The sequence below is a fragment of the Streptococcus suis YS161 genome (assembly GCF_002760245.1).
Lineage (GTDB): Bacteria > Bacillota > Bacilli > Lactobacillales > Streptococcaceae > Streptococcus > Streptococcus suis_I.
In genome coordinates this window covers 1-57,671 of sequence record NZ_ASCA01000080.1, presented here as the reverse complement: position 1 = coordinate 57,671, position 57,671 = coordinate 1, and the positions used below count along the sequence as shown (strand labels likewise).

At 42.0% G+C, this 57,671-nt stretch carries 53 protein-coding genes, 1 tRNA gene and 1 pseudogene (1 of these 55 running past the window's edge); 9 read left to right on the top strand and 46 right to left on the bottom strand.

The window, feature by feature from the left end:
* The 6 genes and pseudogenes from polA to SST111_RS10425 form a co-directional block, all read right to left on the bottom strand.
* Positions 1-1,692, bottom strand: the 5' portion of a protein-coding gene (polA, locus tag SST111_RS10455; protein ID WP_099811227.1) for a DNA polymerase I. 945 nt of this gene lie to the left of the window's left edge; 1,692 of the gene's 2,637 nt are visible here — the first part of the coding sequence; it begins with the start codon at positions 1,690-1,692; its stop codon lies off the left edge, out of view.
* A 74-nt stretch (positions 1,693-1,766) separates the two neighbouring features.
* Positions 1,767-3,075 (bottom strand): annotated as a pseudogene (locus SST111_RS10450) (hypothetical protein).
* Positions 3,076-3,283: 208 nt separating this feature from the next.
* The gene (locus SST111_RS10440; RefSeq protein ID WP_099811239.1) at positions 3,284-6,649 is read right to left on the bottom strand and encodes an FtsX-like permease family protein; all 3,366 of its coding nucleotides are present in this window, start codon (positions 6,647-6,649) and stop codon (positions 3,284-3,286) included.
* 11 nt (positions 6,650-6,660) lie between these two features.
* The gene (locus SST111_RS10435; protein ID WP_099811223.1) at positions 6,661-7,362 is read right to left on the bottom strand and encodes an ABC transporter ATP-binding protein; all 702 of its coding nucleotides are present in this window, start codon (positions 7,360-7,362) and stop codon (positions 6,661-6,663) included.
* Between the two features lie 68 nt (positions 7,363-7,430).
* Positions 7,431-7,766 carry a helicase BlpT gene (locus SST111_RS10430; protein WP_099811220.1) on the bottom strand — a complete coding sequence of 112 codons (336 nt, stop codon included), beginning with the start codon at positions 7,764-7,766 and terminating at the stop codon, positions 7,431-7,433.
* Between the two features lie 225 nt (positions 7,767-7,991).
* Positions 7,992-8,864: a helix-turn-helix domain-containing protein gene (locus tag SST111_RS10425; RefSeq protein ID WP_099811218.1), complete on the bottom strand. Its 873-nt coding sequence runs from the start codon at positions 8,862-8,864 to the stop codon at positions 7,992-7,994.
* Between the two features lie 490 nt (positions 8,865-9,354).
* Between SST111_RS10425 and SST111_RS10420 the strand changes: the two genes are divergently transcribed.
* From SST111_RS10420 to SST111_RS10410, 3 genes are read left to right on the top strand one after another with little or no spacing between them, the layout of a single operon-like run.
* Positions 9,355-10,572, top strand: a complete 1,218-nt coding sequence (locus tag SST111_RS10420; RefSeq protein WP_029188481.1) for a hypothetical protein — start codon at positions 9,355-9,357, stop codon at positions 10,570-10,572.
* 2 nt (positions 10,573-10,574) lie between these two features.
* Positions 10,575-11,435 carry an ABC transporter ATP-binding protein gene (locus SST111_RS10415; protein ID WP_099811216.1) on the top strand — a complete coding sequence of 287 codons (861 nt, stop codon included), beginning with the start codon at positions 10,575-10,577 and terminating at the stop codon, positions 11,433-11,435.
* A gap of 12 nt (positions 11,436-11,447) precedes the next feature.
* A complete protein-coding gene (locus SST111_RS10410; RefSeq protein WP_099811214.1) occupies positions 11,448-12,329 on the top strand; it encodes a hypothetical protein in 882 nt (293 codons plus the stop codon).
* A gap of 232 nt (positions 12,330-12,561) precedes the next feature.
* Here the strand turns inward: SST111_RS10410 and SST111_RS10405 are convergent, their stop codons facing one another.
* Positions 12,562-12,756 (bottom strand): hypothetical protein, encoded by a 195-nt coding sequence (locus tag SST111_RS10405; protein ID WP_099811212.1) that lies wholly within the window; start codon positions 12,754-12,756, stop codon positions 12,562-12,564.
* A gap of 129 nt (positions 12,757-12,885) precedes the next feature.
* On the opposite strand from SST111_RS10405, the gene SST111_RS10400 reads away from it, so the two are divergent.
* Positions 12,886-13,158, top strand: coding sequence for a hypothetical protein (locus tag SST111_RS10400; protein WP_099811210.1), 273 nt, complete (start codon positions 12,886-12,888; stop codon positions 13,156-13,158).
* A 33-nt stretch (positions 13,159-13,191) separates the two neighbouring features.
* Here SST111_RS10400 and SST111_RS10395 read toward each other — a convergent pair whose 3' ends face one another.
* The 11 genes from SST111_RS10395 to SST111_RS10345 all read right to left on the bottom strand — a co-directional run bounded on the left by SST111_RS10395 (position 13,192) and on the right by SST111_RS10345 (position 22,269).
* Positions 13,192-14,325: a low temperature requirement protein A gene (locus SST111_RS10395; protein ID WP_099811208.1), complete on the bottom strand. Its 1,134-nt coding sequence runs from the start codon at positions 14,323-14,325 to the stop codon at positions 13,192-13,194.
* Between the two features lie 65 nt (positions 14,326-14,390).
* Positions 14,391-15,050, bottom strand: coding sequence for a putative quinol monooxygenase (locus SST111_RS10390; RefSeq protein ID WP_099811206.1), 660 nt, complete (start codon positions 15,048-15,050; stop codon positions 14,391-14,393).
* The gene (locus SST111_RS10385) at positions 15,051-15,965 is read right to left on the bottom strand and encodes an amidohydrolase family protein (RefSeq protein ID WP_099811204.1); all 915 of its coding nucleotides are present in this window, start codon (positions 15,963-15,965) and stop codon (positions 15,051-15,053) included. It lies immediately after the preceding gene.
* Positions 15,962-16,405, bottom strand: a complete 444-nt coding sequence (locus SST111_RS10380) for a MerR family transcriptional regulator (protein WP_044758488.1) — start codon at positions 16,403-16,405, stop codon at positions 15,962-15,964. The genes SST111_RS10385 and SST111_RS10380 overlap by 4 nt, the downstream gene beginning before the upstream one ends.
* A 202-nt stretch (positions 16,406-16,607) precedes the next feature.
* Positions 16,608-17,072: an ATP-binding cassette domain-containing protein gene (locus SST111_RS10375; protein ID WP_099811202.1), complete on the bottom strand. Its 465-nt coding sequence runs from the start codon at positions 17,070-17,072 to the stop codon at positions 16,608-16,610.
* A gap of 21 nt (positions 17,073-17,093) precedes the next feature.
* Positions 17,094-17,660: a hypothetical protein gene (locus SST111_RS10370; protein WP_099811200.1), complete on the bottom strand. Its 567-nt coding sequence runs from the start codon at positions 17,658-17,660 to the stop codon at positions 17,094-17,096.
* Positions 17,661-17,679: 19 nt separating this feature from the next.
* The gene (locus SST111_RS10365; protein ID WP_099811198.1) at positions 17,680-18,387 is read right to left on the bottom strand and encodes a hypothetical protein; all 708 of its coding nucleotides are present in this window, start codon (positions 18,385-18,387) and stop codon (positions 17,680-17,682) included.
* Complete coding sequence (locus SST111_RS10360) at positions 18,377-19,276, bottom strand: ATP-binding cassette domain-containing protein (RefSeq protein ID WP_099811196.1); 900 nt, start codon at positions 19,274-19,276, stop codon at positions 18,377-18,379. Before SST111_RS10360 ends, SST111_RS10365 begins: the two co-directional genes overlap by 11 nt.
* Positions 19,277-19,719: 443 nt before the next feature.
* Positions 19,720-20,586, bottom strand: a complete 867-nt coding sequence (locus SST111_RS10355) for a helix-turn-helix domain-containing protein (RefSeq protein WP_099811194.1) — start codon at positions 20,584-20,586, stop codon at positions 19,720-19,722.
* 232 nt (positions 20,587-20,818) lie between these two features.
* Positions 20,819-21,304, bottom strand: coding sequence for a thiol peroxidase (gene tpx, locus SST111_RS10350; RefSeq protein ID WP_043026728.1), 486 nt, complete (start codon positions 21,302-21,304; stop codon positions 20,819-20,821).
* 83 nt (positions 21,305-21,387) lie between these two features.
* Positions 21,388-22,269 carry a LysR family transcriptional regulator gene (locus SST111_RS10345; RefSeq protein WP_099811191.1) on the bottom strand — a complete coding sequence of 294 codons (882 nt, stop codon included), beginning with the start codon at positions 22,267-22,269 and terminating at the stop codon, positions 21,388-21,390.
* Between the two features lie 125 nt (positions 22,270-22,394).
* Between SST111_RS10345 and SST111_RS10340 the strand changes: the two genes are divergently transcribed.
* Entirely contained in the window at positions 22,395-23,366 is a 972-nt protein-coding gene (locus SST111_RS10340) for an alpha/beta hydrolase (RefSeq protein ID WP_099811189.1), read from the top strand.
* A 17-nt stretch (positions 23,367-23,383) separates the two neighbouring features.
* Positions 23,384-23,950: a DapH/DapD/GlmU-related protein gene (locus SST111_RS10335; protein WP_099811187.1), complete on the top strand. Its 567-nt coding sequence runs from the start codon at positions 23,384-23,386 to the stop codon at positions 23,948-23,950.
* A gap of 180 nt (positions 23,951-24,130) precedes the next feature.
* Here the strand turns inward: SST111_RS10335 and SST111_RS10330 are convergent, their stop codons facing one another.
* The 3 genes from SST111_RS10330 to tehB all read right to left on the bottom strand — a co-directional run bounded on the left by SST111_RS10330 (position 24,131) and on the right by tehB (position 29,591).
* On the bottom strand, positions 24,131-26,638 hold the full coding sequence (locus SST111_RS10330) for a heavy metal translocating P-type ATPase (RefSeq protein WP_099811185.1): 2,508 nt from the start codon (positions 26,636-26,638) through the stop codon (positions 24,131-24,133).
* 120 nt (positions 26,639-26,758) lie between these two features.
* A complete protein-coding gene (locus tag SST111_RS10325) occupies positions 26,759-28,642 on the bottom strand; it encodes a C69 family dipeptidase (RefSeq protein WP_099811183.1) in 1,884 nt (627 codons plus the stop codon).
* 88 nt (positions 28,643-28,730) lie between these two features.
* Positions 28,731-29,591, bottom strand: coding sequence for an SAM-dependent methyltransferase TehB (tehB, locus tag SST111_RS10320; protein WP_099811181.1), 861 nt, complete (start codon positions 29,589-29,591; stop codon positions 28,731-28,733).
* A 154-nt stretch (positions 29,592-29,745) separates the two neighbouring features.
* Between tehB and SST111_RS10315 the strand changes: the two genes are divergently transcribed.
* Complete coding sequence (locus SST111_RS10315; RefSeq protein WP_099811237.1) at positions 29,746-30,789, top strand: zinc-binding dehydrogenase; 1,044 nt, start codon at positions 29,746-29,748, stop codon at positions 30,787-30,789.
* Between the two features lie 153 nt (positions 30,790-30,942).
* Here the strand turns inward: SST111_RS10315 and SST111_RS10310 are convergent, their stop codons facing one another.
* Positions 30,943-32,535, bottom strand: a complete 1,593-nt coding sequence (locus SST111_RS10310; protein WP_099811179.1) for an ATP-binding cassette domain-containing protein — start codon at positions 32,533-32,535, stop codon at positions 30,943-30,945.
* Between the two features lie 213 nt (positions 32,536-32,748).
* On the opposite strand from SST111_RS10310, the gene SST111_RS10305 reads away from it, so the two are divergent.
* A complete protein-coding gene (locus tag SST111_RS10305; protein ID WP_099811177.1) occupies positions 32,749-33,621 on the top strand; it encodes a helix-turn-helix domain-containing protein in 873 nt (290 codons plus the stop codon).
* Between the two features lie 100 nt (positions 33,622-33,721).
* Here SST111_RS10305 and smpB read toward each other — a convergent pair whose 3' ends face one another.
* The 10 genes from smpB to ybeY all read right to left on the bottom strand — a co-directional run bounded on the left by smpB (position 33,722) and on the right by ybeY (position 42,727).
* Positions 33,722-34,189 (bottom strand): SsrA-binding protein SmpB, encoded by a 468-nt coding sequence (gene smpB / locus SST111_RS10300; RefSeq protein WP_024401667.1) that lies wholly within the window; start codon positions 34,187-34,189, stop codon positions 33,722-33,724.
* A 2-nt stretch (positions 34,190-34,191) separates the two neighbouring features.
* Positions 34,192-36,561 (bottom strand): ribonuclease R, encoded by a 2,370-nt coding sequence (gene rnr, locus SST111_RS10295; RefSeq protein WP_099811175.1) that lies wholly within the window; start codon positions 36,559-36,561, stop codon positions 34,192-34,194.
* Between the two features lie 429 nt (positions 36,562-36,990).
* Positions 36,991-37,224 (bottom strand): preprotein translocase subunit SecG, encoded by a 234-nt coding sequence (secG, locus tag SST111_RS10285; RefSeq protein WP_002935768.1) that lies wholly within the window; start codon positions 37,222-37,224, stop codon positions 36,991-36,993.
* A 46-nt stretch (positions 37,225-37,270) separates the two neighbouring features.
* A complete protein-coding gene (gene rpmG / locus SST111_RS10280) occupies positions 37,271-37,420 on the bottom strand; it encodes a 50S ribosomal protein L33 (protein WP_012775228.1) in 150 nt (49 codons plus the stop codon).
* The gene (locus tag SST111_RS10275) at positions 37,420-38,625 is read right to left on the bottom strand and encodes a multidrug efflux MFS transporter (protein WP_014637644.1); all 1,206 of its coding nucleotides are present in this window, start codon (positions 38,623-38,625) and stop codon (positions 37,420-37,422) included. The genes rpmG and SST111_RS10275 overlap by 1 nt, the downstream gene beginning before the upstream one ends.
* On the bottom strand, positions 38,612-39,214 hold the full coding sequence (gene coaE / locus SST111_RS10270; protein ID WP_099811173.1) for a dephospho-CoA kinase: 603 nt from the start codon (positions 39,212-39,214) through the stop codon (positions 38,612-38,614). The genes SST111_RS10275 and coaE overlap by 14 nt, the downstream gene beginning before the upstream one ends.
* On the bottom strand, positions 39,207-40,034 hold the full coding sequence (mutM, locus tag SST111_RS10265) for a DNA-formamidopyrimidine glycosylase (RefSeq protein WP_099811171.1): 828 nt from the start codon (positions 40,032-40,034) through the stop codon (positions 39,207-39,209). The genes coaE and mutM overlap by 8 nt, the downstream gene beginning before the upstream one ends.
* A gap of 897 nt (positions 40,035-40,931) precedes the next feature.
* Complete coding sequence (gene era, locus SST111_RS10260; RefSeq protein WP_002935752.1) at positions 40,932-41,831, bottom strand: GTPase Era; 900 nt, start codon at positions 41,829-41,831, stop codon at positions 40,932-40,934.
* Positions 41,832-41,847: 16 nt separating this feature from the next.
* Positions 41,848-42,249: a diacylglycerol kinase family protein gene (locus tag SST111_RS10255; RefSeq protein ID WP_002935751.1), complete on the bottom strand. Its 402-nt coding sequence runs from the start codon at positions 42,247-42,249 to the stop codon at positions 41,848-41,850.
* Entirely contained in the window at positions 42,230-42,727 is a 498-nt protein-coding gene (gene ybeY, locus SST111_RS10250; protein WP_099811169.1) for an rRNA maturation RNase YbeY, read from the bottom strand. The genes SST111_RS10255 and ybeY overlap by 20 nt, the downstream gene beginning before the upstream one ends.
* A 100-nt stretch (positions 42,728-42,827) precedes the next feature.
* Here ybeY and SST111_RS10245 point away from each other — a divergent pair, with 100 nt between their 5' ends.
* Positions 42,828-43,640, top strand: coding sequence for a MurR/RpiR family transcriptional regulator (locus tag SST111_RS10245; protein WP_029185257.1), 813 nt, complete (start codon positions 42,828-42,830; stop codon positions 43,638-43,640).
* Between the two features lie 38 nt (positions 43,641-43,678).
* Here SST111_RS10245 and SST111_RS10240 read toward each other — a convergent pair whose 3' ends face one another.
* The 14 genes from SST111_RS10240 to SST111_RS10170 all read right to left on the bottom strand — a co-directional run bounded on the left by SST111_RS10240 (position 43,679) and on the right by SST111_RS10170 (position 57,524).
* The gene (locus SST111_RS10240; RefSeq protein ID WP_099811235.1) at positions 43,679-44,647 is read right to left on the bottom strand and encodes an alpha/beta fold hydrolase; all 969 of its coding nucleotides are present in this window, start codon (positions 44,645-44,647) and stop codon (positions 43,679-43,681) included.
* 97 nt (positions 44,648-44,744) lie between these two features.
* A complete protein-coding gene (locus tag SST111_RS10235) occupies positions 44,745-45,635 on the bottom strand; it encodes an ROK family protein (protein WP_099811166.1) in 891 nt (296 codons plus the stop codon).
* Positions 45,636-45,644: 9 nt separating this feature from the next.
* On the bottom strand, positions 45,645-46,565 hold the full coding sequence (locus SST111_RS10230; RefSeq protein ID WP_029943605.1) for a dihydrodipicolinate synthase family protein: 921 nt from the start codon (positions 46,563-46,565) through the stop codon (positions 45,645-45,647).
* Positions 46,562-47,221, bottom strand: a complete 660-nt coding sequence (locus tag SST111_RS10225) for a YesL family protein (protein WP_099811164.1) — start codon at positions 47,219-47,221, stop codon at positions 46,562-46,564. The genes SST111_RS10230 and SST111_RS10225 overlap by 4 nt, the downstream gene beginning before the upstream one ends.
* A 32-nt stretch (positions 47,222-47,253) precedes the next feature.
* On the bottom strand, positions 47,254-47,709 hold the full coding sequence (locus SST111_RS10220; RefSeq protein WP_024376835.1) for a YhcH/YjgK/YiaL family protein: 456 nt from the start codon (positions 47,707-47,709) through the stop codon (positions 47,254-47,256).
* 29 nt (positions 47,710-47,738) lie between these two features.
* A complete protein-coding gene (locus SST111_RS10215; protein ID WP_099811161.1) occupies positions 47,739-48,569 on the bottom strand; it encodes a carbohydrate ABC transporter permease in 831 nt (276 codons plus the stop codon).
* Positions 48,570-48,582: 13 nt separating this feature from the next.
* On the bottom strand, positions 48,583-49,470 hold the full coding sequence (locus tag SST111_RS10210) for a carbohydrate ABC transporter permease (RefSeq protein ID WP_024418984.1): 888 nt from the start codon (positions 49,468-49,470) through the stop codon (positions 48,583-48,585).
* Positions 49,471-49,624: 154 nt separating this feature from the next.
* Positions 49,625-50,938, bottom strand: a complete 1,314-nt coding sequence (locus tag SST111_RS10205; RefSeq protein ID WP_099811158.1) for an ABC transporter substrate-binding protein — start codon at positions 50,936-50,938, stop codon at positions 49,625-49,627.
* A gap of 56 nt (positions 50,939-50,994) precedes the next feature.
* Positions 50,995-51,696 carry an N-acetylmannosamine-6-phosphate 2-epimerase gene (locus SST111_RS10200; protein ID WP_099811156.1) on the bottom strand — a complete coding sequence of 234 codons (702 nt, stop codon included), beginning with the start codon at positions 51,694-51,696 and terminating at the stop codon, positions 50,995-50,997.
* Positions 51,697-51,938: 242 nt separating this feature from the next.
* Positions 51,939-52,502, bottom strand: coding sequence for a carboxymuconolactone decarboxylase family protein (locus SST111_RS10195; RefSeq protein ID WP_099811154.1), 564 nt, complete (start codon positions 52,500-52,502; stop codon positions 51,939-51,941).
* Positions 52,503-52,667: 165 nt separating this feature from the next.
* The gene (locus SST111_RS10190) at positions 52,668-53,363 is read right to left on the bottom strand and encodes an HAD family hydrolase (RefSeq protein WP_044755797.1); all 696 of its coding nucleotides are present in this window, start codon (positions 53,361-53,363) and stop codon (positions 52,668-52,670) included.
* Positions 53,364-53,416: 53 nt separating this feature from the next.
* Positions 53,417-55,156, bottom strand: a complete 1,740-nt coding sequence (locus SST111_RS10185; RefSeq protein WP_099811152.1) for an ABC transporter ATP-binding protein — start codon at positions 55,154-55,156, stop codon at positions 53,417-53,419.
* Complete coding sequence (locus tag SST111_RS10180) at positions 55,156-56,883, bottom strand: ABC transporter ATP-binding protein (protein WP_099811150.1); 1,728 nt, start codon at positions 56,881-56,883, stop codon at positions 55,156-55,158. Before SST111_RS10180 ends, SST111_RS10185 begins: the two co-directional genes overlap by 1 nt.
* Before the next feature lie 568 nt (positions 56,884-57,451).
* A tRNA-Thr gene (locus SST111_RS10170) sits at positions 57,452-57,524 on the bottom strand.
* Positions 57,525-57,671 lie beyond the last annotated feature (147 nt).

Below are 57,671 nucleotides of genomic sequence, written 5' to 3'. Positions count from 1 at the left end.
TTCTAAGACATCTACTGCTGTTGAATAGCCTGTCTTGGTTTTCTTGGTATATTCCAACGGTAGTCCCATCTCTTCAAAGAGAATAGTCCCAAGCTGCTTAGGCGAATTGATATTAAATTCCTGACCAGCTAGTTCATAGATTTCCTTGGTCAACTGGTCAATCAAAACTTCATTTTCAGATTGCATAGCTTTGAGAGTCTCAGCTTCCACTTTAATACCAGCAATTTCCATCTTAGCTAAAACATTTGCCAGCGGCAACTCCATGTCAAACAAAAGATCTAATTGCTGATTTTCTTCTAATTTGGTCAACATCGGCTCTTCTGTCTCAATCAAAACCTGAACCTTACGTGCCAAGTGTGGGAAAAAGATCTCGCGTTCTGGCAAGTCTAACTTAGCACCCTTGCCATAAACTGCCTCATCTGGAACAAGACTGGTCTGACCATAGAGGTTGGCAATGGTTGTTAGGGAGTTGTCCTCAACAGTGGAAAGCAAGTATTTGGCTAGACGGCTATCGAAAGTAGCTGGAGGTAGCGTAATCTCTTTTCGGTCGAGAAGAACTTTTCCACGCTTGAAGTCATAGGTTTTTATGGTTTGTTTTTCTAAAAAGTCACGCAAGACTGGACTATCAAGTAGCTCAGGCCCTCCGACATAGATTTTCTCCTTATCTCCCCAAGCTAAACCAACCAAATCCTCTCGGTGATAATTTTCACCCAAGATTTCAAAATAGAAAAACTGGTCTTGTTTGAGCATAGCGGGGCTGATTTCCGTTACGATTTGGAAATCAAGTACCGCTTCCTCTTGCGAGCTGGTCGTACCTAACTGAGCCCTTAATTGCTTGAAGCCCATGTCATCATAAAATTGTCCCAGTTCATCTACCTTAGGGCCTTGATAAACAATGTCATCCAGACCAATTTCGATTGGTGCCTGAGTATCAATGGTAGCAAGTGTACGAGATAGGAAGGCCTTCTCCTTATCAGCAATCAGGTTTTCTTTCATCTTAGAAGCCTTCATGCTGTCAATGTTTTCGTAGATACCATCCAAAGAACCAAATTCTGTCAGGAGTTTTAGACCGGTTTTTTCACCGATTTTGGTCACCCCAGGGATGTTATCGGACTTATCGCCCATGAGGGCCTTGAGGTCAATAAACTGAGTAGGGGTAATCCCCATTTTTTCCATGAGGTAGGCTGGGGTAAATTCTTCGAATTCGGCAACGCCTTTCTTGGAAATTTCGACTACGGTGTTCTCATCAGTCAGCTGGATCAAATCCTTATCACCGCTGACAATGGTTACATCGAAAGGAATCTCTGTCCGCTCTGCCATTTTGTCCAAGGTACCGATAATGTCATCTGCCTCATACTGATCCAGTTCGTAATGCTTGACTCCCATGGCATCCAACATCTGACGGATAAAGGGAAATTGTTCACGGAATTCGTCTGGAGTCTTGGCACGACCTGCCTTATAGTCTGCATACATCTCCGTACGGAAAGTGGTCTTTCCAGCATCAAAAGCCACAAGAATGTGGGTCGGCTCAATCCGCTTCATCATGTGGTCCAGCATGAGATTGAAGCCGTAGATAGCATTGGTGTGAAGACCGTTGGCATTCTTGAAGCGGTCAATTTGGTTATAAAGTGCAAAGAAAGCACGGAAGGCTACCGAAGAGCCATCGATTAATAATAATTTATTTTTTTTCATGTCTCTATTATAGCATGGATGGGGGAGTTTTGTGGGACTTAGAGGGCTGGAATAACAGAAAATCCCAGCCGAGGCTAGGATTTCTCTTTTCGATAATAAATGTTCTTTGCGACTACTAAACTATGAGGTTTTTCATATTCTTGATCTAGGTAAGATTGGTAGGTTCCGGGTGCGATAAATCCACGCATACCAAGTATGTCAGTTCCAGCTTGTCCAATCACAGAATCAGCCAGAAGAACGCAATTAGTAGATAGGACGAAATAGGTTTTAAATTTAGACTTTCTAAATTTGAATAATTCCGCATGTATTGCCTCTTTCATTCGATAGGCATACATTTCAATCGGCTGGCCGTCTGCCGTTTTCGATACTTTTTCAGGACTTGGATTCCAAGGTAGGAGCAGATTATCAATTTCAGCCAATCGAGCCTCAACTGCTTCTTCCTGTTCAGGTGTCAGGCTTAGCTGATAACCCAACATAGTCATTCCTTCTTGATTACAGAAGTCAATATAGGCTTGGCGCTCTGCTTTGAACAAGACTCCATCACCAATCGCACCACCCAAACGCTCAGACAGGACATCGTATGAACCATAACCATAGACCTGCCCTTTGTAACTCAAATCAACATGTCCAACTGCTCCGAACCCTTCTTCCCCAACGTGTACAAAGACTTCTAATGCTGGAAGCTCCACAATTTCTTTGTGGCGGTTATAGATAGATTGAGCCGTTTGTCCCTTATTATCCGCCAAGTAATCATTGACTTTTTGCAGGGTCATACGAGGAATCAAAGCTGCTAAAAATAAAGGTAGGGGCAAACGGACATGGCGCTTAATATTTTGTTGCTCAATAGCCTCCTCAAACAAGAAACCATCACGCAGATTAGTTAGTCCGTACAAGACCAGATAACCTCCGATGACAATGGTTTGAACAACCAGCTGTGTGCCTGACACAAATAGGGAAGCTGAACCTAGTAAAGATAACCAAATTCCATCTATTTAAATAGCGAATCCGTGGCTGTACCCCATCTTTTCGATATAGGTAAAAAGTAATAAAATTAATGACTGCCGTAAAAAGCTGATAAATCCCAATAAAAATAGCCGCGAAATAGAGGGGAATTTGAACAGCTAAATCGAGACTGGCTAGGATCCCGAAAAGAACAGCCTTCCCAACTAGCGCAATGACACTTTCACTCGATTTCTTCTTTCTGAAAAATATCATGCTCAATTCATATAAAGCTAAAAAGAATAGACCTGCGTGAACAAATCGAAGAATCAGTCCTGGAAATTGCCAGCCAGCAATTAAAAAACCAAGTCCAACAAGGACCAAAATAAAACCTTCACCAACTAACTTTCTGCCAGTTAATCCTAAATCACTTATTTTTTTCATGAGATGATTATAGCATATTTCTAGACTTATGTTTGCAAAGAGGCTGGGCAAAAAGCTTAACCTCGCTTCTCAGGGTTCGTGTCAACATCTCAGCGCAGTGGTTGATTGGCGAATTTGTTCGTGTTTTACACTCCAAATCTGACCTAATCAACTGTGCGGGGGCGGGAAGACGAACTCTTTTTAGACCACTCGAGTTCTTTCCCACTCCCTAATCAACTGACTTCAAGGCCTCCAGCATATCCACCTTTCTCAGATGGTGATTGACGTACCAACCAAGAGCAGCCAAAATTCCACTAATGGCTAAGATAGGAATGAGATAGACTTCTAGTCCGACAGATGGATTGAATCGGATACTGTCCGAACCAATCATGGCAAGAAGGAGCTTGTGGAGATAAATACCGCCAACCAGTCCAACCAACATACCAATCAGCGAAAGGGCAATGGTTTCACGATAGATGTACATGGTCACCTCTTTATTGTGGAAGCCCAGTACCTTGATAGTGGATAATTCACGAATCCGTTCGGACATATTGATAATTGTAAGGTTGTAAAGAATAACCAAGCCAAGCAAGATGGATAGAATGACTAGAATGGTCATGATGGTCTGAAGCGAGCCCGCAATCGTGGTAAGCATGTCTATAAGAGAAGTATTTTGAACCAAACTTCTGACTGCTGGCATCGCTAGGAGTTGACTTGCAAGAGTCTGAATATGCCCCAACTGCCTGTCTTTCAACTGAACCAAATAGGCATTGGCAATCTTCTGCTTGCTGGTCACTTGTTCGTAGTAGCTATCTGTCATATAGATAAAATGTCCTGCGTACATATCAGCCACAGCCTCTACCCTGACTGAAACTTCCTTATCTTCCAAGGTCAGTGATAACTTATCACCAACTGAGACCCCGTAGATTTGCGCCAATTTTTCTGTGAGAACAATCCCCCTGTCACTCAGTTTAATAGGCTGACCTGTCGAACTTTCCAGACTGACTTGATTTCCAAAATCCCGACGGTCTGAAATGTAGAGACTAATCGATAAATTCTTTCTCTGACCGTTTTCTTCCACCGTTTGATGGAGCTGTTCAAAAGCCACTGGCAAAGATTGCCGAACCTGATCTGACTGAAGAAAATATGTTAACTTATCCAACTCTTCCTCAGTAGCTCTGCTATTTTCCACCACCAACATATCATAATGGATCAGCTTCCCAAACTGTCGTTGGACAACTCCTGAGATGGAGGAACGGATACCCAGTCCTCCAAAAAGAAGGGCGACGGTCCCTGCTACTCCAAAGATGGTCATAAGCATACGAAGCTTGTAGCGGAAGATATTGCGGGCTGTCACCTTATGGGTAAAACTTAGACGCGACCAGATAGCTGGCCATTTTTCTAGCCAAATGCTGGAGCCTGTAACAGGTGGCTTAGGTAAAAGTAGCTGAGCAGGTTTTTCTGTCAGCTCCCGACGAGCCACCAAGTAAGCTGGCAGGACCGAGGAAGCCAAAGACAGGAGCAAGGCTAAACCTGTCCAAAGGGGATAAAAATGAAGTTTAGCTGGTCCAATCACGGTTGTCTGCGTAATAATGTTGGAAATAAGTGGAGACAAGAGGAGATTACCTGCTATTATACCGACTATTGTTCCTACCAGACCTGCCGCCAAACCATAGAGAATGAACTTAGTCATAATCTGTCTATTCGTATAGCCAAGGGCCTTGAGGAGACCTGACTGTGTTCGCTCTTCATCGACAAAACGGGCCATGGTGGTAAAAGTCACTAGAGCTGCGACAAGGTAGAGAACAACTGGGAAGACATTGCCCACTGCAGCAATAGACCTAGTCGCATTGCTATAGGTAGTATAGCCATCCCCACCTGGTAGGCTTGAGCGAGTATAGACCTGATAGGGCGCTTTTTCCAGCTTACTTAAGTCGGATTTAGCCTGAGCAATCTCGGTTTGAGCTTGGCTAATTTCTTGATTAGCCGTGGCTTTCTTCTCAGAAAATTGGGATTGAGCTCGACTTAACTCTTTATCAGCCTCCTCCAAACGGAGTTCTTCCTGACGGAGCAGTTGATTTGAAGACTCTAACTGACTCAGTCCCCATTCATAGTCTTCTACTCCTTTATTGTAGGCTGCAATGCCTTGTTCATACTGACTCAAACCTGCTTGATAACGAGCCAAACCTGCCTGATATTCTTGATTCCAAGTTTGGTACTGGGCTAGATTGCTATTGTATTCATTTTGTTTGGTTTGATAGTAATCATAACCTTGTAAATAGGCTTGGTTGGCCTGCTCATGTGCAGATTCCATTTGGTCTAATCGGCTTTTCTCAACATCCAAACCTTCCTGTCTAGCCAATAAGTCAGGATAGTCTGAGAGGGTTTGGCCTTCTTGCAAGTGATTGGCAATTTCAAGGTCTAACTCTTTCTGAGCTTGAAACCAACTAGCTCGCCCTGTGGAAATCTGAGATGCGGTCTGACTCAGTTGGGCATTTTGGGAATCCAGTTGCTGTTTGGCACTTTCCAAGCGTTGAGCAGTTTCAAGTAGTCCCTCGTGACTTACATCCAAAAAAGATTTGCTTTGGTCTAGTTTATCCTTCTGGCTGTCCAACTCTTTTTTACTTTCATCCAATTGAAACTTGGTTTGTAATAATTGAGCAAGGACGGTTCGCAATTCCATTTCCGACTGAACTAGTTTGGCCCTACCACGCGCAAACTCTCTACGACCACTTGCGAGCTGGTCTTTCCCAGATGCCAATTCTCCTGCTGCTTGATCCAGCTGGGATTGAGCCTGAGCAATTTCCTCTTCCCCTTTTGAAATATCTGTCTGTCCATCTGACTGAATAGTTGCCAATCGTTGTTCATCATTGTTAGCCAATAACTTTTCTAAGTCTTCTTGGTGCTGGTCCAACCTATCTTGATAGGCCTGACTGTAATATGGTAAATCAACCAAATCATCATAGCGAATACGGGCAATAGTGTAAACTTCTGATTTGAAGGTATCCTGACTAACAAGGCCATAGCCACCTAACTGCCCATCACCACTTGCAGCCATGCCCATGGTTTCATTGTCCCAAATTTCTGCTGATGCGACAAAGCCCACAACTTTAAAGGTGATTTGGGTCAGGATGGTGCCATCCTTGTCAGGCTCGGTTACTTGAAATGTATCGTCCAATTTGTAACGATTTTTTAAAGAAGCTGATAGGGCTATTTGCCCCTTTTGGCTGGGCATTTCCCCTGCTACTAGCTTATAGGTCGATAGGGTCTTGGGTGCTGAAAACAACCGAATTGCAGTCTGGCCTTCATTAGTAATCACATCTTTAAAGTAGCCCGCTTCAAGAGTAGCACCTTCTATCGTTTCTAATTCGTCAAGGTCAGCTTGACTAAGTCCCAGACTTGAAATTACCGCCAAATCCATCGTTCGATGACTGGCTATATAGGCTTGGGCCGTCTTTTCCATATTGGGAGCTGTTACTTTCAGACCTGTCAAAGCTAGAGCTCCTAGCATCATCAGGCTAAATATGGACAAAAAACGCCCCTTGGAAGAAAGCAGAGATTGCCTCATATCCTTCCAGTAGATTTTCTTTTTCATAGTTTCACCCACTAATATTCTAGACTAGCAATATCCTGCGGTTCTGCGTTCAGCTCGACCGAATGCACACGGGCATCCCGCATTCGAATGACCCTGTCTGCAATAGGGGCTAGGGAACTATTGTGGGTAACGATGATCACCGTCGCCCCTTGTGTGCGGGACATATCTTGTAGGATTTGCAAGACCTGCTTACCTGTATGGTAGTCCAGAGCGCCAGTTGGTTCATCGCAAAGCAAAATTTTAGGCTTTTTGGCAACGGCACGGGCAATGGCCACACGTTGTTGTTCACCGCCTGAAAGCTGAGCAGGGAAATTATTGATTCGGTGAACGAGTCCGACCTGTTCCAAGACTTCCTCAGCATCCAAGGCATCCTTGACGATTTCTGCAGCTAATTCCACATTTTCCTTGGCGGTCAGATTGGCAACCAGATTGTAAAACTGAAAGACAAAACCCACATCGTCTCTACGATAATTGGTCAGTTCATGACTTGACAGCTTGGCAATGTCCACACCGTCAACCCAGACCTCCCCCTCATCGTTGCTGTCCATGCCTCCCAAGATATTGAGCAGAGTGGATTTGCCCGCACCAGATGAGCCAAGAATGATGACCAGCTCCCCCTGTTCAATCTCAAAGGACACGCTGTCATTGGCCACAATGGTCGCATCCCCCATCTGATAATATTTCGAAGAATTCTTTACTTGGATATAGGACATGGTACACCTCGCTTTTCTTAGTAATATTATAACATAAAGAGAGGGTGCTTACCCCCTCTTAACATCTATTATACTTGGGCAATGGCAGAGCCACCATAGAGTTTGAGTTCTTCTCTGATCGTTTGGTAGTAATAGCGATCGAAGGCCTGCCAAACCTGCCTGCTAGTCTCACTCAACCGCAGGTCGCCCAGTCCAACTAGAAAACTGGTCGAACGATAAAATTTCTCAATCGCAATCAGTTCTGTATTGGTAACCATTTTAGCCTCCGACAATATGCGTGTCGTCTCTGTCAAATTATGTTGGAACCGTTGCTCATCAGCTGTTCCTACTTTATCTGCTTGGAAGGCCCGATTCAAGTCTTGAATGAGAGCCAAAACGTCTTGAATAATCTGTGTCTTTTCCATAAAAGACCCTCCTTGTTTTTGATAAATTTAGTATATCAAATTTAATAAAGATATTCAAGTTCTTTATTTTTTCATAATATTAATTCCCCCAGGATCAAATCCATCAGAACTTCTCGTAACGGTTCGTTTAAGGGGAATGATTACTATTGCGATTGCGAGAAGTAGACAAATCATTGTAACTATCCGTTTCATACATACCTCCTTTTTGATATAACTAATTTTTCACTATATTTCCTTACCCATTGTTACTAAAAAATTCTTCAATGACAAATATAACTTTGTATTTCCTTGTAACTTGTATAAAACTAGTGCCTGCTCATACAGATCTAAAACTTCATCTTCTCTCAATAAGCCTTTGCTGATATTCCCCAACAAACATAGTAAATCTGGCAATAAAAAACTACTATTATAAGCATTCAATTGGTTAATCAGTTCTGTCACTTCATCTAAAGCTAAGTTCGTCTGTTTTCGTTTTAGAAGAAATCTAGCATAATTGTAACCAATCTTTATATAGGCTTGAAAGTCAGCATTGATTGATAAATCAAGCTTATTCACCTCTGATTTTACATTGCTGACCAACTCCATATATTTGGCATCTTCACCAACTTCACCTAGAAAACTGGCGTAGCTGTTCAAAAAATCTAAATAAAAATAGTAATGAGGAGCGATAATGGCACTTAGTCTATCAAACTCTTTTGTCGCAAAATCCCTTTCATTGTATAAGTAAAATTGAACCAAGATAAAAATATAATCTAAATAAGACTTATCTTCCTCATTCAATAAGTGCCTGCTTTCCACCTCTTTCACATACAATTGCTCTACAATTTCATAATTTCTGAGAAGCAATTGTTGGGAGAAAATAGTTCGTATTTTTCCTATACTATGCCTACTTTCTTGAACAAATTCCTCAAAAAAATAATTCATGGTCACACCCAGCCTATTAGACAGTAGAAAAAGGATTTCCGATGAGGGAGAAAGGTTGGTATTTTCAATTCTACTAATCAAACTCTGCTCACAAATATCCTTAGCTAAGGCACTCTGAGTCAGTCCAAGTTCTTTTCTTCGTTGCTTAAAACGACTACCACTTATACTATTCATAACATACTCCAAATTTATTTAAGAATATTATACTCTATTTTAAAATGAATATCATCATTTTTATATTAAAATTTTCATTTTTTATATTGACTATGTCTGAAAAATTAATATAATAGTATGTAGAGAAGAGGCTTTCCATAAATAAATGTAGAATATAACATGAAAAATTGTTTTGCGTTCAGCCTTGCTACTATCTATCATTAGCCCAATAGTAACAACTACAACTCTATCTGTAAATGCTGAAACCTCGCTAAGAGTGGCAGCAATCCCTCGTTCCTATTACATTGACAGAAAATTATTCGTAGTTAAAAAGCTAACTCAAACTAGATACTACGAAGAATTTCGAAACGGTGTAAGATACTCTGGCTCTTTACGCTTAACCGATTATCAAAAAAACAGTGACGGTAGTTACTTAGCATATTATTCAGGAACCATCTCTAGATAAAAATTAAAATCTTCCCCTACAATCTCTTCTCTTTTGGAGGTATCTATGTTTCAAATTGAAGGAAAGCTATTTTTCCGTAGCAAGAAAACCTTGTTCGCTATCTTGGTCATGCTGATTGCAATCCTAGCTAGTTCCTTTCTAGCAGGCTACCACAATCGCCAGGCCAAATTAAAGGCCATCCAGAACCATGAGCAGACCATCCAAAATTTTGAAAACATCATTCAAGATTTAGAAACACAGTATCAGAATCAAGCCCTCAGCGAAGAAGATTATCAGGCTGAAAAAACATTCTTTACAGACTATATCGCCAACTTCCAGAAGGAGATTGAGGCGGTCAAGAAGGAGGACTGGACCTATTTTTATGAGAAAAATATCCAGCACTATCAGCAGGATGGCCGATACGTCAGCCTTTCCTACCGAAACTATGAATTTACCCCTCAAACCATCGAAAATACCTTCTTGATTTCCAAGTATCTGCTAGAAAAGGAGATACCCTCAGCCTTTCCAACTGAGCTTTACCTAACAGCCTTTGAAAATCCCCAAACACAAGTAGATAGAGAAACCGTCAAGAGCCTGGGCCAGCAGGCCTTAAAAGGTACTAGCCATGAAATCTGGCAGGGTCAAAAACAGCTAGGCCTTGTCATCACCCTTCCCCTCTTTATCTTAACTTTCACCAATTTTTTCATCAAGGACCAGCAGGGAACTAGCCGACAGATTCGCCTTTTACAGACCCTAGGGCTAACTAGGATTCGAATTACAACCAATAAATACCTAGCCTTCCTAACACTATATACTGCCCTCTTTCTCACCCTCTATCTGAGCCATTTTCTCATCGCATTTTTGCTAAATGGCAATAGTAGCTGGATCTATCCCGTTACCACCTATAGCAGTAGTGGACTGACTTACAGTTTTATCACCACAGCCATCAAACCTATATATCAAATCATCTTGCTGGCCTGTGGCATGCACTATCTCTACCTTCTATTTCTGCTGGGAGTGGCACAGACCTTGGCTAGAGTCTTAAAAAATGGACTGGCTGGACTGGTTGTCACACTAGGCATAGCTATCAGTGCCAACTTCTATCCCCATATCTTCAATCCATTCAGCCTTTGGAATGCAGGCAATCTGGCAGACGGAAGTGCTATCATCTACCATCAATTAACAGGATACAGCATTCAAAAAGTCTTTACAGTCCTGCTCATCAGTAACCTGCTCATCTATTGTCTGCAATTCTATCTCCTGACAAGAAAAAGTGAGGTCTAACCATGCGATTATCCATTCACAATTTATGCAAATCCTACGGAAAAAAGAAGATACTTGACCAGCTAAACCTAGAACTGGGGGAACCTGGAATCTGGGCCTTGATTGGACCAAATGGAGCTGGAAAGACTACCCTCTTAGACTGCATTGCCAACCTGCAAACCTTTGATTCGGGAGAGATTTCTATAAACGGCAAGAAGCACAATGACTCAACTATCTATCGAACCTTTGCCTACCTGCAGGACAACCGTGTCCTCTACCCTGAATTGACTGGGCTGGAGCATTTGCGATTGGTCCAAACTATCCAAGATTTACCAAAAGAGCGGATTGAGGAAGTCATCCAAGAAATCGGCATCCGTGATTATGTGAAGATCCCTGTCAAAAATTATTCCCTGGGAATGAAACAACATCTCCTGCTGGCTATCGGTATTATGAACAAGCCCCAGGTCATGCTCTTGGATGAACCCTTGAACGGCTTGGACCCGACCAGCTACATCCAGACCAGAAAATTGCTCCAGAAACTAGCAAAGAATGGCTCAACAATTATCGTGTCTTCCCACCAATTAAACGAGGTGGATCAACTAACCGACCAACTCCTCTTTCTCAAACAAGGAAAAATCATCGAGCGAAAACTGGAACAGGTCGGGCGACAATATGCCGTTCAGACTAGTGACAATCAGACAGTGTATCAGAAACTTGGGCAAGTGAAGGGACTGACTTTGGCCAATGATAGCATTCAGGTAGACACCAGTGTTCACAGTCTGCATTTCTACCTTGACCAAGTCATGACTTGTCAGGTGGAAATTTTGGATATTAGCATCCAGGAGCACCAGTCCGAAGAAATCTATAAAGAACTATTTGAATAGGGAGGTCTGACTATGAACACCCTAACTCTTTTCATTCTACGACTGAAACGCAATGCTCTTTTTCTATCCCTGATAACCGCTATCGCCCTTATCCCATTTGCCATGTCCTATCGGAATGTCCTAGAGGCCGAAAACCTGCGATTTGAGGATCGAACCCGTATCATACAAGTCAAAAAAGAAGCTGAAATTGTCTTGTATGCTGACGATAAGGAAGCTCAAGCCTTAGACCAGGAAAGCATGGATTATTATAAAAAACTCTTGGAACTGACGACCACCTACTTAGAAAAGGAACATATCCAAGGAAAAAGTCAGGAGGTCTTGGAAACGGAGTTAGAACTCTACCAGACCATGCAAAACTGGGAGGCAAACGGGCACAATATCAATCATTTTACAAACAGCGAACTGGCAGAACGTATCACAGTCTATAAAAAAGTTCTAGAGCAAACTCTTTCCTTTCACTACCCTACTGCTCCCAAGGATGTTTATCTGACCTTGTTACAATTTCTTCCAGTTAGTAACTATATGATTCCTCTCGTCATCTGCTGTCTCTTAGTCTGGCTCCTGCTGACCGACCTTTCCAAACATCGTGGTCTCCTCTTTATCAACGGACTATCCCCTGGTCAATATGCCTCTAGCCTGACCTTACTTGCTCTTCTCCTCCAAGTTGCTATCTATGCCCTCATCCTGTTCATGTTACTTCTATTGGCACATCAGTTCCAATTTACCTTTCAAGAACACTATCCCATTCTGATTGGCACTAATCCTCTGTCTACCATAACAGTAGGGAAGCAGTTGCAAAAACTCCTGCTAGAAATGGCTGGTGTGACAGTTTTCTATCTGGCTGTTATCCGATTAGCAACTGCTAAACTCCTACAAAGATATAAGCGAAAATAAGCCGAAAGCAAGCCAGTCACTAGACTTGAAACTGAACATATGTTGTAATGCCTTCCTTATGCAAACGTTAGCATAAGAAAGGCATGAAAAAGTGAAAAAATTATCCCTATCTCCATTTGTTTGGAGCTCCATCTATCTGACTCTGTCTTAGTTGATTTTCTTCTTCCAAGTACCATTTTTTAACAAGCTAAATCAAGGTCTCTTCCAAATGGCCCTAGAAAACATCAGCAATTTAATCCAAGACCATCTGATACAGGGCTGGGTACGTCGGGCGATTGTCCTCCTTATTGTTATGGTCCTCATCTGACTGGTCGAAATCATTCTCTTCTACTTCATAACCGGCAAGCTCATCAAGGCCTTCAAGCTCATGGATGGCAAGATTAACAAGCTCATTCTTTGGGGATATCGCCTCTTGTCTGGGGCTCAATCGGCTTGATTGTCTTTGGTTTGGTGACTAGTCTCTCGACTGGACTGGACTTATGGAAAATGGCTTATGGAAAATGTCTAAGCCTTACAAGAACTGAATATTCAGGCGATTGGGACGGACATTCAGGCCTTGGTCGCTGAAACTCCTCTGACAAAAATTGGTTATGTGCTGGTCTTATTTGACAGCATTCAAGACTACATTCGTGATAAGAGCATCCTTTTGGCAACCAAGGAATCACTGGTACTTCAAGTCTCAAAACTCCATACACTTATCAGTGTCTGGTCAACTGCCTATCCAATACTGCTTGCCCTGCTCTGCTATTTCCACATAAAAGACTGGTGGACCAAGCGGACGCCAGGCAAACCAATCATCAAAATCAGCCTGACCATTGAGCGTCAGTAAGCAGAAATCCCACTTCGATTGAAGCGGGATTTTTTATTCTGCCGAATGACCAAGGTTCATACCAACAAAACCAATCATCATCAGACTAGTCACAATCAAGCTAGTCACGATCAACCAACTCCATGACTGAGTAAAGACTAGCAGACTAATTCCAAAGCCGATACTGATGAGCAGGAGCTGGGTAATATGAAACTGCTTGGATAGGATTCTGCCTTGCTTATTATAAACATTGTGCTGAAGGAGTCCGAGTATAAAGAGGACTAGGCCACCGTAAAAATAAAAGACGGTGTATTGAGCATTCATGTCACCATTTCCAAAAAATGAGAGGGCTATGGTTATCAAGCTGAGCCCAAAGAGTATGGGGTAGTGACTATAAATGGCACGAATCCCAGTTTCTTCCCGTTCTACATCAAGCAGGTGGTCCATTTCTACAATATAGACCATGAAAAGATTTGTCAGAGTAATGAAAATCGCAATGGATTCCCAAGAAAAATTCTCTGGACTGAAATGCTCTGAAATACCAATCAAGGACTCACCAAAGGTAATAATCACTAAGAGTGACAAGCGTTCTATCAAATGCGGAAAATTAACCGAACTCAAGTCAGCCGAAACAAAGCCACGGTTGGGATCGCTGAGCAATCCAGGTAGCAACCAGGTCGAGAGAATACCGACCAAGGCAATCCACATACCTATCTCATAAGGGAAAAATAAGGAAAGAAAGAGCATGACAGACCGCAAACCGAGGATATAGAAAAACTGCTTCATCAGACTCCGATCCGCATCGTTTGAAGTCTGGAAATATTCTAAAATGTACTGAACCAGAAGCAGCAAGGAAATAATGGCCATGGGTAGAAAAATCCATACAAAACTAGTCTGCCAATCTCCTGCAACTGCACTTGATGCCACCGAAAGACAAATCATCTGCAAAAACATAAAAATGATATTTCTCAAACTGTTACTTCCAAAACGGTTTGTAAAGACAGTCTGCACCATCCAGGAATTAACAAAAATAATCAGTCCAACTGAGAAGTTAAAAAAGGATTGGGGACTGACGACTCCCTGATGGGCATGGTGGATAATCGACGTCAGCTGACTGATAGTATAGACATAGACTAAATCATAAAATAATTCGGTCAACTCGACCTTTTTATGCTTGATAAAGGGCATAGAATCTCCTATCTGTTAAATTTCTTGATTTTATCAGTATAGCATAGAAGGATAAGTGATACAAATTAGCCAGAAAAAGCTAGTTGCCCTTTCGAGATGGCGATACTATTTTCCAAGTCCTGTAAGATTTTTTCTTCCACCATATCCTGTGTTTCTGAAATATAGCGTTGAAAATGCGGAGTCAATCGGTGGTCTTCGTAGGCTTTCGCACTCGCATACACTTCGTAGAAGTAATAACGATTTGATTGCTGACAGTCCTTGATGGCATACATGGCTAAAACACCCGCTTCTTCTTTGATAGAAGTTTGCATATTCAGCAGAACACTTTTTTCATAGGCTTTTTCACTCCCCGCTTCCACTTGAACCTGGGCAAATTTTAAGAAATGGTCTTCTGCTTCCAACCAGATACCCGGCGGCAGTTTTTCCTCCAAAAACAAGGCTTCTACTTCATAGACCTCCCGCTTGGTGAGTTTGGAGCCTACCTGCTCTACATAGGCTTTAAAGTGCGGAGAATTCCGATGCTTTTGGTAGGCCTCCTCATCTGCATAGACCTCAAAAACCTTGTATTCCAACGGATTTTCTCTTAGAGAACTGGCGTACATGGCAAGAGTGCCAGCCTCCTCTTCATAGGAGGTCTGGAAATTCTTCACACCCACTTGATAAAAAATATCACGATTTTTCTCATCAATTCCTAGATGAAATAAATGAACAACTGGCTTACTCATCTATTTTGCCTCCTTCAGTAATAGTTTGATATTTTCAGAGTAAATGGCCTGCTTGTCCTCTTGAGATAAGTGCAGGGAGTCAATAGCTTCTGAGATGACTTGCGTAGCCCCTGCTGGTCCAATCCCCAAAGGAGCATCTGTTCCAAAGAGAACACGGTCTAGACCGAAATAGTCGATGGTTAATTCTAGAGCCTTTGGATTACCTAAGATAGCGGTATCCACATAGAACTTGTGGAAGTCCTCCACCTGTTTTTCTGGCAAAATATACTGAATCCGTCCACTAAAAAATGGTGCCAAGGCTCCAGCATGGTGAACAATGATTTTCAGATTGGGATAATCTTGGAAGATACCAGACTCCACCAATTGTAGCATAGCCTGACTCTGCTCGTACTCCCATGAAAAGACAATATTGTTATCTGGTTTGCGATTATCAAATACAGGGTGCAACCAGATAGGAATATCTAATTCTTCACATTTAGCGAAGATTGGTCTGAAACTTTGGTCCGCAACGGACAGACCAAGGTGTCTTGAGAATAGCTGTACACCAACAATTTCAGGATTTTTAGCGACAAAGTCTTCCAAAATTTCCAGACTTCCCTCAATATTGTTCAGGGCCAGCATGGCCACACCAGCAAAAAATTGATTTGGATAGGCCTGAACAGTTTCCAAGAGTTCTTGATTGGCTTCTTGAACCAAAGCCAAGGCTGACTCTGCTTCCAGATAATCTTCTGGATTGACATTGACAAATGAAATAATCTGTTTGACAGCTGGATCTTGCAGAGCCTGCCTTTTTTCCATGTCTTGCAGGACAGGATTTTGCAAAAAAGGCATTTTTTGAGGCAAGGCTGGATCAAGGGCCAACATTTTCTGATAAAACTGGGGCAACAATACATGGGCAAATACATCTATTTTCATACATCTATCTCCTTCCAACTGTCCTTTTCATCGGATAAAATCGCATAGTCTTCAAAGTAGGAAAGGTCTTGTTCAATCTCACCTGATTCATATAAGGCTATTTTTTTCTCCAAGCGGTCAATAGAACGTTGAAGGTTGGCCTGCTTTTGATAGAGAGTCGTCAACTGCTCCCGCAACAAGTTTTCCCGTTCCTTAACGGTACTATTTCCCTCCTTCAACAAGGAAGCATACTCTGTCAGCGTTTCAATACTGACACCTGAGTGACGCAAACAGATAATCATCTCCAGCCAAGCCAGGATTTCCTTTGTAAAATAGCGATGTCCATTGCTTGCTCTTGGAACATCTGGCAGTAAGCCAATTCGTTCATAATAACGTAGAGTATTACTATTGATCTGGTATCTTTGACTGACTTCCGCAATCGTGTATCCGAGTTTGTCCATGGTCTGCACCTCCTGTATGCCATTATAACACTTGTAGTTCACTATAAGTCAATATAAAAAACAAAAATACGATGCCTGTTCAGACACCGTAATATTCTTGTATTTAACAGCCTCCAAAGCTGCTTCATAGTCGGGATGTTCGTTAACATTGTCCAGGTATTCTACATAGAACTGGATAAATTTGAACAAATGCAATCAAATACTATCTACTTAGACATATAGTATCTGTTGCAATAGACTGTAAATTTTTGTCATGTGAAACGATACAAATTATTTTTCCTGATTCTTTTAATTCTAATAACATCTGTATGAATTCTTTTCTAGATTGCTCATCTAAATTACTAGTTGGCTCATCAAATACAAAAACCTGCTTATTTTTTTGGACCAAGGCTCTCAGTATCAATAATCGTTGTTGCTGACCCAAAGATAAATTTTTCCCTTGAGAATTTACTTGATAATTATGGTGTAATCCTAAAAATCTATTGAAATCAAATTTATTTATATGAGAATTTGTAAATAAATCAAAGTACATATTATGCATCACTGTTCCAGCAAACAATCTATATTCGTTTGAGTAACTACTAACATATTGTGTTATATCTGTATGTTTTAAAGTCCCAAACGTTTTCTCATTTAAACATAATTCACCTGATGTAGGACTTAGAATACCTTATGATGAGTAATCATCTTAATCACCCTTTCTGATGCTAACATCGGCATAGGCATCTATTTTGAGAATGCTTGCCTTATTAGCTCCTTCTTCAGGAACTTCTAGTAACTTTGCCCCACTATTCAACTTGACATCATATCCGCCATCGTAACTTCGAGGCAGAGTAATATCTACAGTACCATTCCATGTATCAACATAAACTTCTTTAAATGTAGCACCTTTTGCCAATTCAATTTTTGCTTTTAAACTACTCTTCCCACTTGCGACGGTAACTAACTTAAAACCCTTTTTACCCAATGGTATATAAGCATCATTTGTACCTATATCTGCCTTCTCAAGTGTTGACATTGCTGCTTCAGAAATATTCCCTGTCAAACTAATCATCGTCACTTCATTGTCAGTCTCCACAATTTCAAGTTCGAAAGGTTGTTCGCTACCATAGATTTCAATAGTATTAATTTCTTTGCTCGTTACAGTCCAAGACTTAGCAATCTCTACATCTGTTTTGTCACTCTCTAAACTTAGGTAAATCGCAACTCCTAAAAAAGTAATGATTAAAATGAAAAATGGAATTATTTTTTTCATTACAAGTGCCCTCCTTAAACTATTTAAACTCCCTACTAGAAAAAAGTAAGTACGAACTCAATAAATAGACAACACTAAATATCAATGCAATAAGACTAGACGGAGTAAAAAATTCTGTTTGATTAGTGATTAACTTTACCTGATTAAATAGAAAGAAATGAGAAAAGACATCATTTGCCAAGAGACTTGTTGTAACATACGAAACTAAATTATCAAACATCAAGACAATCATAGTATAAATAAGGTAGGCTTGATAAATCTTATCTACATACTGAAAAATAAACAGACATAGTAGCGAAAAACAGAGATGAAATGGCAACTGTTTAATGAGCAGGTCAAATGCTTCACTCACATCTACTTGTCCATTCAAAAAAATTCTACATACAATTACTGTAAAAAATAGTAAAAGCGTATATGCAAAACACAAGGACAAGGTTTCAAACAATTTATAAAAGTAAACTGAAAAACGAGAGGAGCTTTTTATGATTGCATGGTTAATGGTGCGATTGGTAAATTCTTCTCCCCAGACTAGATTACAAGCACTTGAGAAGAATAGAGGAATAAACCCTGCCACTGAAGATAAAATAATCGTAATACCTCCTTGTCCATCAGTTTCTCTCATCAGATAAGCGAAGAGTACTCCTAAAAGAATCACCAGAGAGACTGGAAAAATTAAACTCCTTTCTTTCCATACCCTATAAAAGTCTGATTTCACTTTATGGAACATGAGGAACCTCCTCTCTTGTAATCAAAGATAGATAATAGGATTCAAAACTCGGTTGAAATTTAATGATTTCCTCGATTTGAATATTATTTTTCCGTAAGCAATCAATAATCCAGCTGGTTGATTTCCCAATTTCTGAAAGCTCTATTCCTTCGTCGGTCACTATCGCCTCAATTCCCTCGGAAAGCAACACTTCAAGCACTTCATGCTCCTTATCCACTCTAACAATCCGTTTGGTTTGGAGTAGGTTTTGCAAGGCATCTTTTTGTATTATTTGTAACACTTTTCCTTTGCTCATGATAATATACTTATCAACTACCAAGTCTAATTCAGACAAGATATGACTTGAAACTAGAATGGTCATACGATACTCATTTTTCAAAAGCAGAAGAATCTCACGAATTTCCTTAATACCCACAGGGTCCAGACCGTTTATTGGCTCATCTAATATAAGTAGTTGGGGCCAATCACAGATAGCCAAGGCTATTGCCAAACGTTGCTTCATTCCAAGAGAATAATCTTTCACTTTTTTCTTAGAATCTACACCCTCAAGTCCAACCATACGTAATAGATTTTTGACTTTATCTATATCCGCCCCAATTCCTAAACCTATCATTTGAACACGAAGATTGTCGCCTGCAGATAAATGAGGATATAGAGCAGGTGACTCTACAATACAAGAAACAGCTTGACTCTCTAAACCGCTTATTTCTCCAGAATTACTCGAAATCAATCCTGCAAGAATTCGGATTAAGGTAGTCTTTCCAGCACCATTTTCTCCCACTAGACCACAAATTTCTCCACAGTTAATATCAAAACTAATATTATCTAAAACTTTTTGCTTTCCGTAAGTTTTGGATACTGCTGTAACATTTAATAATGTATTTGCCATAGCAACCTCCTAAAAAGAAAAGTCGATAGAAAAGTGACAAACTATCGACCAGTCAAGTTATTAAATTATTTGGTGAACGGAACCATGTAAACTAATCCCAGCAAAGGAAACCGATTCCATACCAATAGTATAGACAAATTTGACCAGCTGTTATTTTTGTTTTTTCTCTCATTTTCAATTTTCTCATGACAGGCTTTTTGTAACCCCTTTCATTTATAGATTATCACAACTCTTTTATCTTGTCAATACATAAAATAACCAATTTATATTTTTTGATATTATATGCAAATATGTATATTTTGAACGATGTAATTAAAAGAATTTCGCAAATTAAAAACGCAGAAATCATGTTAGCAAATTGGCTAATTCCCTGCGTTTAAATATGTACAACCCAATATTTTTCTCAACTATCAACTCTTGCCAATCTTTGGTCATCAGAGTTCCTATATTTTGTCTTCTTCTATATATCTCTCCAAATTCAATTCCATTTGTCGGTTAGCATCCAATTTATACAAAAAATATGCCTGACGAAAATGTTGTTTCGCACTCTCTGTATTTCCAAGTTCTTCATGGACATTACCTAGTAAACAAAATAAATCGGGTAATGAATAATAGCTTCTGTGTGACCTACAAAATTCGATGGCCCTTGTGATGCTAGCTATAGCTTGGATGTAATCTTTCTTTAGCCATAGGTAACGTGAAATGTTATATTGAAGCTTGATTTTTATTTCCAATTCTTCAATCGTGATAGGTTGGAAATTATCCGTTTTTTCTATCAGTCTTTCAAATTGTACATCAAATAATTCTTCATCATTAATATCAAAATAAAAATTTAGGAGTGTATTTGATACTTGTAAAAAAAATAAATTAGAACTCTCCAATTTTTCAAGTAAATATTCCATTTTGGATATAGCTTCCTTCTTTTTATCATAAAAATAAAAATCGACTAATCCACCTATCCACTCTAAGTATAATTGATTTGCTACCGATAAACGATGTTTATTATTAGACTCCAATTCATAAACATATCGTAGTCCTTGGTAGTCTCTATGGACTAAGAAATTTCGGACAACAGTTTTAAATTCTACTAGCTCCTCCTCCTGCTCAGAAACAGTGTCTTCAAAAAAGTAATTCATCGAAACATTTAGTTTTTTTGATAATTCAAAAAGCAATTCAGAGCCTGGAGTATAAGCGCCACTCTCAATTCTACTAATTTGACCTTGTTTACATACACCTTCTGCCAATTCTTTCTGAGATAATTTTATCTCTTTTCTTTTTTGTTTTAACCTAGAACCTAGTTGTATACTCATTGTTGTTACCTCACTCGTATCATACAACTATTCTAGCACTTATGAATTTTAAAGACAATAAAAATATCCATTTGCATATTATTTATAAAATCTGTATCAGAATATGTATGTTATCTCCTCGTTTCATACTAAATCATGAACATCCCCTCTTATCACAACGTATCATCACAATAAATTTCTAGCAGGATAAAGCGTTGAAAAACGATGCCTGTTCCGACACCGTTATATTCTTTTATTTAACAGCCTGCAAAGCCGCATCATAATCTGGATGTTCGTTGACATTATCTAGGTATTCTACGTAGGTGATTTCATTGTCGGCATTGAGGACAAAGACCGCACGCGCCAGCAAATTCCACTCCCGCATGAGCACACCGTAGGATTTACCAAAGGCATGGTCATAGTAATCCGACAGGGTCACTGCATCTTCCAAACCTGCGGCACCACACCAGCGTTTCTGTGCAAAGGGCAGGTCAGCTGAAACGGTGATGACAACCGTATTATCACGGTAAGCCAGTTCCTGATTGAAGCGACGGGTCTGGGTATCACAAATCCCTGTATCAATAGAAGGCACAACACTGATGACCTTGGTCTGCTTGCCAAAGTCTTTCAAACTTTTCAAACTCAGGTCATTGGCCATGAGGACAAAGTCAGGAGCCGTATCTCCCACTCGTAACTGCGGACCTACCAAGGTCACTGGTTTTCCAATAAAGGTTGTCATATCTATCTCCCTTGCACTTAATATAACTATTGTAAGCGTTTCTGTAAAAAAATACCAGTTTTTTGACTGGTAATTTTAGTAAGTTATCTATCTAAATTTGTATTCTCTAGGTCTTCCTCAAGAATTTCAATAAAACGCTTGGCTATTGGGCTCAACACCACTCCTTTTTTCCAAAGAAGCTGCAAGCTATCCGTTGACAAATCTAGAGGACGAAAGACCAGCCCACTTCCATCATAGCTTGTATCAACAATTCCGTCCAAACAAAGAGCAATCCCAACCCCAGCTTTCACCAATAAAGAGGCATTATAGAGGAGATTGTAGGTCGCTACGATCCGATAGTCGCCCAATCCAGCAAAGATAGACTTATCAACATTGCTTTGGGAGGAAACAATCAAAGGATAGGCTAGAACATCGCTCAGCACTAGCTCTTCTTTAGAAGCTAAAGGATGAAAACGAGGAACTAGAATCCCCCAACTATCTCGGTTAAGTAAAGGCAGACTGTCAAATTTTTTCGTTGAAAAACGGCCAAAGGTGATTCCAAGATCATGGATTCCGTCCTGTAGTTGCTCTAAAATGTGATCTGCATTTCCACTCTGGATGTGCACTCTCGTATTGGGATACCGACTGGTTAAGCTTTCGATTGCTCTTGCAATAGGCTCCAAAGACTGACTCTCTGCTGCACCGATGTAAAGGTCACCAGAAATCGTCTCCGTTGGGCGAAGAGTATCTTCTGTTTTTTTAACCAAACTGGTAATTTCCAATGCGCGATTATAGAGATATTGCCCTGCTTCTGTCAGCTGAATTTCTCTACTCCCACGATAAAACAAAATGGTGTCTAACTCTTGCTCCAATTCTTTTATTTGCCGTGATAAGGTGGGCTGAGTAATGTGTAAGCTCTGAGCCGCATTTGATATGGATCCTGTTTGTACAATGGCAATAAAATAGGTCAATACACGAATATCCATCATCTACCTCCAACTTTTTTTCTTTATTATACCATGCTCACAAGGCATATAAAACATATAAAATAGGTATTTGTAATATCTTTATTTCCCTGATATGATAAGAGTCAAGAAATGGAGGAAGAAACATGAAATCAATAAAAATGACAGAAGAATGGGATAAAACATTTCCAAAGAGTGACAAGGTTGAACACCAAAAAGTGACCTTTCAAAATCATTTTGGTATCACCTTAGTGGCAGATCAGTACAAACCCAAACAGATTCAAGAGAAATTACCCGCCATTGCTGTTGCAGGTCCATTTGGAGCAGTTAAAGAACAGGCTTCCGGTCTCTATGCTCAAGAAATGGCGGAACGCGGCTTTTTAACCATTGCTTTCGATCCATCTTACACAGGAGAGTCCGGTGGTAACCCACGCTACATGAACTCACCTGACATCAATACAGAAGATTTTCAAGCAGCAATCGACTATCTATCTACCTTAGATGAGGTTGATACGGAAAACATTGCTATTATCGGAATCTGTGGTTGGGGAGGAATTGCCCTAAATGTCGCAGCCCTTGACCCTCGTGTCAAGGTGACCGTAGCATCCACTCTCTATGATTTGTCTCGCGTTACTAGAAAGGGTTATTTTGATGAATCCGATACAGAGGAGTCTCGCTATCAGATGCGTTTAGCACTTGCCAAACAACGGACTGAGGATTTCAAAAATCACAACTATCAACTTGCAGGTGGCGTGATTGACCCGCTGCCAGATGATGCGCCACAATTTGTCAAAGATTATTATGCCTACTATAAAGAACCACGAGGCTACCATGAACGTAGCCTCAATTCAAATCAAGGATGGGCCATCCAAGCAGGTACAAGCCTCTTAAACACTCATCTACTAGATAGCATTGGAGAAACTAGAAATGCAGTCCTTGTTGTTCATGGTGACAAGGCGCATTCCTACTATATGGGCAAAGATGCTTTTGAACAATTGACAGGTGGCAACAAGCAGATGATAACAGTCGCAGGGGCAAGCCATACAGACCTCTATGATCAAATGGAAATTATTCCATTCGAGGAAATCGAGGCATTTATCCGCCAACACTTTGCATAAGAAAAGGAAAAGTTGCTATGATTGAAGCAGTTTTTAAGGAGTTTATTGATAGAGATCGCTTGGTGCCAGAAAAAGATGGCCTACGCCAGCTCATATCCGATATTCAAAGAGAGAACCAGCCTCTTGTTCAAGAATTGAATACTTCCATTCAAACCGTTGACAGCACACGAAAACTCGTTGAAAAGCTGACATTGGAAACGATTGACGAATCCGTGATTATCAATACACCATTCCAAACAGACTTTGGCCGTCACATTCATTTCGGAAAGGACATTTATATCAATAAGGACGTTTTTATGGTGGACTTGGGTGGGATTTTTATCGAAGATAAAGTACTAATTGGTCCCCGTGCTAAACTGATTTCCGTCAACCATCCCTTGAAAGCGGAGGATCGTCACAAGCTTGAACTCAAGTCTGTCCGCATCCAAGAAAATGCCTGGATAGGTGCAGATGCGACGATTTTACCTGGAGTGACAATTGGTAAGAATGCGGTGGTGGCTGCTGGTGCGATTGTCACAAAAGACGTACCTGACAACACACTCGTTGCAGGCGCTCCAGCAAAGATTATTAAAACATTAGCCTAAGAAAAAAATCCCTATAGACTGATAAGAGGTAGCCTCCCAGTCTGTAGGGATTTTTAGTAATGATATCAGTCAGAGGCTGAGCAAAAAGCCCAGCGCCACTTCTCAGAATTCGTGTCAACATCTCAGCGCAGTGGTTGATTGGCAGATTTGTTCGTGTTTTACACTCAAAATCTGTCCTAATCAACTGTGCGGGGGTGGGAAGACGAACTCTTTTGTTCGGTCGAGTTCTTTCCCACTCCCTATTTTCACCCTTTTCAATCGCAGAGCGTTCAAGACGACTGACACTGAGCTGAGGGCCATGGCTGCACCTGCAAACATAGGATTGAGCAGAGGTCCACCAAATACATGTAATAGACCCATGGCGATTGGAATACCGATCACATTGTAGGCAAAGGCCCAGAAGAGATTTTGCTTGATGGTCCGCATGGTTGCCTGGCTGAGTTTGACAGCCTTGACCACATCCAAAATGTCACTATGCATGAGGACAATGTCGGCAGACTCAATAGCAATATCAGTCCCTGAACCAATGGCTAGACCTACATGGGCTTGAGCGAGAGCTGGGGCATCGTTGATGCCATCCCCCACCATAGCGACTGTCTTGCCCTGTTCTTGTAAGTGCTTGACTTGGTTGGCCTTGTCATCTGGCAGGACCTGACTGACCACCTGCTCAATGCCGACTTCCTTGGCAATGGCTTTGGCAGTTTTTTCATTATCTCCTGTCAGCATGACAACTTCTAGTCCCATGGTTTGCAGAACCTGGACAGCCTGACGGCTGGTCTCTTTTACTTTATCAGCAATGGCAATGACTGCTAGTAATTCTTGCTGGCTGGCTAGGAAAACAGGCGTCTTAGCTTGATGGGCAAATGTTTCCGCAACTACACGTCCTTTGGAAACATCAATTCCCTGTTCCCGCATCAACCGTTCATTTCCCAGATAGATGGTCTGCTCGGCTATTGTCACCGAAAGACCACGACCAGAAAGTGCCTGAAAATCGCTGGCAGGCAACAAATCAATCTTTTCTGTCTGAGCAGCTTGCAGGAGGGCCTGAGCCAATGGATGCTCGGAAAATTGCTCGCTACTTGCTGCCAACTGGAGGACCTGCTCACGATTTTTAGTAGATAAGAGATGAACGTCTGTCACCTGGGGCTTGCCCTCAGTAATGGTCCCAGTCTTGTCGAAGACAATGGTGTTCACGCCTTGTAGGGTTTCAATAGCTTGACCAGACTTGAACAAAAGACCATTTTCTGCCCCTTTTCCAGTCCCAACCATGATAGCCGTAGGGGTTGCTAAGCCCAGAGCACAAGGGCAGGCGATGACCAAGACGGCGATGATGATGCTTAATGAAAAAATCCATGATTCTTGACCCAAGAAGTACCAGGCCAGACCCGACAAGAGAGCCAAGCCCATGACAACTGGAACAAAGACGGCAGATACTTGGTCAGCCAATTTGGCAATGGAAGCCTTAGACCCTTGAGCCTCTTCCACCAAGCGAATAATCTGAGCTAGAGTCGTATCACGACCAACCTTGGTAGCCTGCATGGTAATGGCGCCTTGCTGGTTAAGGGTGCCACCAAAAACATTATCGCCTAGAGCTTTCTTCACTGGTAGGCTCTCACCCGTCAGCATAGACTCATCCACACGTGTCTGGCCTTCGAGAACCTGACCATCAACAGGAATCTGCTGACCTGGACGAACAATGACCTGGTCACCGACCACCACTTCTTCAATCGGCACTTGTATTTCCTGACCATTTCGCAAGACCTGAGCCGTCTTAGGAGCCAGATCCATCAATTTCTTAATCGCCTCAGAAGTCTGACCTTTGGCTCTAGCTTCAAAATATTTTCCTAGGGTAATCAAGGTCAAGATAACGGCGGCTGATTCAAAATACAGTTCTGGATGGTGACCGTGCATAGCCACTTCTTTCCCCATCAGAAGAAACGCAATCATCAAAAGACCTTGAACCAAGGCAGCACCAGTCCCAACAGCAATCAAGGAATCCATATTTGGATGGCCTTGCAAGAGAGTTTTAAAGCCTTTTGTAAAAAAACTGCGTCCGATATAGAGGATAGGGATGAGCAAGATGACTTGACTGACCGCATAGACTAGCGGTTGGTGGAGCAAAGCTGGTAATGGAAGCCCTCCCCAAGGCAACATAGGCCCCATAGCAATATAGAGCAGTGGAAGAGTAAATGCTGCTGACCAGACAAATCGATGCCACAGCTTTTCTTCCTTGCTCGGTCCCTTGTCCGCAGCCTCTTCTACTTCTTCTGGTCGAATCAGCTGATAACCTGCCTGCTCAACTGCTCTTTCAAGACTAGCTAGATTTTGCCTATCACGGCTATAACGGATAGTCGCCTTTTCTGTTGCCAGATTGACACTGACTTCTTCTACACCCTCTAGTTTGCCCAGAGCTTTTTCAACCATCAGAGCACAGGAAGCGCAGGTCATGCCTGAAATATCATAAGACTCGGTCACCAAGTTATCGACTAACTGATAACCCGCCTTTTCAACTGCCTGACGAATATCCTCTAGTCCCAAAATCTTTTCATCATAGCTAACACTCAATTTTTCAGTCGCTAGGTTGACACTGACTTCTTCCATTCCTGCTAATTTGCCAACCGCTTTCTCAACCGTCATAGCACAGGAAGCGCAGGTCATACCTTGAATGGGATAGCTTGCTTGTTTCATAGGTTACTCCTTTTCCGACTACATCTGTAAACAAATTATACAATATACGACTACATTTGTAAACAAAGTTGTTTCAAAAAAGTAGATTGAAATCAATCCAACCTACTTTTACATATTCATTTATTCTTTACTGGACTTTTTTCGATGAAGAAAAATTGCTGTTAAAATTCCTGCAACACCTAGCGCCACCAACAAGAGGCTGACTTGCTCACCTGTACTAGGAAGACTTGATTTACCTTTTTTATTGGTAGGTGTTACTTTCTTATCAGAAGACACTACTGTTCCGCTGGAGGAGGAAGTATCCGTAGCTCCTCCTGTGTCAGAAGCACTTGTAGACTGACTTGTACTGCTTGAAGTACTGGTTGAAGTACTGGTTGAGTTTTCGGTACCACTTGATGATGGCTCAGTGCTGGTCGATGGTTCAGTACTAGTGGATGGTTCAGTACTACTTGATGAGTCGGTGCTGCTGGATGACGGAGTTGTTGCTGCTTCAATTTTTGCCATCATTTCAGCTTCAACAGCTTTTAGTTGGGCAAAAATCTCTGCTGAACGAGCCAAGGTTTCCTCGGTTACAGTTGGAGCCAGGGCTACAGCTGCATCTTCTGAAAGTCCAGCATATTGAGCATCAAGAGCAGCCTGTGCAGCAATCCAGTCATTTTCAAGGGCTATCCATTTTTCTTGAATCGATGTACCAAATAACTCTGGGTGTGAGATGGCCATCTTATCAATATTTTGTACCGTCCAGTACCATGAATTCGTGTCATAAGAAGCTGAGCGATTTTTAAAGGCTTCATAAGTATCCGTCACAATACCATAGAATGGAACATACGGTGTATTCCTTGTCTGAGCCAAGCCCAACCACACTGTGCCACCGAAGGCTGATGGTAAGCTACTATTGATCTGATAAACATGGGCATCGATGACGTTTTCATTACCAAGAGCGTATTTATAAGTCGCATCTGCCGCTTGGTCATTCGCACCATTATCCCCTTGTTTTACCTTGCCTGCTTCATCGTCTGGACGAAATTCTGGAAGATGTTCAAAACGGTTACGTTGTAAGGCAAAGGTATCTTGTAAACTAAAGCGACGACTTGGATCTGTTGGCTGACGTAGCAAATCATACACAGCATCTTCATAGGTTACAGGCGATGCTGGATCCATCAATTTAATACCTGCATACACACGGGAACGGTCTGCTTCAGCATAAGTTGCAGGACCGTATGATTTAGCGATATGGAACTGTCCATCGACTGTCACATAATTATCCGCTTGTTTGGCTACTTCTTCAACCTTTGCAGAAGTAATCACATTTTCTGTATCGGTAAAATCAACATGACCTAGATAGTAAGTATTTGCAAAAATTGCATACTTATCTTCAGGGAACTTGATGGCTACGTATTGGTGTCCTGACAAAATTTCCATGTACCAAACTTCATTTTTGTCAGCAATAATAACAATATTCCCTTCTGCTGAGCCTTTTTCATCGATTGTCTTTGCAATCAGCTCAACACCTTCACGCGCACTAGTGACCCTAGGAAGAACATAATCAATCAAAATTGGTTCTCCCAGCCCTCCAGCTTCAACTAGAGGATCAACTGCCAAGACTTTAGCATTTGGAATAGCTGTTACAGTAGCAGTCATGGATACGCCTTTTTCATTAAAACCATGCGCTCCATAGTTACCATTATAACCATCGCCACGTGCCGCATCAGGCGTAGAGGTGTACTTGAACTCATTTGCCAAGTGTGGTGCTGTAAAACCAAATGTTTCATCCACCAACATATCTCCCTCAGTATAGGTTGCTGCTGGAACCACAATATAATTTTTATTGTGCGCTCCATTATCTGGTGGATAGGGATAATCTTCCGTTCTACCATAAAGGATAGAACCATCCGTTGTCAACCCTTTCCCAATGATAAAGCCTGAACAGGCCTGAACAAGTTGAGCAGGGAATAGGCAAACCAACATTAGAAATGTGGCTATACGAACAAAAGTCTTTTTCATAGACTTCTCCTTTCATATAATAAAATACCCATTTGCACATATATTGTATCGCAAAAGCACCTGCCTTGCAAGTGCTTCTAGATATATTTTACACATTTTTTCTAGCCAACATAGTCGCAAACCGCATCTTAAAGAAATTGCCATTTTCATCCCGCTTATGGAGTTGACCAAAATCTTCATTGTATTTGACCAGTTCCCAGTCACGGTAGTATTCCTTCAACTCACCTGCTCCAAAAGTAAAGGAGAAATTCATCGGACAGGGTGCATCTTCCGTATCCATGGCCGCCACAATCAAGTTATAGCCACCAGGTCGTGTCTGCTCCTGCATATTGCGGATAATGGCTGGCACCCGATCCCGCTCCAAGAACATAAAGACTACTGTTGAGATTATCCAGTCGTAGTCCTGCTCCAGACTGGCTGAATTGATGTCATAGGTCCCAGCCTGCAAGTCCAAATCTTCTACTTCCTTGACCTGCAAGAGGGTCTGGATGCTCGGCACATGCTTATCCACTGCCGTTACCTCAAATCCCTGCTGGGCCAAATAAAGACTGTTCCTGCCATGTCCACAACCCAAATCCAAAACCTTGCAGGGCTCGATGATTTTCAAGGCATCCAAAACTTCCGAATGCGTCCGTGTATAGTCATATTTTTTAGCAAAATAATCCTCTGGCTGACAGAAAAATTCCAAGAAAAATTCCGTATCCTCTGTCAATAAGGTCACCCGATGCCAAGCCTGTGGCTCCACAAAAGGAATATCATCTGTCGGACCATAGACATATTCTCCCAAAGTCTCATTATCATCTGAAATGGGCTCAAACTTGAGCTGACCCTTCAAGACCTTGATTTTGGCCCAAGTACCCACCTTGGTATTATGCTTGGTCAAAAAATGCTGGGGAACCGTCTCCTGATTCCAAATGGGCATGCGTTTATAAGGAACTAAAACTGTCATTACTTCTCCTTCTAGTCAATAGTAGTTCTAGTCTATCACAAAGGAAATATGAATTCAAACCTATTTTTTACTTGACTTAGAGTGAACTCTAAGGTGTATAATAGTTCTTATCAATCAGAAAGGATATTTACAGACAAGTAAATATGTGATGAATATGAAAACAGCTATTTATGAAAAAGCCGGTAAGATGACCGTTGCAGAAATCGAAAAACCAAGCCTTCAAGCTAAGGATGATGTCATTATCAAGGTCGTGCGGGCCTGCGTCTGTGGCTCAGACCTCTGGGGCTACGGTGAGGATATTCACCATGACCACGGTGACACAAACTCTGGTCATGAAGCCATCGGTATCGTTGAAGAGGTAGGCGAAGACATTACAACACTTGTTCCTGGTGACTTCGTTATTGTTCCATTTACACATGGTTGCGGACACTGTGATGCCTGTCGTGCTGGCTTTGACGGTACTTGTGACAACCACCCAGGCTACACCAACTGGGGCAACAACTACCAGTCTCAATACATTCGTTTCCACTATGGTAACTGGGCCTTGGTCAAAATTCCTGGTCAGCCAAGCGACTACTCAGAAGGCATGATTAAATCTCTTCTAACATTGGCAGATGTTATGCCAACTGGCTACCACGCAGCCCGCGTAGCAGATGTCAAACCAGGCGACAAGGTTGTTGTCATCGGTGATGGAGCGGTTGGTCAATGTGCCGTTATCGCTGCAAAAATGCGCGGTGCTTCTCAGATTATCATGATGAGCCGTCACGCGGACCGTCAGCAAATGGCTTTGGAATCAGGTGCAACTGCTGTTGTTGCGGAACGTGGTGAAGAAGGCATTGCCAAAGTCCGTGAAATTCTTGGTGGTGGAGCGGATGCTGCTCTTGAGTGCGTCGGAACAGAAGCTTCTATTGACCAAGCCCTCGGCGTCCTTCACAATGGTGGTCGCATCGGATTTGTCGGTGTACCTCATTATAACAACCATGCCCTTGGCTCAACCTTTGCTCAAAATATCATTATCGGTGGTGGCTCTGCTTCTGTCACAACCTATGATAAGGAAATTTTGCTCGATGCTGTTCTTAAAGGCGACATCAACCCAGGTCGTGTTTTCACCCAAACTTACAGCCTGGACAATATCGACCAAGCCTACAAAGACATGGCCAACCGCAAAACTATTAAAGCAATGGTGACGGTGGATTAATACTCTTCGAAAATCAAATAAATAATAGACCCCAGATAGTTTCGAAATTATCTGGGGTATTTGTCTTATATATAGAAATATAAAAAATGAAATTGGCCGTTCGTTACAAACTTCAAAAACAAAGACTCCAATGAGACGATTACCTACTCTCCTCTAACAATAGTCATTCAGGTCAATCACTTGTGTATAAAAAGCCTTCATCTGCTCTGGTATATGGTGTTCGATGTTTAATACAGTACCAGGGTAATTCAGTAAAATAGTGCTCAACAGCTCGGCATTGACCACATCCAAACCTGATAAGGCTTCATCAACAAACAAAATCTCTTTCCTTTGTAATATTGCACGTGCAACTTCAAGCCTACGTTGTTCACCATTTGACAACTGAATATCTTCTTTCCCTAACCGTGCATTCAACATTTCCAAATTAGCAAACTTTTCTAAGCCTACTTGTTCTAAAACCTCCAACAAATGCCTATCTTCAATTGGAAAACCAAGCGTTAGATTAAACCGTAGGGTGTCAGTAAAGACAAAAGAATTTTGGTCAATCACAGCGATATGGTCATATACTCTCTCTTCCCTAGTCTCTTGACCAATCCGAACTGTACCGTCTAAAGCAGGAATCTCTCCAAGCAAGGTTTTGAATAAGGTTGATTTCCCAGTTCCTGAGCCACCAGTTACTAGCACCTTCTCCCCTTGTTGTATGAACAAATTGAGACCTTTTAACAAGACAGTAGAATCATAACCAATTGCTAGGTCTTTTGTCTCAATCTCCCCTTGCTTCATCTTTTTAGTTGGTAGAGCTTTTTCATCACTTAAGCCATAAGCTTGGTTATTCAATGTAATCACTTCTAGTAAAGGTAAGGCTCCTATTATTTCGTTGACATAATAGACAGCTGAAATCAACGGGGTTACAACTCGGTCAGAAGCCATATAGACCGAAAGCAAGACTCCAAAGACAAGTTCCCCTGTACTAATCAAATAAACCCCATATAAAAAACCAACAAGTATTGATAAATTATAGAGCAGGCTTACAAAGAAGGAAGAAACTGCCTGCCTAAAATTCATGCTAAAGTAGCTACTCTCCATAGTGGCTAAGAGTTCTCCATTTTTGAAAAGAATATTTCCAATCGCTTTAAAGCGTACCAGTAGCCAACGCGATGATAAACTTTCTTCCAGAGATAGTGCATAGGCTTGATTATTGACTTGCCAAGTCGTGGTACCATTCTTAATCCATTTTGCCGTTATCTTAGGTACCAGTGTCGGCAAGATACCAAAACCAATAAATACCAAGCCTAGTTTCCAATTCTGTGACAGAACAAAAGTAAATGCAAGGACACCTTGAGCAAGGCAGTAACAGAGTTGAATACTGGCAGTTATGACTTTTTCTTGTATGACCGATACATCGGATAAGGATTTTGTTAAAAAACTTGTTGAGGCAACATCTAATTGATTTTTTTGAAAGGAAGATTGTAAGATTGCCGTTCTCAAAAAGACACTCGTTTTTTGTAAAAATTTTCCTTTCAAAAAATTATAGGCTAGCTGGGCTAACAATAAAGCAACAAGACCCAAGCCCCAAAAAACAATCAAAGATACTACTGAGGCAAGATTTCCTTGCTCCATTCTAATGGACAATTCTCCCATCACATAGGGAGACAAGATGCCATCAAAAGCAAATAGAAATGAGCACAGTAGACAGCCTAAAAATAAAAACTTAAACTTAGAAATCAGTGTGATGAGATTTTTCATAGAACCTCCTATTTGTCAATCAAATGTTTTTCCATATCACCAATCTATTCCATTTATAGCATGATTTAAAAGTAAAATCAATGCAAAAACATGTTAAATAATAATATTTTCTAAAAATATTATAAAAATAACTATTTTATACATAGAACTTGCTCGATAAGAATTTTTATTTTATAATAAAACCATCAGAAAATCGAAAGAAGCAGAGTATTTATGAATATGTTAGGCGAAAAACTCAGATTAAGGCGGAAGGAACTCAAACTATCACAGAAAACTCTCGCAGAAGGTATTTGTGAACAAAGCCAAATCAGTAAAATTGAAAGAGGGAGTTTCATGCCCTCCGCTGAGCTTCTCTTCAGGCTATCCAAGCGTCTGGAAGTGCCTCTGGATTACTTTTTTAATGAACAAATCGAGGTTAAGTCTAATCTCTCTCATTTCAAACAATTATCATCCAAGTTATTAGAGGATAGAAATTATGATGATTTAGAATATATTTATCAATTGGAGGTGGAAAAGAAGGGCATTCTATCCTTTGAAGACAAAATGTATCTGGAGTGGAGCAAGGCCATTATTGACTTTTATAAATACAATCTAACATCTCAGGCTATCTCACATTTAGAACAAATTCTTCCAAGACTAGCCTCTTCTACGGCCATTTATCTTAAAATCCTCAATACCTTATCAAACTTTTATTCTCTAGTTGGACTTGAAGAAGAGTATGAAAAAAATTACCAACTCTTAAAAGAACTCTATCAAACCAAGGATTTGACAAATCAAGAATGTCTTTTCGGCTATATCCGAATCCGTTTCAACTATGCTCACCATTTGCAATCACAGAAAAAATATAACGAAGCCATGCAAGAAGCGCTTGAAATGATTGAATTCTGTAAATCCAAGCAAACTAGCTACCAATTAGCTCCATTTTTAATCCTAGTCGGCAATGCTGGAGCATCCTTTTTAGACAAGGAACAGGTAAGGAATTACTACTTAGAAGCAAGAGAGTTAAGTCGTATCTACAATAATCCCCTCATGCTCATGAAAATAGAAAGCTTTCTTAGTCAACTAGAAAACTCATCCACAAAATAGCTCTATATTGTAATACCAGAATAACCCAAATACCCCAGACAGTTCAGACTGCTGGGATTTTGTTTTCCGATAACAAAAAAGACCAGGATTTCTCCCAGTCTTAGCGACTATTGATAGCCTTCATAGTCCGCTTAATATCCCGGTCTTGCTCACGGCGTTTGATGGACTCTCGCTTGTCGTAGTCGTGCTTCCCTTTGGCAAGCCCAATCAAGACCTTGGCAAAGCCGTCCTTGATATAGACCTTGAGCGGCACCAGAGTCATCCCTGTTCCCTTGACCTCATTGCCCAAGGACTCGATTTGCTTCTTCCGCAAGAGAAGTTTGCGCGTCCGTGTTGGGTCCTGGTTCCAGATATTGCCCTCATCGTAGGGAGCGATATGGACATTGACCAGCCAAGCCTCGCCCTGCTTGATCTGGGCAAAGCCGTCCTTGAGGTTAATCCGCCCCGCACGAATCGACTTAATCTCCGTCCCCGTCAGGACCATCCCCGCCTCCACTGTATCGACAATGGTATAGTCGTGGCGGGCTTTTTTATTCTGTGCAATCACATTGCCCTCACCCTTGGCCATGCCTATCTCCTTTTCTTCTTGTTCTTTTTAGTTACTTCTTTGTAAAATGGTTTCTTTTTCTTGTCTTTTTTACCACTTTTTGACTTATGGTCTTTCCCAGACTTGTGACGTCCGCTGTCGCGACCAGCAGCTTCTTGTTTGTGGTGCTTACCTCGTCCTCGCCCTGACCGATCATCACGGTCACGGTTAGAGTGACTAGCAGTTCTCCGCTTGGCTTTCAGAGCTTTTTCCACAATATCCAGCTCGGACGGCACGTGGGCAAAATCGATTTCCCCTGTCATCTTGTCCGCCCGCGTTAGCTTGATACGAATTGGCTGACCGACACGGAAGACTCGACCTGATTTCTCACCCTGCAAGGTCAGAGTCCGCTCGTGGAACTGGTAATACTCGTTGAGGTTGGTGATATGGATCAGGCCTTCAACCGTATTCGGCAACTCAACAAAGAGACCAAACTTGACTACGCTAGACACGACACCATCAAACTCTTGCCCAACAAATTCTTGCATGAACTCTGCCTTCTTCATGGCTTCGACTTCCCGCTCTGCCTCAATGGCACGGCGTTCTAAACTGGACGAAGACTTGGCAAGCTCAGGAATAACCTGCTCAAAATGCTCTGCTTTTTCCGCAGGATTGTAACCATATTCCCGCACCATACGGTGAACCAGCAGGTCGGGATAGCGGCGGATAGGACTGGTGAAGTGGGTGTAAAACTCCGCACCCAATCCGTAATGGCCGTGGTTGTGCTCTGAGTAACGCGCCTGCTGCATGGAACGCAGCAACATCATGTTGAGGACGTCCGCATAGGGTTCATCCTTGACCCGCTCCATGAGATCCTGAAGGGCGTCCTGGCTGATAGAGCTGGCCGTTCCATAGACGGTCAGACCAAAGCTGGTCGCATAGTCGATGAACTTCTGCAACTTGTCTGACTTAGGCTCCTCGTGAATCCGATAGATGAAAGGCAGGTCCAGCTTGGCAAAATGCTCAGCAACGCACTCATTGGCCGCCAACATGAAAGACTCAATCATTCGCTCAGCAATGCCCCGCTGGCGCAGTTGAATATCGACTGGCAGACCATCCTTGTTGACGATGATTTTAGCTTCAGCTGTATCAAAGTTGAGAGCCCCACGCTTGTAGCGCATGGTTTCCAGGGTTTCATGGAGTTTGACCATAAGCTCAACACTTGGCACGATTGTCTTGTATTTGTCCAGCTTTTCCTTGTTACCTGCAATCATGTCATTGACATCGGAATAGGTCATACGGAAGGTGGTTTTGATAACCGTTTGGCCAATCCAGTGCTTGACAACCTTGCCCTTGCGGTCAATTTCCATAATAGCCGACTGAGTCAGGCGTTCCACATTTGGATTGAGGGAACAAATGCCGTTTGACAGGCGTTCTGGCAACATTGGCACCACTCGGTCGGTCACATAGACAGAAGTTCCACGCTTGACAGCTTCCTGGTCCAAGGCAGAGCCTTCGGTCACATAGTAGCTGACATCAGCGATATGGACACCCAGTTCCAGATTGCCGTTCTTGAGCTGCTTGATATGGACCGCATCGTCCAAGTCCTTGGCATCCGCACCGTCAATGGTGAAGATGATTTCATTCCGCAGGTCCAAGCGTCCTTCAAAGTCCTTCTCAGACGGACTTTCTGGTACTCGATTAGCCTCCGCCAAAACTTCATCAGGGAATTCCGACACGATGTCCATGGACTCCAAGACTTCCAAGACATCGATTCCCACATCGTCCTTGTGGCCCACCACGTCCCGAATGGTCGCAACAAAGTGATCCCGTTTCTTGTTTGGATAGGCTTCAATGTCGACTTTTAGGATTTCCGTCCCGGTCAATACCAGAGGTGACTTCTTGATGTAAATCTTCTGAGCGATTTTCTGGTTTTTAGACTTGATGTAGCCTGCATACTCTGGCTTGTCTTCGTCAAAAATAATCAAGCCCACCGCTGTTTTCAGGCTATGTTCCAAAATATCAATGACTTCCGCTTCCGCAGCAGTTCCCTTGAAACGATCTGCAACCTTTTTGATTGCAATTTCAACTCTGTCACCTTCGATAGCAAAGTTAACATCGTCACGGCTAACAAAGAGATCATCTTCCTCTTCATCAATGGTCACAAAGCCAAAGCCTGACTTGTGGGCACGAAAAATACCCTGTAAGGTCACCTTGTTTTTGGACACTTTTGGAGCTGGAAGAGCAATTCGACCCGCATTGTCAAAGACAAGTTGACGACTACCTTCCATGCTAGAAACCAGCTTGACCAAGTCTGTAAAGCTCTTAGCAGAACTGGCTCCAAACTGATCTGCCAGCTGGTCCATGGTCACAGGACCAACTTCTTTAATATAGTTAATAATTTCGTTTTTCATCTTGTATTTACCAGAGTGCAGGATAAAAACCTAGCACTATTTCTCTTTCAGTCCTTTAGTTTATCTTTTATTACTGCGACGTACGAGGAAACTCCGTTTCCCTATTTCCAACTTCAAATAATTTCATCATTATTTGAACTCGCTTTGTCGTACTTCAGTACAGTCTGCAGCTCGTTGCCTAGTACTAAAAGCAAACTAAAAGACTGTATTTTGCGTTATATCCAGACGCAGTGGCTGATTGCTCCAACAATCAAATGATTGTTGGAGGTGGGAGATAGGATTTGCAAAGCAAATCTCAATAGTTCGCGAATAACGCTCCGAACCATACCTACTCAACTTATGCGGGGGGGCAGACGAACTCTTTATACTTGTCGAGTTCTGGCCCACTCCCAAAAAAATAGACCAAGAACAAGTCCCAGTCTGATTTATCTACTTACTTGAAATGATAACAAGTGCCAGCGCATCCAGCATCCAAAGAAAAACAAGAATAGCTGTAATGCGTTGCATCACCGCTTCAAAACCACGGGCCTTTGTACGTTCAAATAAGGCTCCACTAGAAGAGTCAAAGACGTTGCTAGACTGGTTTTTAGCCGGTTGAATAAAAATCACTACAATCAAAATAACAGATAAAATCAACAGAATTGCTAATAATGCTTGATACATATTTTTTTCACTTTCTACAATAACTTATGACATTATACCATAAAACCTACTTAGTTTCAAGGTGGAGGGTTACTTTTCTCTCTTTTGGACAGTATTTTAAGACTTCAATCTTATCTGGATGAGTCTTGGCGTTTTTGCTAGTCAAGTAGTTCTTACTACCACATTCTGAACATTGTAAATTGATTTTAACTCTCACTAAACATCCCTTACTTTCAAATAGTTTCTAAAATTGGTCAAAGACCAGATAAGGTTAAAGAGGACAAGTCCGCTCGACAGATAGAAAACCCAGTCATAACCCATGTGAGCAGCCACCGCAGACCCCATCATGGGACCAACAACAGAACCTAGATTATTAAAGAGTTGGTTGTAGGAAAATATCCTTGAAATCCCTTCTTTTGGGGTCAACTTGGTCAAAAGAGAATTGACCGAAGGCAACAATGCTCCTGTCCCAAAACCATACATGAATCGCAACAAACCAAGCTGGAAAGGATTTTCTGCAAAAACACAGAAAACATTAATCAACAGACTGTAAGTCAAAGCAATTAACAGGAGGCGATGATTGCCAATACGGTCACCAATTTTCCCTAAATAACCTGATGTCACTAGCGATGCCATGCCAGGCAAGGAAATGATAAAACCAGCAACAAATAACAGATTATCTGTCTGTCCCAAATGCCGCACATAGAGGGTCAATATAGGAACGACGGCCTGAGCAGCTGCAATAATAATCATAGATGTCACAAAAAGCCCAACCAGCATCTGCCGATCTTTCACCTGCTCAAATACCTCTTTAACCGACATCTCTTCGCCTTTTTTGACTGGAACAAAATCCTCTCGAATATAGAAAACGGTCAGTAACACAACGATAGCATAAAGAAGTCCCACCAGCAAAAATACCATATGTACGCCAAACATCTCTGCTAAGATACCACCCAGGGTCGGACCAATCAAATTACCCGCTACCGCACCTGTTGATAAGGTACCCAGAGCATACCCCGTCTTATCCTTTGGAACCTGACTGGCAATCAAGGCAGTCGCATTGGGAATGTACCCTGTAAATACCCCGTTTAGGACACGTAAGGCAAGCAACCAAAAAACATTTGGTACAAAGGCCATACCACCCATAGTAAAAATCATCGCAAAAGCAGCCCGCACCATCATGGGCTTGCGACCGTAACGGTCCGCCAAACTCCCCCAAATAGGCGCCATCAAGGCTGCCGCAAGGGCATTAACAGATACCGCAAGCCCCGCATAATATTCTACCTGTCCAGGACCTACCCCCAACTCTTCCACAAAAACCGAGATAAAAGGCATAACCAAGGTAAAACTCGTCCCTGTTAGGAAATTTCCCAACCAAGCCACCTTCAAATTCTGCTTCCAATAACTACTACCGTCGTCCATCCTTTAATTCCTCCAAAAGTTGCGCAACCTGTGCTAAGGTCGCCTCAACCGCTCCGCTATTGTCAATCACCACCTGGGCTTGCGACCGTTTTTCCTCTAAAGAAAGTTGCGCAGCCAGACGATTTTCCGCATCTTGAACAGCTAAGCCATTGCGTTTCATAAGCCGTTCCAACTGCTGCGCTCTATCGACATAAACTAGCCAGACTTCATTTACTTCCCCGCTATAATCTGCCTCATAAAGCAAAGGAATATCCATAAAAATTACATCCTCAGTCTGCTTGAGGGCGTCCCTTCTGTCTAACAGCTCCTGTCTGATAATTTGGTCCTGCAGGTCAGACAGGCGAGCCCGCAGATTGCTATCCGCAAAAACAGCCTGACCCAGTTTGAACCTATCTAAATTTCCATCATCTGATAGGATGTCTTGACCAAATTCTTTCAGCAAAATCTGATAGAGCTTGCCACCTTTGGCCTGTAATTCGTGAACAACCGCATCCGCATCAATGACTGGATAGCCCTGTTGTCGCAGAAAGGCTGTGACTGTTGATTTTCCAGAGGCTATTCCGCCTGTTAAACCGATAATTTTAGCCATATTTCACCTGACACTGAGGACAGAAATGCGTCCCTCGACCACCCAGCTGGATTTTGACAATCTCCGTCTGGCAACGGGGACAAGCCTGTCCTGTCTTTCCATAGACTTGTAAATAATTCTGCATAGTCCCATCCAAGCCCAAGGCATTCTTATAGGTCCGAATGGTTGAGCCTCCTTTTTCGATACCCAGTTGCAGGACTTCAATGGTAGCTTGGCGAAGGCTAGTTACCTGCTCTGCTGATAGCTGATTACTCGTTTGTGCAGGATGAACTTGTGCTCTAAACAGAACCTCATCTACATAGATATTGCCCAAACCAGCCACCAAAGACTGGTCCAAAAGATGCGACTTAATGGGCTTTCTCGACTTAGCTAACTTTTTGGCAAATTCTTCTAAGTCAAAATCTTCCTCCGTCGGCTCAGGACCAATTTTGCGACTGATAAAATAGGCATCCACATCTGCCTTGCCCAGCAGTTCCATTGTGCCAAACTTGCGGACATCCTGATAAACCAAGGTCGAGCCATCTGAAAAAGTAAAAAAGGCATGGAAATGTTTGTTGGCAGGCACCTGGTCAGGAAAGAAATTGTACTTACCTTCCATCCGCAAATGAGAAATGAGGACATGGTCTGTCAGGTAAATCAAGAGATACTTGCCACGACGGTCCACATCTAAAATCTCCTGACCAATCAAGTCTTGGCAGAAGGCATCCACACCAGTCTTAATCATAGGGACATAGGACACCTTGACCTTTTCGATGACCTTTCCTTTGACCAACCGATTCAAACCACGACGAACCGTCTCAACTTCAGGCAATTCGGGCATACTAAGATATTAAGCCGTTAAGCGGCTCAAAGAAAAATAGAAACCTGACCGACGGTGCTTCGACACCTAGGTCACGGTTATCTTTTTTCAAAGAGTCGTAGGCGAGTTCAATTACAACACCTAATCGGCTTTCCTTTCTATAATGATAACAAGATGAAGGAGAGCGACGCTGTGTGACTTGCACACAAGGAGCTCTATCTATTTTCCGAGCTTTTAGCTCGGGTTCAAGTACGCAAACACTCGTCCTTTCTAACAAAATTACAAAGCAAATAGAAACCTGACCGACGGTGCTTCGACACCTAGGTCACGGTTGTGATTTTCAAAGAGTCGTAGGCGTGTTCAAGACAACACCTAATCGGCTTTCCTTTCTAAATATAGTAAAATTAAGAGAGCGACGCTGTGTGACTTGCACACAAGGAGCTCTATCTATTTTCCGAGCTTTTAGCTCGGGTTCAAGTACGCAAACACTCGTCCTTTCTAACAAAATTACAAAGCAAATAGAAACCTGACCGATGGTGCTTCGGCACCTAGGTCACGGTTATCTTTTTTCAAAGAGTCGTAGGCGAGTTCAAGACAACACCTAACCGGCTTTCCTTTCTTGTTTACTAAAAAGATTTCTCCATAACGCAGTAAAAGCCTTTCGGCTTTTCTGCTAACTATTTCTAAGTGATTGACTTAGGCAGCCTATCCCCAGGCTACCTCGCTTTCTGGTTTTCAAGCTCGGGTTTTCAAATGGTCACTTTAACATTTCTAAGTGACCAGCTGAAACAGTCTATTCCTAGACTGTTTCACTCCCCACAGAATTGCCTAGGCGACTTACTAGTTTCTCACATCATTATCGTCGAATGATGTGAGAAGCGTCGAACACGTCCTCTGGACCGCTTCGCTCTATTGTTTTTAATACTCTTTCTCATTATATCCAAAATCGGCGAGGTCGAGTTTTTTGTCACGCCAGTTTTTCTTGACCTTGACCCAGGTTTCAAGGAAGACTTTGTCGCCCAACATCAATTCAATATCACGACGGGCCATGGAGCCGATTTTCTTGAGCATGGCTCCTTGCTTGCCGATGATAATGCCTTTCTGACTATCACGCTCCACCATAATCGTCGCACGAATGTGAACCTTGTCCGTAAATTCATCGCGTTTCATAGATTCAATGACAACGGCAACAGAGTGCGGAATTTCCTCACGAGTCAGGTGTAGAACCTTCTCCCGAATCATCTCAGATACCAAGAAACGTTCTGGGTGGTCAGTGATTTGGTCCGCTGGAAAATATTGGAAACCTTCGTCTAGGTTTTCCTTGAGAATTTCCATGAGGCGGTTTACATTGTTGCCTTGGGTAGCAGAAATAGGCACAATTTCCTTGAAGTCCATCTGTTGACGGAAATCATCAATCTGCTCCAAAAGCTGGTCTGGATGGACCTTGTCAATCTTGTTAACAACGAGAATAACTGGAACCTTGGCTTGTTTGAGGCGTTCCATAATCATGTCGTCACCCTTGCCTCGTTTTTCATCAGCTGGCACCATAAAGAGGACCGTATCCACCTCACGAAGGGTGCTATAGGCAGATTCCACCATAAAGTCACCCAAGGCCGTCTTAGGCTTGTGGATTCCTGGTGTGTCAATGAAGACAATCTGCTCTTCTTCTGTCGTATAAATCCCCATAATCTTGTTACGGGTTGTCTGAGCCTTGTCGCTCATGATGGCAATTTTTTGCCCCATTACATAGTTGAGAAAGGTCGATTTCCCAACGTTTGGACGACCTAAAATCGCCACAAAACCTGACTTAAATGTCATGTATTCTCCTTATATTCTAAAAAATAAAGTCCCAAATTTTCGGCACAAAGATAATCAATCCTGTCAACAAGGCAAATCCTGACACAAACAAGACTGCCCCTGCTGCCATATCTTTTGCATTCTTTGCCAACATAGAAAAATGATAGTCTGACGCCAAATCCACCACATTCTCAATAGCCGAATTCACAATTTCAAAAGCGATAACTAGACTAATACTGAGCAAGAGGAAGAGCCATTCTGTAACAGATACTTGGAAAATAAGTCCCGCAAGCACTACAAGAATAGCTGAAGCAAGGTGCTTCTTCATATTGCGTTCTTCCTTGAAAGCCGTCAACAAACCCGTCACTGCAAATTCTAGACTAGCAATCAATTCTCGGTTTTTCCAGCGATTTTTTGAATTATTCTCTTGTAAGTCCATAGGCCGTCAAAATTTCTTCTTGTAAACCAAACATTTCTGCCTCTTCTTCTGGCGTATAATGATCATAGCCATTGATATGCAGAAAACCGTGTACAGCTAAAAAGCCCATTTCGCGCTCGTAGCTGTGTCCGTAATCTTCAGCTTGCTCACGCGCCTTATCGATAGAAATATACAATTCACCAATATAGGCATCAAAATCTTCCATCATTTCAGCCAATTCAGGATTGTCCAGTAAGTCTTCCTCATCAAAAACAATCTCCGACTCTGGCTTATATTCTAAACTGACAACATCTGTCGGACGGTCAATTCCTCGGTACTCCAAGTTAGCCTCATGGACACGCTTATTGTCCACAAAGGTCACAGCCATTTCCTTATTCTGCTTGCCAATTTTTTCGGCAGCAAACTGGAGCAATTCCGTAATCTGCTCCTGCATTTGAGCAGAAACCTGCCCCGTCTCATCAATCATTTCAATATACATAATCTTACATTCCTTTTACGTTTCCATTATATCATAAAACCTATCAATGAGGGGTTTTTAGTGGTATAATGTCCTCAGAAGCTATCAAGAGGAATGGAAAATGTTACAAACACCGAAACACATCACTGCCATCATTGAATCTCATCTGGATCAGATGACTAGACTTGAAAAGCAGATTGCCAGTTATTTTACTCAGTTAGACCCATCTAGCACCGATCTTAGCCAAGAAAACACTATACAGCAACTCCACATTTCTCCATCTGCTCTTACCCGTTTTGCCAAAAAATGCGGTTTCTCAGGTTATCGAGAATTTGTCTTTGCCTTTCAGAATAACCAAGAATACTTGGATAAACATTTTGAAAAATTACAGCGAAGCCTGACAAAAAAAGTCTTGGTAGACTATGAGGAAATCCTAACTGCTACCAATAAACTCGTTGATGAAGAAAAATTGGAAGAAATTGCCAGACTGATTGACAGTAGTAAGCGTGTCTATTTTTATGGAATCGGCAGTTCTGGCTTAGTGGCCATGGAAATCAAGTCCCGTTTTATGCGACTGGGAGTCGTTTGTGATGCTATTACAGATAAAAACAACCTCATTTGGACAACCAATATCCTAGATCAGACCTGTTTGGTTATCGGCCTTTCTTTGTCTGGTCAGACAGAAGAGGTCATGGAGCATCTCCAGCTGGCTGCTCAAAAGGGGATTCCTACCGCCCTGTTAACAACTAAGAGTTTTCCCCATCCAACTTTTGACCAAATCATTCCAGTCGCCTCTGTCCGCCACCTCAATTACGGCAATCGTATCTCACCCCAAATTCCCCTGCTCATCATGCTAGATATTATCTACGCCTATTTTTTAGCTATTGACAAAGAAAGAAAAGAAAGTATTTTTAAACAGACCATCAAAGAATAAACACAAAAGGCACTACTGTATTTCAAGTAGTGCCTTTATTAGTTAGCTGAAAAACGTGTCCCAATTAAATAATCATAGACATAGTCATTAACCTTTACATGCATGGCATCGTGGGCATATTCTGGTAAGATTTTCATCTCTTTTTCAACTTCCAGTCGATTGTAGATAGCAAATTGGGTTGATGGAGGACAAACGCCATCTTCTAAGCCCGTTACCATAGCGACTGGGCATGAAATCAAGTGAGCCAGATTTTTTACATCAATATAGGATAGGGTTCGAAGAACTTCCTCTTCCCGTTCATGAAACGGATCTGAAAATTTGAAATAACGAAACAATTCGTCGTAGGCTTCACTGTTGTTGCCAAGTTCCAAGACCCGTTTAAAGTCAGATAGGAAAGGATAGATGGCTACGGTTTTACTGATGTAGGGACTGAGAGCGGCTGCCACCAAGGCCAAGGCCCCTCCCTGTGAGGCACCATAAGACACCAGGCGCTTCTGATCAACAAAGTCCAAGCTGGCAATAATCTCAATCAGCTGATAGACATCCAGATAGACATCCTTATAAAACAAGTGTTCTGGCCCTTGAAGCATCCCTCGAATAACCTGCCCCTTAACAGTTAGACCATCAAATTGCCCCAAATCCTGAGAACGCCCCGCCTGCCCACGTACGTCCATAGCTACTACCCCATAACCAGCTGCTAAAAATTTTAAATTCTCAGACCAGTCGGGTCCTTGACCTTGGTAACCATGAAAGTAAAAGAGGACAGGAACTGGTTGGTCACTCTTTGGAAAGAGGCACTTGGCAAAAACCTTGGAGCCATTTGTACCCGTAAAGGTCAGTTCGTAGCAAGCTACATGAGGCAAGTTGCATTCTTTTTCAAGTAATACATAGTCTGCTAGACCTGTCAACTGATTTTTTTCATTCTGCCAGAAGGCATCGAAATCTGCAGGGACTTCCTGCCGACCACGATAGGTCAGCATATCCTGCAAGGTCATATTATCTATCATCATTCAACCTCTCTACAACTAGAAAAAAGACGGAAAGCTTCCAAATCTAAAGGAGAAGAGAAAGGGAAGGAAGCTCTCCATCTTACATTACCTGATATTATCTTAGTCCTTGCTTCTGTTGGAAGTGATAGAAGGCTCCCAGCATACCAGCAGCATTCTCATGCTCAGCAAAGGCTAGCTTGGTCTTGTCTGCTAGGCTAGAAACCAGGTTTTCCTTAAGAGCTGCTTGGATTTTCTCAAAGAGATAATCTTTTTGCGCCATAATACCACCGCCAAGAATGACCACTTCTGGATTGGCTACATAGCAGATATTGGCAATACCTTGACCAAGATAGTTGACCATGCGATCAATGGCTGCAATACAATGTGCATCTCCTGACTTGGCTTTCTGGAAAATCTTGTAGCCATTCCAGTCTGCTGGATCCTGATTATGTAAGCGAGCTACTTCTTGGACAAGAGCCGTCGTTGAAGCCAGGTCTTGGAAAGCCCCATCTGAAAGGTGGAGATAGCCGACCTCACAAGCTGAATTACTAAAGCCATGGAAGATTTGACCATCCACTAGCAAGCAACCTCCAATGCCCGTGCCAATAGTCAAGCAAATGGAAATCTGACTGCCCTGACCAGCACCTGAAATACCTTCTGCTAGTCCTGCACAGTTGACATCATTTTCAATCTCGCAAGGAAGACCGAAAGCTGTTTCAATTTCAGACTTAAACTGGGTACCAGCATAGTTTGGAATTTGTGGCCCTGAGTAGAAAATCTCTCCCTTGTCAGGGTCAACCATCCCAGCTGAAGAAATGGCTACACCTGAAAGGGGGGCTTGAGCATGGAAATCTGCCACAAGTTTTTTGACCGTCGCTAGGATATGGGGGCCGCCCTTGTAGGCTTCCGTGTCTATCTTATAACTTTCAAGAATCTGACCTGCTTCATCCAGACGACCATATTTAATCTGAGTTCCGCCAATATCAATAGCAAGATAGGTTTTCATAGACACCTCCTAGGCACCAAATCTTTCCTTAGCATCGCGAATGAGTTGGGCTGCTTCTTGAGCAATGACCAAGTCTGCTTCCGTCAAGGCTGTCAGAGGTTCACGAACAGAACCAATATCCAAGCCATCATTGATACGGATGACTTCCTTGATGACAGCGTACATATGACCATGACCGGATACCAGTTTACCAATAATAGTATTGATAGTCGCCTGCAATTGACGGGCTGTTTCCAAGTCCTTGTCCGCAATCAATTGGTTCAAACGCAGGAAGAGTTCTGGCATAGCACCATAGGTACCCCCAATTCCACCCTTAGCGCCCATGAGGCGACCTCCGAGAAATTGCTCATCTGGACCATTGAATACCACATAGTCTTCACCGCCTAGACTGACAAAGGTATCAATATCCTGAACTGGCATAGAGGAATTTTTCACACCGACCACGCGTGGATTTTTCAACATTTCCTTATAAAGACTTGGTGTCAAGGAAACACCTGCCAGTTGCGGAATGTTGTAGATGATGAAATCTGTATTTGGTGCAGCTGCACTAATACCGTTCCAGTAAGCAGCAATGCTGTACTCTGGCAAACGGAAGTAAATCGGTGGGATGGCTGCAATAGCATCAACACCCAATTCTTCCGAATGACGAGCCAGCTCCACGCTGTCCTTCAAATTGTTGCAGGCAACATGGTTGATAATGGTCAATTTGCCCTTGGCAACTTCCATGACCGCTTCAAGAATTTGCTTGCGGTCTGCTACACTTTGGTAAATACATTCACCAGATGAACCGTTGACATAAAGCCCTTGAACACCCTTGTCAATGAAATACTGAACCAGGGCTTTTACACGTTCTGAACTAATCTCACCAGCCTCGTCATAACAGGCATAGAAGGCTGGGATAATTCCATGATATTTCGATAAATCTTTCATTCTAATTCCTTTTTAACTGTTTTTATTCTTGAACCAAACTCTCTAATAAATAGAAAGGATAGGCCTGCATAGGCAAAAAATAGCAGACAAACCAGACCGATTAAAAATGTCAGGTCTGAATAAAAGAGGATAGTAGCTACAAGTAGAAAGACCAGACCAACCATAGCGGTCAAGGACAGCATATTCCCCAGGCATAAAATCCCTTTTAAGAATAAGTCTTTCAAGTGCAAATCAAATCGACTGGCTAACGGGTAGATATAGACCCAAAGTAGCTGACTAAAGAGTAGGATGGCAATACAGCTTGCACGAAAACTGTCAAATATCAGACCAGCCTGTCCCCAAATCAGATATAGATCCAAGAGGCAAAAGGTCGTTAGCCCAATTTCTACCAGTGACAAGACCAAGCCCTGTTTCCACTGGCGACCAAAATGACCCCAGTAGGTCGACCAGACCTTGACCTTCCCTTCTTCATTCATGTCCCATAAACTCGCTTGGAGGGCTAGTTTGGCAATTCCCAAGGTAAAAAGAGGAAGACTTGCCAAAACAGTTAAGCCATTTAAGAGCATGAGATCAAAGAGTTTCTCTACCAGTTGCCATGCTGGATGATTGGCATCAAACAAGGACTGAACCAGTGTTCTACCACCCTTTCCTTTCATTTACATCTTCCCCTTTCTATTTTAGTTGAGAACTAATCGTCTAGTAAGACTTTAATGACAAACTTGCGGACAGTCTTTTGTCCACCTGCCCATTGGTTTGGCTGATGAACCTCACCAGGCAGGAAAATAGCAAAGTAATTCCCATCAAGTAGGCAATCCACCCATTTTTCACTCGGAACAAAACCGATATCACTTGCTGGATCAAAACCAGTATCTTCTCCAACAAGACGACAACCGTAAGAAATTTGTTCCTGTCCGCTGATAACAAAATGGATATCTGCGTATGAACGATGGTATTCAAATTCCTCCTTGAACTCTTCAGAGAGGGTATTTTCCTGAAGGAAATAATAGACATCTTGACCAGCTATTTCATACCTGCCTAGGTCCTGCTCGCGAAAATCACCCTTTTCCAAAACAGCCAAGGCAAGATCCAAGTTGGGATGCAGTCCCTTATATTGTGAACAATTGTCAATATGATCATAAATCATGTATCATTCTCCCCAAACTATCCGAATTCTTAGCCCTTAACCGCTCCCATGGTGATACCTTGAGTAAAGGATTTTTGGAAGACAAGGAAGACAGTAACAATTGGTACTGCAGCCATTGCCGCTCCCGCCATGATAACACCGTAGTTGGTCGCCATTTCAGCCTGCATAGTCGCAACACCTAGCGAAATGGTCAAATTCTGACGAGAAGTCAACATAACCAACTGCATAAAATAGTCATTCCAAGAGTTGATAAAGGTGAAGATGGCCAAGGCTGCAAAACCTGGTTTGACAATTGGAAAGGCAACATTCCAGAAGGTTGACAGCTCACCACATCCATCAATCTTAGCAGATTCCAAGAGCTCTGTTGGGATATTTTCAGAGAATTGTTTCATCAAGAAAACACCAAATGGCCAGCCAACTAGCGGTAGAATCACCGCTGCTAAGGTATCATGAATCCCCATAAAGTTGATAATCCGTACCAGAGGCACAAGTACAACCTGTTTAGGCAAAGCCATGGCAGCGATGAAGATTGAGAACAAGATCCGCTGTCCGTAGAACCGTTTCTTAGCCAAGACGTAACCAGCTAGAGAAGAGGTCATACAAACCAAAATCATGGTCGTCAAGGAAATAAATACTGAGTTCCATAGCCACTGTAAGGCTGGGTTTTGAACAGTCAACTTGGTAAAGTTTTCTAGCGTTGGCTGGGTTGGCCACCACTGAGGCGGAATCACAATGGTATGAGGTTGTGACTTAAAGGCACCGGTCATAATCCAATAGAAGGGGAAGATGAAAAGGATGGTCAACAAGAGCAAGATGAACGTTGAAATAACACCAAAGGGTGTAATGGTTTTCTTTTTCATAGTTTCCTCCTTTCTAGTATTCCACATCGTTACCCAAAATCTTGAATTGGGCAAAGGAAATCAGTGCAATCATGACTGCCAGGAAAACACCCATGGTGTTTGCATATCCATACTCAGACAACTTAAAGGCCTTTTCGTACAAGTAGTACATGAGGGTGGAGGTTGAATAGTTAGGTCCACCTGAGGTCAAGAGCTGAATAAGGGCAAAACACTGGAAGGAGTTAATGGTTGTAATAACAGCAATATAAAGAGTGGTTGGCAAGAGGCTTGGCCATTTGATTTGCCAGAAAACCTGATGTTCGTTGGCTCCGTCCACACGCGCAGCTTCTACCAAGGAATTATCAATATTTCCTAGAGCTGCAATGTAAAGAATAATCGGCTGACCAACTGAAGTTGTTAAGAGGATAATGATGATGGCTAACAAGGCCCACTGTTTATCCCCTAACCAACTGATATTTTGTTCAATAAGGCCACCAGATTTCAAAACGAAGTTCAAGATACCTGACAAGGGATCGTAAATCCATTTCCAAACAACCGTTACAGCAACGGAACCCGTTACAACAGGCAGGAAGAAGACTGCACGGTAGAAGGAACGAGCGATGACATTCTTTTCATAGGTCTGCGAAGCGACAAAGACAGAAAAGAAGACAACAACTGGCACTGAGCCAACCACGATAATCAACGTGTTAATCAGAGATTTGATAAAGATCGGATCATTAAACATCCGTACATAGTTATCTAGTCCAACAAAGCTAAAATCTGTCATGGTATAGTTAAAGAAACTGGTGACAAATCCCATAATCATTGGAGCGAGTACAAAAATGGTGAAGAAAATGAGAATAGGAGCTAAGAAGGTATAGGATACAATGGTTTCCCGCATTCTAATCTTATTTATCTGCACTTAGAACACCTCCATTCTAATCTTGTAACAAAACTCATTGAAAACCAAAATAAGTGATGAAAATTTTTTTGATTTTCATTAAGCATAAAAGGAACGGCTCCTTTTCCATATCTATTGAATAGCTAACAGAGAAAAGGAGCCTCATTCAATTCATTTATTTAATCGTTGCGTTTGCTTGTTCAGTGAATTCTTTCAAAGCAGCCGCTGCTTCTTTTTCGCCATTTGATACAGCTTGAAGCATTGGGAACCAAAGAGTTCTCATTTCAGCAAATCCGTCAATAGTATTGTAGTATGGTGAGTAGTAACCAGTCCACTTGTCAATCATAGCCATGCGTTCATCATCATAGAGAGCACCAAACGAAGTACGAACTGGGAAGGCACCTGTACGAACAACGTTCTTAGGACCCCATTCTTTGTCATCTGCGATGAACTGGATGAATTTCTTAGACGCTGCTACACGAGCTTCGTCGCCATTGTTGAAGACTGCAAATCCGTTTACAAGGTACTCAAGAGCTGCCTTACCATCTTCAGATGGGAATGGTACTTCAAGAACTTCTACTTTAGATGCTTCTAACAATTGTCCTTGGATACCATTTTGAGCAGGACCCCAAAGGATAGTGTAAGATGTTTGACCATTTGCAAAGTTTTGGATGTCATCGCCACCTGCGTATTGAGAGCCGTTCATCATGTAGCCGTCTTTAATCCAGCCTGCTGCCTTATCCAAAGCTTTAATCATTTGCTCTGAATCAGTTGTATACTTAGTTACGCCTTCGTCTGTGATGCTACCGCTGTAGAGGTTTGCCAAGAAAGCACGAGTACCTTGGTCACCACCTTGACCGTTAGAGAAGAGGGAACCTGGGTTGTAGCCTTTATCTTTCAAAGCCTTGATAACTTTTTCAAAGTCGTCTGTTGTCCAGCCATCTTTGACAAGATCAAGCACACCTGCGTCTTTCAACATCGCTTTGTTAAAGGCCATGTAGAATGGAGCAGAGCTGAGTGGGTACATATAAGCTGTATCACCAGCCTTAGATGCTTGGATAATGTTGTCATTGTTGACATCTTTGACAAAATCATCTGTGAAGAGGTCATTCAACTCAGCCAATTTACCATTTTTTCCGTAGGTGATAATACGACCTGGTGCGTCAAAGAGGACGTCTGGAGCAGTACCTGCTTCGATAGCAGTTGTAATTTTTTCAGGACCAGATGTAAAGTCGATGGTTTCGAGTTTTACAGTGATGTCTGGGTTTGCTTCCTCAAAAGCAGCAATAATTTTTTGCTCATAGGTACCCACACCGTCTTCTGTGTTTTCTTGAGTGAAGACTGGGAAGGCCCACCAAGTGATTTCTGTCTTGCCAGAAGCACTAGAATCAGCTGTCTTCTCAGCAGTTGTATTACTGCTACCACCACTACATGCTGCAAGTGACAAAACTGCCACACCAGCTAACAATGAATGTATGATTTTCTTCATCATTCTTCTCCTTTTTTATTATTTTGCTTACCCCAATGGGTGCTTAGACTACTTATTTATTGTTTCAACACTCGGATAAACCGCTCTGCTATTTCTTTTGGTCGGGTAATAGCCCCGCCAACAACGATACCTGCCACACCTAGATCATGGATGGTTTTGACTTGATCCGGATAATGAATTTTTCCTTCAGCGATGACATCAATACCCGCTCGACAGAGTCGATCAACCAATTCAATATCTGGACCATCTTCTTGTCGGCTATAGGATGTGTAGCCCGATAAGGTCGTTCCAACAAAATCAATACCTGCCTCGTAGGCTGTCACACCTTCTTCATAGGTAGAAATATCTGCCATGAAGAGTTGGTGTGGATATTTTTCCTTGATTTGCTTGATGAAATCAACGATGTCCAGACCATCATAACGCTCACGTTTAGTACAATCCAGGGCAATAACTGCAATGTCTAGCTCAGCTAGCTCGTCAACCTCTTTCATCGTTGCCGTAATGAAGGGTTCTTGAGGAGGGTAATCTCTCTTGATAATTCCGATAATCGGTAAATCGGTTACTTCCTTGATTTCTTTAATATCTCGGACACTATTGGCTCGAATACCTACGGCACCTGCTTCTTCTGCCGCCTTTACGAGTAAAGGCATAATCCCCCCTTCTTCCCTATACAAGGGTTCACCAGGTAAGGCCTGACAGGAAACAATAATGCCATCTTTAATCTGCTCTTTTAAGATTTCTTTGCTTATGATCGCCATTTAATTCTCCTTGCACCGTTCTACTATTGGATCCAAGATAGCGCTTACAATATAATTATATAATATACTGATGTTTTTTCAATAGACTTTTACATTTAAATTTTAATTTCTGCCTGAAGAAAGAAAAGGGGATTTTTTGAAACTACTTTCTATTTTCTAACTTTTTTATAAAAATAGTTTCACTTGTTAGAACTGAAAAACCAGCCGATTTTTCCGACTGGTTTTTACTCTATTCTATTTACTCAATTCTCCAAAGCATAGGCCTGCAATTCAGGATTAATAGGAGTGTTGATGAGATTGTTAGCATAATTACAAAGAGTTGCAAGACTGACTCCTAACACCACATCCAAGGCATTTTCATCCGTGTAGCCCTCTTGGAAAAATTCCTCTAGCAAGGGCTGTTCAACCTTGCCTTTTTCATGGATAACAGCCAGAGTAAAACGAGCTAGAGTATCCAATTTTACATCAGCCTCGATTGGTGTCCCCTGACGAAGAGCCTGCAAAATCTCATCCGGCATCTTGATTTGCTTGATAGATATAGCAGTGTGACCAGCTACACAGAAGCCGCAACCATTAGCAACCGCTGCTGTAATTTGTACTACTTCGCGTTCAGTCGGTGTCAGACTATTGCGACGGTTAATGCCTCCTACAGTTTGATAGGTTTCCAAGGCTGTTGGAGAGTTGGCTAAAAGTCCAATTAAATTAGGAATATAGCCCCCGTTATTTTTCTTGACCGTTTCCAAATTTTCTTTCAAATCAGGTCTAACAGTTTCCAAGGTATGAATAGGGAAAAAATCTTGTGTCATAGGATACTCCATTTCAAAAAATTTCATAGAGTAGGAATAAAAATCTGCCTGGATTCACACCTATACTTCTATGCTTACATTTTATGCTATCATAAAGACAGGTATTATGCTAATATATTTTACCTATCACACCTATAAAAAATTGATAAGCCCTTGTAGAAACCACTAGAAAGACTGGATAACTTCGACCAGTTCATCCCAATCTGTCACCACTTTATCTGCCTGATACGGAGCTATTGGCTCTACTCTCTTTCTATGATTAAACCAAATTGCCTTCCAATTCGCAGCTTTCGCTCCTACCACATCATTCTCAAACGAATCCCCTAAATAACAAATATCTTCGCCTGACATCCCCAAACGTTCTTCCATTAGTTGAAAAATAGCAGGATTTGGCTTTGTGATACCAACTTGTCCAGAAATTAGGACATGTTCTAGCTCAAACCAATTAACTAACCCCATCGTGCGTATCTTTCTCAACTGATGTCTATAAGGTCCATTCGTAATAATCCCCATTGCAATTCCTTGCGCCTGACACCATGAAAATATCTCTGGAAACACTGGACTGAGCTCTATCTGCCCTTGAAAATAATCATAATCTATTTGAATAGCTAAGGCTGTTGCATCAGACACCTGATACCCAAAATCTGCCAGAGCATGTTTCATCCGATAAATATGACTGTCTTTCAGACTCATCTTTCCAATTGCTGTCGCTTCAAATACTTCATCCGCATATCTGCGAAAGGAAAGGTAGAGTGGTTCAATTTGCTCCCTTGCTACTTCAAAATGTCTTTCCAAAGCACGTTCAAACGGTTGAATCTGATCATAAAGCGTATCATCTACATCAAAAATTAAGGCTTTCATGAGTCCATTATAGCAAAAAATTCCAGCCAAAGCTTGGAATTTTTAACTGCTTATTACACCTTTGCTTGAATCTCATGCATTTGAGCATATACTCCACCACGTGCAACCAATTCTTCATGCTTCCCATGTTCAATAATTCGACCTTGATCTAAGACAAGAATCTGGTCTGCATTTTGAATGGTAGAAAGTCGGTGGGCAATGATAAAGGTTGTCCGACCTTCTTTCACCACTTCCATAGCATGTTGGATAATTTCTTCCGTCTCCGTATCAATATGAGAAGTTGCTTCATCCAATATCAGAATTTTAGGATCAGAGTAGAGTGTCCGCGCAAAGGCAATCAACTGACGTTCCCCACTTGAAAAGGCCGCCCCCTTCTCAACAACTGGTTCATCAATCCCTTTCTCTAAGCGAGATAGCATAGGCCTTGCACCAACTTTTTCTAGCGCCTGCAGGATTCTGGTTCTATCTGCTTCCTCTTCATTCATGGAAACATTGCTGGCAATCGTCCCTGTAAAGAGATAGGGATCTTGCAAAACAATCCCCATGTGACTGCGCAGGCTTTCACGGGAATAATCACGGATGTTTTTCCCATCAATCAGTACACGTCCCTCCTGTGGATCATAGAAACGATAGAGGAGGTTCATAATAGAAGACTTACCAGACCCAGTATGCCCAACCAGAGCAACTGTTTCTCCTTTTTCTGCCCGAATGGTAATATCTTTCAAAACTGGTCTGTTTTCTTCATAGCTAAAGTTCACTTGTTCAAACACGACTTGCCCTTGTTCAACTTCCAAAATACAATCACAGTCGTCCTCCACCTCTTCTTCTAGAATGGCCATTAGACGCTTACCTGTTTCAAAAGAGCGAAGCATATTGGGGAACTGTTGAACCAGCGCTCCCAAAGCAATGAAGACTCCTTCGATATAGTTGACATAAACAAAGAGTTTCCCAGCTGTAACTCCATCCTGTCCCGCAAGAAACTGATAGCCGACTACCGTTAAAATCGCAGCAATGACCAAATTTTGCAGAAAACCACTCAGATTCCACGTGGCAAGAGACTGGGCCCAGATAATCTTATTATCTGCCCGACGCATCTTGTCAGCAGTCACTTCAAATTCTCTCATGATGCGCTCTTCTTGTCCAAAAAGTTGAATCAAACTTGCACCATTCATGGTCTCATTCACCTGCGTATTGACGTCACTCCTTGCATCATAAAAATCCTTCATTGGCTTGTCTGTCATTTTCTTGTAAGCAAATTGAATACCGATATAGAGTGGTATCAAGAGTAACATCAGCCAACCAAGACTCCTATTCATGTAAAATAGGACACCGTATGTAAAGAGCAAACGAACAATATTGTTAAAGGCATTAACTAAGGTCCCATAAAATTGTGTCCGCAGAGTTTCTGTATCATTGACAATTCTAGTTGCAATTTTTCCAGCGGGCTTATCATCAAAATAAGAAATAGGCAACCGTTGCATAACATCATAAGCTTGATTACGTAGATTTTCAGCAATACGATTGGCACAATGCATGAGTAAACGCATAGATAGGTAGAAGCCAATAGCTCCCAGAATAATCATTCCCATGTATTGAACTGACTGGTTTAAGAAAACAGCTTCATCAAAGGGCAAACCCTTGCTTAAATCCGTAATCGGTCCATCAATCGCCTGCTGAATCAGCAGAGGAGCCAATCGAACCATGGTCGAAGCCAATAGATAGAAGCCGACAGCTACTATAAATAGCCACTTGACTCGACGGATTTGTTTTAATAAAAAACCTAAAATAGTCATTACTCTCCTCCTTCCTGGCTTTGTTGTCGTTGGTATTGTTCATAGTACCAACCTCTTTGGGCAAGCAAATCAGCTGGACGCCCTTCCTCAACGATACGCCCCTCATCCAAGACTAGTACCCAGTCTGCATGGTTGACAGCAGATAGACGATGGGTCACGATGACATTGGTTTTGCCTGCACGTTCTTTTTGAATATTTTGGATAATCTGGCGTTCTGTCCGAGCATCAACGGCTGACAGGGAATCATCTAAAATGAGCAAGTCTGGCTCTCGTAAAAAGGCACGCGCAATAGAAATCCGTTGTTTCTGACCGCCAGAAATAGACACACCCCGCTCGCCAATCATGGTGTCCAGTCCATGACTCATCCGCTCCAAGTCCTGGCTAAAGGCTGCGGTTGCGATAGCCGCTTCAATTTCTTCCAAACTACTGTCACGCTTACCAAAGGCAATATTTTCCCCAACAGATTTTGAAAAGAGAATGTGTTCTTGTGGAACATAGCCAATTTTTTCCTCTATACTAGAACGTTTAAAGTCTAAAACAGATTGATGATTGATGAAAAAATTTCCCTGACCAATCGGATACTGGCGTAAGAATTGGCGAACCAAGGTCGTTTTTCCCGAACCAGTTTTCCCAACGATACCTACAGTTTGCCCTGCTTTCAGTGTCCAATTGATGTCCTGTAGGCTGGCTCTTTCCGCCTGTGGATAACTAAAGCTATAATTTTTGAAGGAAATACTATCCAGCTCTGCAATTTCCTTAGAACCATCAGCCTCCAAATCATCACCCGTCTCAATCAGCTCTTGCAGTTTTTCGAAAGATGTCTTACCAGTCTGATAAACAAGGATGAAATCTGCTAGTGTCCAAAACGGCTCTAAAAGCGAACCGACATACAATTGAAGGGCAATTACTTGTCCCAAGGTCAGTTGCCCTGCTTTCACGGCTTGTGCCCCCATGAGAAGTACGAAAATAGTAGACAATCCCAAACAGACTGTGGCTAATGGATTATACAATGATTGCAAGGAAGTGATGCGATCCCCACCTTGAGCCAATTGTTTGGTACGAGCTTGAAATTGAGCCTTTTGATGTGCTTTTTTACTATAAGCCCGAGTCACTCGAATGCCTTCGATGACCTCCAAAACTTCATTATTGAGCTGGGCTACAGCTTCTCTATTGGCATCAATCGCCCTATCTTGTTTTCTCCCGATAAAAAATATACATAGTGTCATGAACAGCATCGGTAGTAAAGCTACTAGTGAAATTTTCCAATCAATAAAGAACATCGTGGGAATGATAAAAGCCAACATACCGCCTGCATAGACGACAATCATAAGACCATAACCCACCATCTCCATCAGGCCATCCACATCCGTTGAAAAACGAGTCATGACATCTCCTGAGCGGAATTTTTCATAAAATGGAGTCCGCATGGTTACTAATTTTTTAAAGGCACGTTGCTGCATGTCAAACTTGAAGTTGACAGAGGCCTGAAATAATTTCAGATGCCAAATGAAGGCTGTTGCATAGTTCAGCACTGTTACCAATAACAATAAGGTCATCTCCTGAACCAATATGGCCTGTGTTAATTCATTCTTGGTCAGTATATCGACCATCCGCTGTATGATTTGCGTTGGTAGCAAAAGTGTAGCGTCATAAATAATCAAGGTCACAGCAACCAATAGATAGAGCCACTTATGACGCTTGATATAGTCAAAAATTAATCGAAACATATATCTCCTTTACAAATCTATAACCTATCATTTGCCACTTTATCGTCATTTAGTTTTTCTATTATTACTTCGTTAACTCGCCTTGCCTAACTCTAGTTATGCCTGCGGCTCGTTGCCTAGTACTAAAAGTAAACTAAAAGACTATATTCAATGAGCAACAGTTGATAGACCTTACCTTTCTAAGCGCACAAAAAAGCCCAGGGAAGCATCTCACTCCACCTAGGCTTGCGTAAGTCCACAAAAATAGACCGGCTCTTGAACATAGTCGACAATTTTTATCACACCATGGCCACAGTGCTTGATTGTCTCAATGTTTCAAAATATAGCCCACGAAAAACGACAAAAGTTCATCAATGAGCTTTGTTTTCCTGCTTAGAAAGGAGTGTATGATAAAAAATAGCTTGCTGAATGACAAGTTGCTTGTTCATTTGTTTTACTCCTTTCATATTTCTAAGCCCTATTCTACCATAATAAACATTCATGTCAAGGGATTTTTTGACAATAAGGGCGAATTTAGGACAAAAATAAGAAAAAACCTTGTCAAACAAGGCCTTTCGATAGTATTCGATGCTAGTTGCCGGGATTGAACCGGCGACCTCATCCTTACCATGGATGCGCTCTACCGACTGAGCTAAACCAGCAGTACTTGACTAGTATATCATATCTCTAAAAAAAGTCAATGGATTTTTTGGAAATATTGAGAAAAATAAAGAGAGCTAAATTCCCAAAGTAAGTTCTAGTCTGTCTTAAAAACTGGAAATTAGACTGAGACAAAGAAATAAGGTAGA

Excerpts from the sequence above, each read along its gene's own strand:
- SST111_RS10440 (WP_099811239.1), bottom strand. The coding sequence starts at position 6,649 with ATGAAAAAGAAAATCTACTGGAAGGATATGAGGCAATCTCTGCTTTCT.
- SST111_RS10435 (WP_099811223.1), bottom strand. The coding sequence starts at position 7,362 with ATGTCCTATATCCAAGTAAAGAATTCTTCGAAATATTATCAGATGGGG.
- SST111_RS10430 (WP_099811220.1), bottom strand. The coding sequence starts at position 7,766 with ATGGAAAAGACACAGATTATTCAAGACGTTTTGGCTCTCATTCAAGAC.
- SST111_RS10425 (WP_099811218.1), bottom strand. The coding sequence starts at position 8,864 with ATGAATAGTATAAGTGGTAGTCGTTTTAAGCAACGAAGAAAAGAACTT.
- SST111_RS10420 (WP_029188481.1), top strand. The coding sequence starts at position 9,355 with ATGTTTCAAATTGAAGGAAAGCTATTTTTCCGTAGCAAGAAAACCTTG.
- SST111_RS10415 (WP_099811216.1), top strand. The coding sequence starts at position 10,575 with ATGCGATTATCCATTCACAATTTATGCAAATCCTACGGAAAAAAGAAG.
- SST111_RS10410 (WP_099811214.1), top strand. The coding sequence starts at position 11,448 with ATGAACACCCTAACTCTTTTCATTCTACGACTGAAACGCAATGCTCTT.
- SST111_RS10395 (WP_099811208.1), bottom strand. The coding sequence starts at position 14,325 with ATGCCCTTTATCAAGCATAAAAAGGTCGAGTTGACCGAATTATTTTAT.
- SST111_RS10390 (WP_099811206.1), bottom strand. The coding sequence starts at position 15,050 with ATGAGTAAGCCAGTTGTTCATTTATTTCATCTAGGAATTGATGAGAAA.
- SST111_RS10385 (WP_099811204.1), bottom strand. The coding sequence starts at position 15,965 with ATGAAAATAGATGTATTTGCCCATGTATTGTTGCCCCAGTTTTATCAG.
- SST111_RS10380 (WP_044758488.1), bottom strand. The coding sequence starts at position 16,405 with ATGGACAAACTCGGATACACGATTGCGGAAGTCAGTCAAAGATACCAG.
- SST111_RS10370 (WP_099811200.1), bottom strand. The coding sequence starts at position 17,660 with ATGAAAAAAATAATTCCATTTTTCATTTTAATCATTACTTTTTTAGGA.
- SST111_RS10365 (WP_099811198.1), bottom strand. The coding sequence starts at position 18,387 with ATGTTCCATAAAGTGAAATCAGACTTTTATAGGGTATGGAAAGAAAGG.
- SST111_RS10360 (WP_099811196.1), bottom strand. The coding sequence starts at position 19,276 with ATGGCAAATACATTATTAAATGTTACAGCAGTATCCAAAACTTACGGA.
- SST111_RS10355 (WP_099811194.1), bottom strand. The coding sequence starts at position 20,586 with ATGAGTATACAACTAGGTTCTAGGTTAAAACAAAAAAGAAAAGAGATA.
- tpx (WP_043026728.1), bottom strand. The coding sequence starts at position 21,304 with ATGACAACCTTTATTGGAAAACCAGTGACCTTGGTAGGTCCGCAGTTA.
- SST111_RS10345 (WP_099811191.1), bottom strand. The coding sequence starts at position 22,269 with ATGGATATTCGTGTATTGACCTATTTTATTGCCATTGTACAAACAGGA.
- SST111_RS10340 (WP_099811189.1), top strand. The coding sequence starts at position 22,395 with ATGAAATCAATAAAAATGACAGAAGAATGGGATAAAACATTTCCAAAG.
- SST111_RS10335 (WP_099811187.1), top strand. The coding sequence starts at position 23,384 with ATGATTGAAGCAGTTTTTAAGGAGTTTATTGATAGAGATCGCTTGGTG.
- SST111_RS10330 (WP_099811185.1), bottom strand. The coding sequence starts at position 26,638 with ATGAAACAAGCAAGCTATCCCATTCAAGGTATGACCTGCGCTTCCTGT.
- SST111_RS10325 (WP_099811183.1), bottom strand. The coding sequence starts at position 28,642 with ATGAAAAAGACTTTTGTTCGTATAGCCACATTTCTAATGTTGGTTTGC.
- tehB (WP_099811181.1), bottom strand. The coding sequence starts at position 29,591 with ATGACAGTTTTAGTTCCTTATAAACGCATGCCCATTTGGAATCAGGAG.
- SST111_RS10315 (WP_099811237.1), top strand. The coding sequence starts at position 29,746 with ATGAAAACAGCTATTTATGAAAAAGCCGGTAAGATGACCGTTGCAGAA.
- SST111_RS10310 (WP_099811179.1), bottom strand. The coding sequence starts at position 32,535 with ATGAAAAATCTCATCACACTGATTTCTAAGTTTAAGTTTTTATTTTTA.
- SST111_RS10305 (WP_099811177.1), top strand. The coding sequence starts at position 32,749 with ATGAATATGTTAGGCGAAAAACTCAGATTAAGGCGGAAGGAACTCAAA.
- smpB (WP_024401667.1), bottom strand. The coding sequence starts at position 34,189 with ATGGCCAAGGGTGAGGGCAATGTGATTGCACAGAATAAAAAAGCCCGC.
- rnr (WP_099811175.1), bottom strand. The coding sequence starts at position 36,561 with ATGAAAAACGAAATTATTAACTATATTAAAGAAGTTGGTCCTGTGACC.
- secG (WP_002935768.1), bottom strand. The coding sequence starts at position 37,224 with ATGTATCAAGCATTATTAGCAATTCTGTTGATTTTATCTGTTATTTTG.
- SST111_RS10275 (WP_014637644.1), bottom strand. The coding sequence starts at position 38,625 with ATGGACGACGGTAGTAGTTATTGGAAGCAGAATTTGAAGGTGGCTTGG.
- coaE (WP_099811173.1), bottom strand. The coding sequence starts at position 39,214 with ATGGCTAAAATTATCGGTTTAACAGGCGGAATAGCCTCTGGAAAATCA.
- mutM (WP_099811171.1), bottom strand. The coding sequence starts at position 40,034 with ATGCCCGAATTGCCTGAAGTTGAGACGGTTCGTCGTGGTTTGAATCGG.
- era (WP_002935752.1), bottom strand. The coding sequence starts at position 41,831 with ATGACATTTAAGTCAGGTTTTGTGGCGATTTTAGGTCGTCCAAACGTT.
- SST111_RS10255 (WP_002935751.1), bottom strand. The coding sequence starts at position 42,249 with ATGGACTTACAAGAGAATAATTCAAAAAATCGCTGGAAAAACCGAGAA.
- ybeY (WP_099811169.1), bottom strand. The coding sequence starts at position 42,727 with ATGTATATTGAAATGATTGATGAGACGGGGCAGGTTTCTGCTCAAATG.
- SST111_RS10245 (WP_029185257.1), top strand. The coding sequence starts at position 42,828 with ATGTTACAAACACCGAAACACATCACTGCCATCATTGAATCTCATCTG.
- SST111_RS10240 (WP_099811235.1), bottom strand. The coding sequence starts at position 44,647 with ATGATAGATAATATGACCTTGCAGGATATGCTGACCTATCGTGGTCGG.
- SST111_RS10235 (WP_099811166.1), bottom strand. The coding sequence starts at position 45,635 with ATGAAAACCTATCTTGCTATTGATATTGGCGGAACTCAGATTAAATAT.
- SST111_RS10230 (WP_029943605.1), bottom strand. The coding sequence starts at position 46,565 with ATGAAAGATTTATCGAAATATCATGGAATTATCCCAGCCTTCTATGCC.
- SST111_RS10225 (WP_099811164.1), bottom strand. The coding sequence starts at position 47,221 with ATGAAAGGAAAGGGTGGTAGAACACTGGTTCAGTCCTTGTTTGATGCC.
- SST111_RS10220 (WP_024376835.1), bottom strand. The coding sequence starts at position 47,709 with ATGATTTATGATCATATTGACAATTGTTCACAATATAAGGGACTGCAT.
- SST111_RS10215 (WP_099811161.1), bottom strand. The coding sequence starts at position 48,569 with ATGAAAAAGAAAACCATTACACCCTTTGGTGTTATTTCAACGTTCATC.
- SST111_RS10205 (WP_099811158.1), bottom strand. The coding sequence starts at position 50,938 with ATGAAGAAAATCATACATTCATTGTTAGCTGGTGTGGCAGTTTTGTCA.
- SST111_RS10200 (WP_099811156.1), bottom strand. The coding sequence starts at position 51,696 with ATGGCGATCATAAGCAAAGAAATCTTAAAAGAGCAGATTAAAGATGGC.
- SST111_RS10195 (WP_099811154.1), bottom strand. The coding sequence starts at position 52,502 with ATGACACAAGATTTTTTCCCTATTCATACCTTGGAAACTGTTAGACCT.
- SST111_RS10190 (WP_044755797.1), bottom strand. The coding sequence starts at position 53,363 with ATGAAAGCCTTAATTTTTGATGTAGATGATACGCTTTATGATCAGATT.
- SST111_RS10185 (WP_099811152.1), bottom strand. The coding sequence starts at position 55,156 with ATGACTATTTTAGGTTTTTTATTAAAACAAATCCGTCGAGTCAAGTGG.
- SST111_RS10180 (WP_099811150.1), bottom strand. The coding sequence starts at position 56,883 with ATGTTTCGATTAATTTTTGACTATATCAAGCGTCATAAGTGGCTCTAT.